This window comes from Glaciecola sp. 33A (genome assembly GCF_002836745.1).
GTDB lineage: Bacteria > Pseudomonadota > Gammaproteobacteria > Enterobacterales > Alteromonadaceae > Glaciecola.
On sequence record NZ_PJAR01000032.1, the window covers coordinates 1 to 57,671 of the forward strand.

The 57,671-nt window shown below is 41.0% G+C and carries 49 protein-coding genes and 3 pseudogenes (1 of these 52 running past the window's edge); 38 read left to right on the forward strand and 14 right to left on the reverse strand.

Features of this window, described 5'->3' with window-relative positions; genetic code table 11:
- Window positions 1-723: 723 nt before the first annotated feature.
- Window positions 724-1,698 carry an acyl-CoA thioester hydrolase/BAAT C-terminal domain-containing protein gene (locus CXF81_RS05675; RefSeq protein WP_101180403.1) on the reverse strand — a complete coding sequence of 325 codons (975 nt, stop codon included), beginning with the start codon at window positions 1,696-1,698 and terminating at the stop codon, window positions 724-726.
- 282 nt (window positions 1,699-1,980) lie between these two features.
- On the opposite strand from CXF81_RS05675, the gene CXF81_RS05680 reads away from it, so the two are divergent.
- The 8 genes and pseudogenes from CXF81_RS05680 to CXF81_RS05720 all read left to right on the forward strand — a co-directional run bounded on the left by CXF81_RS05680 (window position 1,981) and on the right by CXF81_RS05720 (window position 10,566).
- Window positions 1,981-2,433, forward strand: a complete 453-nt coding sequence (locus CXF81_RS05680; protein WP_101180404.1) for a hypothetical protein — start codon at window positions 1,981-1,983, stop codon at window positions 2,431-2,433.
- Between the two features lie 381 nt (window positions 2,434-2,814).
- A pseudogene (locus CXF81_RS05685) lies at window positions 2,815-4,319 on the forward strand (transposase).
- Window positions 4,320-5,031: 712 nt separating this feature from the next.
- Complete coding sequence (locus tag CXF81_RS05695; protein WP_101180406.1) at window positions 5,032-5,385, forward strand: hypothetical protein; 354 nt, start codon at window positions 5,032-5,034, stop codon at window positions 5,383-5,385.
- A gap of 117 nt (window positions 5,386-5,502) precedes the next feature.
- Window positions 5,503-7,221, forward strand: a complete 1,719-nt coding sequence (locus tag CXF81_RS05700) for a hypothetical protein (protein WP_157825501.1) — start codon at window positions 5,503-5,505, stop codon at window positions 7,219-7,221.
- A gap of 18 nt (window positions 7,222-7,239) precedes the next feature.
- Window positions 7,240-7,611, forward strand: a complete 372-nt coding sequence (locus CXF81_RS05705; protein ID WP_101180408.1) for a hypothetical protein — start codon at window positions 7,240-7,242, stop codon at window positions 7,609-7,611.
- Window positions 7,612-7,752: 141 nt separating this feature from the next.
- Window positions 7,753-8,088: a hypothetical protein gene (locus tag CXF81_RS05710; RefSeq protein WP_232771793.1), complete on the forward strand. Its 336-nt coding sequence runs from the start codon at window positions 7,753-7,755 to the stop codon at window positions 8,086-8,088.
- Window positions 8,089-8,314: 226 nt separating this feature from the next.
- On the forward strand, window positions 8,315-9,472 hold the full coding sequence (locus CXF81_RS05715; RefSeq protein ID WP_101180409.1) for an IS30 family transposase: 1,158 nt from the start codon (window positions 8,315-8,317) through the stop codon (window positions 9,470-9,472).
- A gap of 452 nt (window positions 9,473-9,924) precedes the next feature.
- On the forward strand, window positions 9,925-10,566 hold the full coding sequence (locus CXF81_RS05720) for a hypothetical protein (protein WP_101180410.1): 642 nt from the start codon (window positions 9,925-9,927) through the stop codon (window positions 10,564-10,566).
- Between the two features lie 420 nt (window positions 10,567-10,986).
- On the opposite strand, the gene CXF81_RS05725 is transcribed toward CXF81_RS05720, so the two are convergent.
- The 3 genes from CXF81_RS05725 to CXF81_RS05735 form a co-directional block, all read right to left on the reverse strand.
- Window positions 10,987-12,732 carry a hypothetical protein gene (locus CXF81_RS05725; protein WP_101180411.1) on the reverse strand — a complete coding sequence of 582 codons (1,746 nt, stop codon included), beginning with the start codon at window positions 12,730-12,732 and terminating at the stop codon, window positions 10,987-10,989.
- A gap of 530 nt (window positions 12,733-13,262) precedes the next feature.
- Complete coding sequence (locus tag CXF81_RS05730; RefSeq protein ID WP_101180412.1) at window positions 13,263-13,511, reverse strand: hypothetical protein; 249 nt, start codon at window positions 13,509-13,511, stop codon at window positions 13,263-13,265.
- 668 nt (window positions 13,512-14,179) lie between these two features.
- Complete coding sequence (locus tag CXF81_RS05735) at window positions 14,180-15,247, reverse strand: hypothetical protein (protein WP_101180413.1); 1,068 nt, start codon at window positions 15,245-15,247, stop codon at window positions 14,180-14,182.
- Between the two features lie 1,222 nt (window positions 15,248-16,469).
- Here CXF81_RS05735 and CXF81_RS05745 point away from each other — a divergent pair.
- Together CXF81_RS05745 and CXF81_RS05750 are read left to right on the forward strand one after the other, a co-directional pair.
- Entirely contained in the window at window positions 16,470-16,841 is a 372-nt protein-coding gene (locus tag CXF81_RS05745; protein WP_157825502.1) for a hypothetical protein, read from the forward strand.
- Window positions 16,838-17,035, forward strand: a complete 198-nt coding sequence (locus CXF81_RS05750) for a helix-turn-helix transcriptional regulator (protein WP_101180415.1) — start codon at window positions 16,838-16,840, stop codon at window positions 17,033-17,035. Before CXF81_RS05745 ends, CXF81_RS05750 begins: the two co-directional genes overlap by 4 nt.
- A 144-nt stretch (window positions 17,036-17,179) precedes the next feature.
- Here the strand turns inward: CXF81_RS05750 and CXF81_RS05755 are convergent, their stop codons facing one another.
- Window positions 17,180-17,650 (reverse strand): NfeD family protein, encoded by a 471-nt coding sequence (locus CXF81_RS05755; protein WP_101180416.1) that lies wholly within the window; start codon window positions 17,648-17,650, stop codon window positions 17,180-17,182.
- A gap of 1 nt (window position 17,651) precedes the next feature.
- A complete protein-coding gene (locus CXF81_RS05760) occupies window positions 17,652-18,593 on the reverse strand; it encodes an SPFH domain-containing protein (RefSeq protein ID WP_101180417.1) in 942 nt (313 codons plus the stop codon).
- A 596-nt stretch (window positions 18,594-19,189) separates the two neighbouring features.
- Between CXF81_RS05760 and CXF81_RS05765 the strand changes: the two genes are divergently transcribed.
- Window positions 19,190-19,633, forward strand: coding sequence for a SirB2 family protein (locus CXF81_RS05765; protein WP_101180418.1), 444 nt, complete (start codon window positions 19,190-19,192; stop codon window positions 19,631-19,633).
- 121 nt (window positions 19,634-19,754) lie between these two features.
- Here the strand turns inward: CXF81_RS05765 and CXF81_RS05770 are convergent, their stop codons facing one another.
- A complete protein-coding gene (locus tag CXF81_RS05770) occupies window positions 19,755-20,675 on the reverse strand; it encodes a glutaminase (RefSeq protein WP_101180419.1) in 921 nt (306 codons plus the stop codon).
- A 319-nt stretch (window positions 20,676-20,994) separates the two neighbouring features.
- Window positions 20,995-21,663 (reverse strand): glutathione S-transferase family protein, encoded by a 669-nt coding sequence (locus CXF81_RS05775; protein ID WP_101180420.1) that lies wholly within the window; start codon window positions 21,661-21,663, stop codon window positions 20,995-20,997.
- Between the two features lie 115 nt (window positions 21,664-21,778).
- Between CXF81_RS05775 and trxC the strand changes: the two genes are divergently transcribed.
- Complete coding sequence (trxC, locus tag CXF81_RS05780; RefSeq protein WP_101180421.1) at window positions 21,779-22,207, forward strand: thioredoxin TrxC; 429 nt, start codon at window positions 21,779-21,781, stop codon at window positions 22,205-22,207.
- Between the two features lie 20 nt (window positions 22,208-22,227).
- Here the strand turns inward: trxC and CXF81_RS05785 are convergent, their stop codons facing one another.
- Window positions 22,228-22,920, reverse strand: a complete 693-nt coding sequence (locus CXF81_RS05785) for a cupin domain-containing protein (protein WP_101180422.1) — start codon at window positions 22,918-22,920, stop codon at window positions 22,228-22,230.
- A 633-nt stretch (window positions 22,921-23,553) separates the two neighbouring features.
- Here CXF81_RS05785 and CXF81_RS05790 point away from each other — a divergent pair.
- The 21 genes and pseudogenes from CXF81_RS05790 (at window position 23,554) to CXF81_RS05875 (ending at window position 46,381) form a co-directional block, all read left to right on the forward strand.
- A complete protein-coding gene (locus CXF81_RS05790) occupies window positions 23,554-24,102 on the forward strand; it encodes a TetR/AcrR family transcriptional regulator (RefSeq protein WP_101180423.1) in 549 nt (182 codons plus the stop codon).
- A 213-nt stretch (window positions 24,103-24,315) separates the two neighbouring features.
- Window positions 24,316-24,546, forward strand: coding sequence for a FeoA family protein (locus tag CXF81_RS05795; RefSeq protein WP_101180424.1), 231 nt, complete (start codon window positions 24,316-24,318; stop codon window positions 24,544-24,546).
- A 1-nt stretch (window position 24,547) separates the two neighbouring features.
- Window positions 24,548-26,419, forward strand: a complete 1,872-nt coding sequence (locus CXF81_RS05800; protein WP_101180425.1) for a ferrous iron transporter B — start codon at window positions 24,548-24,550, stop codon at window positions 26,417-26,419.
- Window positions 26,420-26,861: 442 nt separating this feature from the next.
- Window positions 26,862-29,426, forward strand: coding sequence for a nitrite reductase large subunit NirB (gene nirB / locus CXF81_RS05805; RefSeq protein WP_101180426.1), 2,565 nt, complete (start codon window positions 26,862-26,864; stop codon window positions 29,424-29,426).
- Window positions 29,427-29,586: 160 nt separating this feature from the next.
- Window positions 29,587-29,955 (forward strand): nitrite reductase small subunit NirD, encoded by a 369-nt coding sequence (gene nirD, locus CXF81_RS05810; protein WP_101180467.1) that lies wholly within the window; start codon window positions 29,587-29,589, stop codon window positions 29,953-29,955.
- 17 nt (window positions 29,956-29,972) lie between these two features.
- Window positions 29,973-31,415: pseudogene (locus CXF81_RS20620) on the forward strand (molybdopterin-dependent oxidoreductase); the annotation flags it as partial.
- A 324-nt stretch (window positions 31,416-31,739) separates the two neighbouring features.
- Window positions 31,740-32,054 (forward strand): annotated as a pseudogene (locus CXF81_RS20625) (molybdopterin dinucleotide binding domain-containing protein); the annotation flags it as partial.
- A 420-nt stretch (window positions 32,055-32,474) separates the two neighbouring features.
- The gene (locus CXF81_RS20630) at window positions 32,475-32,735 is read left to right on the forward strand and encodes a bacterioferritin-associated ferredoxin (RefSeq protein ID WP_369828650.1); all 261 of its coding nucleotides are present in this window, start codon (window positions 32,475-32,477) and stop codon (window positions 32,733-32,735) included.
- Window positions 32,732-33,625, forward strand: a complete 894-nt coding sequence (cobA, locus tag CXF81_RS05820) for a uroporphyrinogen-III C-methyltransferase (protein WP_101180428.1) — start codon at window positions 32,732-32,734, stop codon at window positions 33,623-33,625. The genes CXF81_RS20630 and cobA overlap by 4 nt, the downstream gene beginning before the upstream one ends.
- 16 nt (window positions 33,626-33,641) lie before the next feature.
- On the forward strand, window positions 33,642-34,748 hold the full coding sequence (locus CXF81_RS05825; RefSeq protein ID WP_157825503.1) for a glycosyl transferase family protein: 1,107 nt from the start codon (window positions 33,642-33,644) through the stop codon (window positions 34,746-34,748).
- Window positions 34,749-34,843: 95 nt separating this feature from the next.
- Window positions 34,844-35,467, forward strand: coding sequence for an ANTAR domain-containing response regulator (locus CXF81_RS05830; RefSeq protein ID WP_101180430.1), 624 nt, complete (start codon window positions 34,844-34,846; stop codon window positions 35,465-35,467).
- Between the two features lie 149 nt (window positions 35,468-35,616).
- The gene (locus CXF81_RS05835; RefSeq protein WP_101180431.1) at window positions 35,617-36,708 is read left to right on the forward strand and encodes a CmpA/NrtA family ABC transporter substrate-binding protein; all 1,092 of its coding nucleotides are present in this window, start codon (window positions 35,617-35,619) and stop codon (window positions 36,706-36,708) included.
- A gap of 534 nt (window positions 36,709-37,242) precedes the next feature.
- Window positions 37,243-38,556 carry a CmpA/NrtA family ABC transporter substrate-binding protein gene (locus CXF81_RS05840; protein ID WP_232771795.1) on the forward strand — a complete coding sequence of 438 codons (1,314 nt, stop codon included), beginning with the start codon at window positions 37,243-37,245 and terminating at the stop codon, window positions 38,554-38,556.
- Window positions 38,557-38,680: 124 nt separating this feature from the next.
- Window positions 38,681-39,586: an ABC transporter permease gene (locus CXF81_RS05845; protein WP_232771796.1), complete on the forward strand. Its 906-nt coding sequence runs from the start codon at window positions 38,681-38,683 to the stop codon at window positions 39,584-39,586.
- A gap of 33 nt (window positions 39,587-39,619) precedes the next feature.
- Complete coding sequence (locus CXF81_RS05850; RefSeq protein WP_101180434.1) at window positions 39,620-40,498, forward strand: ABC transporter ATP-binding protein; 879 nt, start codon at window positions 39,620-39,622, stop codon at window positions 40,496-40,498.
- A 139-nt stretch (window positions 40,499-40,637) separates the two neighbouring features.
- Window positions 40,638-41,858, forward strand: coding sequence for an alginate export family protein (locus CXF81_RS05855; RefSeq protein ID WP_101180435.1), 1,221 nt, complete (start codon window positions 40,638-40,640; stop codon window positions 41,856-41,858).
- Between the two features lie 396 nt (window positions 41,859-42,254).
- Complete coding sequence (locus CXF81_RS05860) at window positions 42,255-43,403, forward strand: NAD(P) transhydrogenase subunit alpha (protein ID WP_101180436.1); 1,149 nt, start codon at window positions 42,255-42,257, stop codon at window positions 43,401-43,403.
- Window positions 43,403-43,678 carry an NAD(P) transhydrogenase subunit alpha gene (locus CXF81_RS05865; RefSeq protein ID WP_026843911.1) on the forward strand — a complete coding sequence of 92 codons (276 nt, stop codon included), beginning with the start codon at window positions 43,403-43,405 and terminating at the stop codon, window positions 43,676-43,678. The genes CXF81_RS05860 and CXF81_RS05865 overlap by 1 nt, the downstream gene beginning before the upstream one ends.
- A 9-nt stretch (window positions 43,679-43,687) precedes the next feature.
- Entirely contained in the window at window positions 43,688-45,079 is a 1,392-nt protein-coding gene (locus CXF81_RS05870; RefSeq protein WP_101180437.1) for an NAD(P)(+) transhydrogenase (Re/Si-specific) subunit beta, read from the forward strand.
- Between the two features lie 269 nt (window positions 45,080-45,348).
- Complete coding sequence (locus CXF81_RS19820; RefSeq protein ID WP_157825504.1) at window positions 45,349-45,573, forward strand: hypothetical protein; 225 nt, start codon at window positions 45,349-45,351, stop codon at window positions 45,571-45,573.
- A complete protein-coding gene (locus tag CXF81_RS05875; protein ID WP_101180438.1) occupies window positions 45,518-46,381 on the forward strand; it encodes a RimK family alpha-L-glutamate ligase in 864 nt (287 codons plus the stop codon). Before CXF81_RS19820 ends, CXF81_RS05875 begins: the two co-directional genes overlap by 56 nt.
- A gap of 31 nt (window positions 46,382-46,412) precedes the next feature.
- Here the strand turns inward: CXF81_RS05875 and CXF81_RS05880 are convergent, their stop codons facing one another.
- Entirely contained in the window at window positions 46,413-47,156 is a 744-nt protein-coding gene (locus tag CXF81_RS05880) for an SGNH/GDSL hydrolase family protein (RefSeq protein ID WP_101180439.1), read from the reverse strand.
- Window positions 47,157-47,457: 301 nt separating this feature from the next.
- On the opposite strand from CXF81_RS05880, the gene CXF81_RS05885 reads away from it, so the two are divergent.
- The 3 genes from CXF81_RS05885 to moaD all read left to right on the forward strand — a co-directional run bounded on the left by CXF81_RS05885 (window position 47,458) and on the right by moaD (window position 49,411).
- Window positions 47,458-48,477: a 2-dehydropantoate 2-reductase gene (locus CXF81_RS05885; protein WP_101180440.1), complete on the forward strand. Its 1,020-nt coding sequence runs from the start codon at window positions 47,458-47,460 to the stop codon at window positions 48,475-48,477.
- 188 nt (window positions 48,478-48,665) lie between these two features.
- The gene (moaC, locus tag CXF81_RS05890; protein ID WP_101180441.1) at window positions 48,666-49,169 is read left to right on the forward strand and encodes a cyclic pyranopterin monophosphate synthase MoaC; all 504 of its coding nucleotides are present in this window, start codon (window positions 48,666-48,668) and stop codon (window positions 49,167-49,169) included.
- Window positions 49,166-49,411, forward strand: coding sequence for a molybdopterin converting factor subunit 1 (gene moaD / locus CXF81_RS05895; RefSeq protein WP_101180442.1), 246 nt, complete (start codon window positions 49,166-49,168; stop codon window positions 49,409-49,411). Before moaC ends, moaD begins: the two co-directional genes overlap by 4 nt.
- A 53-nt stretch (window positions 49,412-49,464) precedes the next feature.
- Here the strand turns inward: moaD and CXF81_RS05900 are convergent, their stop codons facing one another.
- The gene (locus CXF81_RS05900; RefSeq protein WP_232771794.1) at window positions 49,465-50,142 is read right to left on the reverse strand and encodes a TetR/AcrR family transcriptional regulator; all 678 of its coding nucleotides are present in this window, start codon (window positions 50,140-50,142) and stop codon (window positions 49,465-49,467) included.
- Between the two features lie 182 nt (window positions 50,143-50,324).
- On the opposite strand from CXF81_RS05900, the gene CXF81_RS05905 reads away from it, so the two are divergent.
- Window positions 50,325-51,740 carry an FAD/NAD(P)-binding protein gene (locus CXF81_RS05905; protein WP_101180443.1) on the forward strand — a complete coding sequence of 472 codons (1,416 nt, stop codon included), beginning with the start codon at window positions 50,325-50,327 and terminating at the stop codon, window positions 51,738-51,740.
- Entirely contained in the window at window positions 51,737-52,846 is a 1,110-nt protein-coding gene (locus CXF81_RS05910) for a DUF2855 family protein (protein ID WP_101180444.1), read from the forward strand. The genes CXF81_RS05905 and CXF81_RS05910 overlap by 4 nt, the downstream gene beginning before the upstream one ends.
- Before the next feature lie 151 nt (window positions 52,847-52,997).
- Here CXF81_RS05910 and CXF81_RS05915 read toward each other — a convergent pair whose 3' ends face one another.
- From CXF81_RS05915 to CXF81_RS05925, 3 genes are all read right to left on the reverse strand, one after another.
- Entirely contained in the window at window positions 52,998-54,482 is a 1,485-nt protein-coding gene (locus tag CXF81_RS05915) for a DUF3300 domain-containing protein (protein WP_101180445.1), read from the reverse strand.
- Between the two features lie 88 nt (window positions 54,483-54,570).
- Window positions 54,571-55,188 carry a GTP cyclohydrolase II gene (ribA, locus tag CXF81_RS05920; protein WP_101180446.1) on the reverse strand — a complete coding sequence of 206 codons (618 nt, stop codon included), beginning with the start codon at window positions 55,186-55,188 and terminating at the stop codon, window positions 54,571-54,573.
- Window positions 55,189-55,253: 65 nt separating this feature from the next.
- A protein-coding gene (locus CXF81_RS05925; RefSeq protein WP_101180447.1) for an EAL domain-containing protein crosses the window boundary here: on the reverse strand, window positions 55,254-57,671 show its 3' portion. Its footprint extends 480 nt past the window's final position; 2,418 of the gene's 2,898 nt are visible here — the last part of the coding sequence; the start codon falls outside the window, past its right edge; it ends in the stop codon at window positions 55,254-55,256.

Here is a 57,671-nt window from a genome sequence, read left to right on the forward strand (position 1 = left end):
GATATCTCATAAAAACGAGAACTAATTTACCTGTTCTTGAGTTTGAAAAAGATGAACTTCCTTTTAAGATCGAACTCAAATTGACGATTACCAAGTTGCAAATGCCTGAATTAGTTTTAAGGTGATTGTTACTTTATGATGCGCCATTCGATAGTAACTTATTTTAAAAAGGTCAGTTGCTACGGTATTTATTTACGAATAACAATCCAAAATTGAAAACTTAGATTGAGATTGTAACTTTGAATCCAAAGCATCGCTCGTGCAGGGCTTTTTTTTACAGGGAAGGGATCATCAATAGAATAATGTTGTCACTTCTACAATCCCAACATTTCTCCAGAAACCGAGAGATTTTTGCCAGCAGGCATGATGCGCTCAAGATAATCAGGATATCGAGGGTTTTGACCGTATAGTTTTGGGCCCTGAGCTAGCTATTCACGGCTTAATTTGCTCAGATTGGCTGCCTCGCTCAACTTCTTTAGCCGAGGCCAGAAATTGTCTTAGACAGCTGAACGGCAATAGCCGTCACACGAGCGTGAAGATATCAATTGAGCGTTTAGTACCAGATGCGGATATTCGATTGTGCGCAAAATCTAACGAGTTAGAGAAAGCAGATATTTCATACAACAACTACCTATACCGAAAGGCAACGTTCACGATTGAAGCTTAAAAAATCAATACCTGTTGAATAGAACAGGTATGTCGTTTATTCCACGTACACTCATATTAATTACCTTTACATCTCGGATTACGGTCAAAAGTTTCGGTAATAAATTTGAGAGCATCATCAACAGGCTCTTCGTATAACGTTAAAAAATGATCAAGTTCATAAGACAGCAGCGTAAACTGGTGATCAGGGTTTTTGTTGTTGACTCGCTCCATAATATCTTGCGACATTTCGTGAGATTGCCAGACGGAGTCGAGTTTAGCGCCTTGTAGTAAAACAGGTTTTGATATTCTTTCAACGGGTATACTGGCCTGTTCGAGTATTTTTGTATTTTCGATACCTGCTTCATGCAAGGCTCTAGCTTCGATTGGCCCTTTTGTTAAATAGGCAAACATTCCTCTGGAGAACCAAGGGTACTCAACAAATGGAAGTGGCTCATCATTAACACGCCACGAAGAATTTCGAGCTAAGGTAATCTGATTTGATTGCCATACCACACTAGATGGCACTACGGCGATTGTAGCATCAGCAAAGTCAGTATATGCTGCAATTAGCAACGCAAGCTCTGCACCTTTAGAAACACCAAGAATAGCAACGCAGCGTTGATTACCCTTGTCGTCAGTTGAAACATCTTTAATACGTTTAACTATCGATTCAATCGGAATTTCTTTTACATAAGGTGGAGTGCCAGGTGCTTGATGGTAAGCAATAGAAGCGACTGAGTAACCATTGGCAATAATTGCTTTGGCTAGGGTACGAGATTTAAGAGTGCCGCCTTCGGAGCCTCCTAGCACTAAAACGATAGGTGAGTTATTGGCCGTGTCCTTCGAGTCGCGAAGGATGTAACTTGAGCGAACATCACCTGCAGGGAACTCCGAGCTAAGGCCAGTGCCTCGTTGAAGAGACCACTGTACCATGTCTGAATAAAAGTCAGAGGTAGCGGTATTCGCTACTTTTGGTTGGCTAGTGCAAGCACTAAGTAAAAACAAAACCACGATTATAAGACAGTTTATAATGCCTATTGAATGACTCAATTGTATATTCCTTTATTCATAGGCTCCATTCGACAGTAAGGATACTTCTCAATCTACTTTGTTTCAAGCACCTATTTGTATCCCGAGCGTCGCCGAACTGCCCGAACTTGTCATAGCCAACTGAACGGCAAACCGGACACACAATTGAAATAGAGTTAAGTGAAGTGAAGAGCTTCTTCCAAGAAGGGGAACGATAGTATAAAATTAAATAACGCAAAGCATTCAAGGGTATCTTTCGTTGAGGCACGTAGGCGTTAAAAAATAGTTACTAAAGGACTAATAATGACAAAAAACACTCTGCAACTGGAAAAATTCTCTTCGCTTCAACGCCGAATCATTGGTTTGTGGTTGCTAACGATATTTGTATATTTAGCCTATGTTGGGTTTACAGATGAGTCTCTATCAATATTGTTTCTATCTGGAATAACAAACATTTTATTATTACCGCTCTATTGGACTAAATTTAGGCAAGATGAGATGAATAATCGGATAAGCAACCCTGTAGAACACTTTAGAGTAGAAAATAATCTGGTTACGATTGGCGATAGTAAGTTGCCCTTAGAGAAAGTAAAAAGAGTAGCTATTGACTTACAAGATAACATTGCTTATTGCTCGCTCCCTTTTAATCATATAAAACCTGGTGTTTATCCAAGCTTCACTTTCCCTGCGGAGCTGGCTGAAGCATTAACGCGGCACATCAGAGCTAAGTTACCATTGGCCACGATTATTGAATAATCAGCCCCAAAGCATATTTTTTAACCAATTAGACTAAAATAGAACTAGGTAATAAACGATAAACGGCCATGGGACTAAATGAAACCAGACTCACTCCTCCTTGGTCGAAGAAGACTAAATCACAGGAAATAGCTGCGACTGGTTTCTGGGCAGAAGTGGTAAGACAGCGTTCGGTTGGATTACCAAAAATCGCTTAAACAAGATTAATTTACCGAAACAGGAACGACTATAAACTGCCCTTTTTTGCATTATTAGGTAAGCTCGCCATATTGTATTTTTTGCCAAATTATAACGGGCTTCAATACGGCAAAACCGGACTGTCAGCCAGTCGTAAATTGAGCCTGTTTTTGCAACACTTGTCAGTATCAAATTCAAGGATGAATGGATGTGCTGGCAACGCAACAAGGCCGAACCTATAAGCGCCATCGACCAGAAACAACGCTACTCTATCAATTGGTTGAACGTTACTACCCAGTTTTTACCGCAAACTTAGCCGACCAAGGCAAGTATTTACCCAAGTATGTTGAGCGTGAGTTTGATGATTTCTTGCGTTGTGGACGACTAAAGCACGGTTTTTTGCGCGTGGTATGTGGTGACTGCAAACATGAGAAGTTAGTTGCCTTTAGCCGCAAACGCAGGGGCTTCTGCCCTAGTTGTGGCGCAAGAAGAATGGCCGAGAGTGGAGCACTGTTGGTTGATGATATACTTGGGGGTTACCCAGTTCGTCAATGGGTGTTAAGTTTACCCATCCCCCTTCGATTGTTACTAGCAAGATACCCACGTGAATTAAGCAAGGTGATGCAAATTATTCACCGCGCTATTTCTACACACATAGTACACAAAGCAGGTTTTACCAACAAACAAGCGAAAACTGGGGCAGTTACCCTTATTCAGCGATTTGGAAGTGCACTTAACTTAAACATCCACTTCCACATGTTGTTCTTAGAAGGTGCCATTTCCGAAGAACCATGGGGCGGTACCACCTTTACACGAATAAAAGCACCATCTCATAGCGACATGGTCGAACTAGTCCATACAATCAGCCAACGCATCGCTCAATATTTAGAAAGAGTCGGCTTGGTTGAGCGCGATATGGAAAGCAGTTTTCTTAACTTGCCTGTTGATGATGAAGACAGTCTATTGCACCTGCAAGGTGCTTCAGTCAGCTACCGCATAGCGATGGGACCTCAACAAGGCCAGAAGGTGTTTACGCTACAAACATTACCGGCTAGCAATGCCGGCGAGTATGGTCAGGTAGCTAATACAAGTGGATTTTCCTTACATGCTGGCGTGTTCGCCAATGCCGATGAGCCAGATAAATTAGAAAGACTTTGCCGTTATATCAGCCGACCAGCGATTAGTGAGCAACGTTTAAGCATGACCGACCAGGAAAAAGTGCACTATGAATTGAAAACACCTTATCGTGACGGTACAACCCACGTATTCTTTGATCCTCTAGACTTTATTGGCAAACTAGCTGCTCTCATTCCACCACCAAGACTTAACTTAACTCGGTTTTTCGGCGTATTCGCCCCTAACAGCAACCTTCGTGCACAAGTCACCGCTTCCCAGCGAGGTAAGAATAGCCCTATAAAGAAGATAGCCAAACTGATAATCCTTATCACGCTAGAGGCATGAGTTGGATACAGCGCTTAAGACGGGTATTCAATATTGACATCAACGAATGCGAAAAATGCAAAAAACACAATGTAAGCATCATCGCTTGCATTATAGATATCCATGTTATTCAAAAAATATTGAAGCATTTAGACAAAAAGTACCTAACTTCTAAACAAACAACGATATTACCACCATTACGTGCGCCACCTGAAGAGCAATACGCAAACGATTTTACTATTCAACGTGACTTCAACTTTGGGGCATAGACTACCTTTACTGCAAGAGTGAAAGAAACACACTATTACATGGTGGGAGCAATGGCATCCTGATCACCCAATTCCTGTACCAATAGCCTATCTTCGCATGACATTTCAAACTAACACGTCATACAAAACTTCCACAATTAAACACTTCCACAAACTGAGCTAGTCTAGAAGACAACTGTAACCAAGGGCTAGTAAATAGCTTTTATTCTTCTTATACTCAATTTTAAGTGTTCGTTTAAATTCCTAAACCATATCCTTATTGGTAATTTTTCACTAAATCCTACAAAGTCCGACATGAAAAGTGGGGACCTTTCTAATTTTCATTAAAAAATTTGACATTAAAAATAATTAATGTTGAAAAATAAAAATGTGATTAGATTCAAGGAATGAAATTTTGAACATAAAATCTAGATTTATCCTCATGCTTTTTTTACTCGGAGTAAGTGCTGAAGTATTTGCGGTTTGCCAAGTACGTTATATTACTATCAGAGAAGACGGTCAACCCCCTGAAACCGTGGCAGTATGGGTATGTGACTGAGGTGGTGGTGTTGGTCCAGGTGTTGGTCCAGGTGGTGGCGGCGGTGGTCCAGGTGATGGTGATGGTCCAGGTGATCCTCCTCCCGCACCAATCGATCCTGAACTAGACGCTCCATCATGCGCAGCAATCGAGGAAGCCTTAGAAGATAGAGACTGCGAAGAAGATATTGTAGATATGTCCCCCAATGGTTGTACCGGTGTTCCAAACGGTGGAACAACTCCTAGTGGACGTTCTTACAGTTTTCTAGGTGCTTGTAATTCTCACGATCTCTGTTATGGTTTTTCAGGTAGCTCTCAAACGCATTGTGATCAAACATTCTTATCGAATCTGTATCAGATTTGTGATGATGAATTTGGTTCGGCTGCAACAGTATTAGGCCTTCCAAACGTTGCTCGAGCATCTTGCCGCATTCATGCTGGTGCAATGGGTATAGGAGTTACTATTGTAGGGGCACCTTGGTTCAACCAAGCTCTAAACGATTCTGTTTGCAATCAGTTTAACGACGCTCACGATCAAAATAATTGCTAAAGTTAGATAAAAATGATGAGAAAATTTTATTGGGTAGGTTTCTCTTTACTAATAATATTCGGATTTGTAATATTTCTTACTGATAGTGAAACGAGTCTTAGTAACAACGAAGTTATTTTGAAACAAGAAGCATCAGTCTCAGCAGTACGCCATAATGAAAAATATGGCGATCCTACTGAGGCTTTATCAATGTGGGGCTATAACCAAAACAATTATTGTCTCAACTCCTATACCGAGGTCATCGGCTTTTCAACCGATTTACAAAATATTGCAAAGAAAAATACGAAGAGAATGTCAGTGTTTTTTGACGATAGGTTGGAGTTTTTGACATCAACAAAAACTTTTATAGATTATGAAACTTCAAACATTTCAGATTATTTTGTATCACCGGATATCATAAAAGCCGAAACATTTTCTCGGAAAGAATCTGAAGATATTCTAGCTATAGCTAGATCATCTCTAGAGAACATGGACATTCTTTTTAAAAATTATAGTGGAAATCTTGAATTTACTCAGTTTTTAGTAGGGAACTACAACCTTTTTCATATTGGTATTTTTGAAACTCAGTTGCAAACAATGGGGAAAGATAGTCTACAGTCAATTTTGATGAGAGCTATTATTGCAAATGTTCCGGTAGAATATATCGAACTGATATATGAAGCCTCAATGGACCCATCAATTTTTCTTTACAGCACTAAAAGCAAACAAAAATCAGTCATTCAATTTGCTTTAGAGAATTCTGCTTTTAACTTGATACCATTCTTTATATCTCAAAATGCGCCAACCTACATGCATACACCAGAAAACTCGTTTTATTACTCTCTTGGGATAGGGGCTAAATCAGCAAAAGATATAAATGACATATGGAATATAGTTGACCTTTTAGTTCCTATAATCGGAGAGCCTACCGCACCAGATGTGCTAAAAATCATACAAAATTCTGAAGGGAACCTAGGTTTAGAAAAATTAAATTATTTTGGATATGATGCCTTAAGCTTTGGTGTAAGACAGCATGAGAGGGTTTTTGAGACTAACCAGTTTGATGAGAAGTGGTTAAAACAAAACACCACATACGTACTTGAAAACTGGCGACACTATATTGTAGATGTAGATAAAAATTCTCAATGCAAATCGGTTAGCAAAGAAAATTATCATTGGACAGATGAAAAATTAATTTCTTGGTACCGTCAAAATTTAAGGAATGGGAACACGCTGAATGAAATTGACCGCGAGTTATCAAACATATCTAGACTTTATGTAGAGCGTGCAAGATCCTTTATTCTAAGAGGTGATATCAGTCTAGTTGACTCTGCAAGCTCCCGCAATAATAAAGACTTGATTTCCATACTTGAATTAGTCGAGCAGGAGGAGTGGCTCGCGGCAGAGAGTAGCATCAAGAAATTAAGATCGGAAGAGGCCTTGGTGGGCCTAACTAATTCTATGATAATGAGAGCATCATCAATTGATGTGTTAAACCAGATACTGAAAATAGGAGCCAAATTAGACGCAACTAGTTTAATTACCGCTCTGCATTTAAAAGACTCAAACACACTTCACTGGTTGTTACAAAATGGTGTAGATTTTAATTCAAAAGACATGTTCGGCAGAGAATTAATTTATTGGATTGTAGTTCTAAATAGATTTGATATTGCAGCTGAGTTCCAATCCGAGTTAGAGTCTGTAGAAATTTACTCTGATACATTTGGACTGAATCCAAATGAACTATTAAAGCTACAATGTGTCGCATCTCAAGATAATGCTAAATATTTAGAACGATTCAAAATCGCAAGTAATCTAAGCAAATCTGTCAATTCGGCTAAATGTAATAGTATTTGAAACTAAGGATTGTTTATTATGACTATTGTTAAGTTAAACGTAAGTGTTCTCGTTTTCATATCTGCACTTTTCATGAGTGTCGCTTATGGAAAATTCATTGTATCTGCAAATTTTGTATTGTATATGATGGTCCCTACCTTAATTTTTTCATTAGGGTCCCTACTGATAAAGCCTGGCTGGAGCATTCGTATGTTTACTTTTAGTTATGCTGGCTTAGGGTTAGCTATATTAGTAACGTTAATCACCGTCTACCTTGGATCACAAAAAATAGTGCATCTAGACGCAATTGGTGCAGGAATTTGGTTTTTAGTCGGTTTTCCCATAATTAGTATAATTCTGTGTATGTGTGGTACTTTTTTAGGAGCTCAGACAAGTAGCCACGTCAAATAGGTGAGCGCCTAGTAAACAGCGCACAATCTTGTCGCTTACTATTGCCACTTTATCTGGAGCTGAAAACAACGTTCTTGTGCAGAAAGTCCCTACGAAGATGCAAACAAACGCTATCAACTCATTTGCAATTAGAGAATCTTGTTGTTTCAACTGACACCATATAGTTTGAGGGCAGTGCTAAGCGATTTCATAGATCCTTATTTGAGGTATGAGCAACACCTAGAGGCAATTGCAGGGTGTGAGGAAACAACGGATCATATGGTAGAGCACCTTATACGGCTTTTTGGGGCTGAAAACTTTAAAGAGCTTAGTGAGACGCCAGAGCAAATGCGAAATGAGATGCAGCGAATAACTAGCATTATTCCTGATGAAAGTAGAGAAGTATTAATCGATAGAGTGGCAACTGTGTCAAATGACATGAAAGATACAATTGAAAATCACTTAAAGAACAGGATGTTAATTTGCAGCTCAATCTGAACCAGTGAGGGTGTATTTTGCACTAAATATTGACCCTACCAAGAATTGGCCAAGCACTGATTCGTCTACCCAAGAAAGCAATTTTTTGGGTCATTTATTCAATGCAATTGTGGGTCAATAATCAATGCAAATTAACATATAGATTATTGTGGTTGAATGACTATAAACTGCTGTGAGTTCAATTGGTCAATGCAACGCTATACTAAAATAAAGCGGAGGCGTTGCCATGAAACAGAGAAGAAGAATTTATTATAATGCACAACAACGTGCCTTAATTTGGGAGCGATATCAGCAAGGTGAATCTTTGCATGACATAGCAAAGTTTTTTGATAGAGGCCATTCAAGCATACAGGGCATATTAGTTAAAACCGGGGGAATCAAACCTCGAGCTAAAAAAAGAGCACCATCATGTTTAACAGCTCAAGAACGAGAAGAAATTTCTCGCGGTCTATCATCGCAATTATCTATTCGCGAAATAGCCAAACAACTGAATCGCGCGCCCTCAACAATATCTAGAGAAGTTAATCGCAATGGTGGCCGCATTATTTATAGGGCGAACAAAGCTGATATAGCTGCGTGGGAACGAGCAAAACGACCAAAACCCTGTAAACTTATATTGAATAAAGCATTGGCAAAGTTAATTGCGATGAAATTACATCGTAGCTGGTCACCACAGCAAATCGCTGGTTGGTTGATGCGAACTTATCCTAACAAGGACTTGCATGTGTCTCACGAAACAATATATAAAACGCTTTATATCCAAACGAGAGGAGCATTGAAAAAAGAACTTCAAAAATGCTTGCGCTCTCAGCGGGTTATGAGACGTTCCAAACACGCAACCTTGAAAGGAAAAGGTTTAGGTAAGATAGTCGATGCTGTGCATATTAGTGAAAGACCACCAGAAGTAGCAGATAGAGCGGTTCCTGGTCAGTGGGAAGGAGACCTAATTGCAGGCTCAGGAAATAGCTATATCGCTACTTTAGTTGAGCGGCACTCTCGTTATGTAATGTTAGTTAAAGTCGCCAGTAACAAAACAGCAGCTGTTATTAGCGCGCTGATAAATCAATCGAAAAAACTACCCGACGAATTATATAAAACATTAACGTGGGATAGAGGGTGCGAAATGTCTAATCACAAGGAATTCACTTTAGCCACCAACATTCAAGTTTACTTCTGCGATCCGAAGTCACCCTGGCAACGAGGCTCAAACGAAAATACAAACCGACTTTTGCGTCAATACTTCCCTAAGGGAACAGACCTCAATGTCCATTCTCAACAAAAATTAAGTCAAGTTGCTAGACAACTAAACGAAAGGCCAAGAAAAACGTTAGACTATGAGACACCAGCAGAGAGATTTAACCAATGTGTTGCGTCCATCTGTTGAACTCACAGCTCATAGCCGACTGCCAGGGCTCTTACGTCAATTGGCGCTTTGTGCCAATTGCGGTCATTGGGCACTTTTGATTGTTACTTCGGCTAAACGGCAATTGCAGTCGTACGCGGTTCAAAATTGTGTGGGAAGTTTATGTTATAAATATGCGTAGAGGTGCGCGATAATGACAGGCTCTTCCGAGCCTAAATCCGTCATACAATATAATCTTTTCGTATAAAGTTTGATTTAGTTCAAACAAATTCTACGAATAAGCCATTATATGGTTGTGGTTGTGGTTGTGGTTGTGGTTGTGGTTGTGGTTGCGGTTGCGGATAATATAGCAATGTTTTGGGTAGGTGGATAAGAATAACGTGTGTTATTTCGATTCTGAGTTAATATACAAAGCACTAGAAACGATAAGAACAATTGTTAGTTATTATAAGTAAAGGGGTTACTTTACACTCATGACAGGAATGGACTGGTTTGGAATTTCCGCCTCTGCAATTCTATCAATTATAGCGCTTATTGATTTGTGGCGAATCAATACATCTTTAAAATCAAAACTTCTTACAAGTTTACTGTTGGTCTTTCCTATTCTTGGCGTCACTATGTATTTGATACTCAGGCCGGATATAAAGAAAGTAAGGCATAGCTCACAATTCAATCATTATTATGGAAGAGGGTATTACTACCCTTACCAAATTATGAAAACACAGCTTAAGTTTGCAAAAGAAAATGCCAATAAAATAGGTAAAGAAATAGATGTAGGCCTGTCAATATGGCCGAGTCCTAGCGGAGATGCAGAGTTAATCTCAAAAAATGTTGCTTCAGTTGACATCGATAGAGCATTTGACAGCTTGTCTTGGGAAGATATTTGTTTTGTAACCCTAGTGAAAGATAAATATTTATGGCTTGAAGTCAGTGGTAGTCATAGCGATGGATTCTGTGCAAAACTGGTAAAAGATGATGGCGAATTTTTTATCGAGCCTCCTCCATCATCACCTCAAGAAATGAAAAAGCTAATAATGTTATTCTACTCAGATAGTCAAAACTTCATAGACAATGTAATCAAGAGTAAAAGACAGGTTATATTTCCCAATCAATAATTTTTTTACTATAGCTAGTAGAAGAATTTACTCCTATGAGCTGTTCGGCCAGCATATTCGATTGTGCTTAATTTCTGCGCAGACAAGTATGGTAAAAAACGCGATTGACGGCTGCCTGAACTAGCGCTTTTTTTTGGACTTTGGAGCAAGTTGAATAAGTTGGACTGTATTGCCAAAAATCGCTTAAACAATGTTAATTTACCGAAAACAGGTACTGCGACAAATTGACCTATTGCGTCTGATTGGGTAAGCTCGTCATATTGTATTTTTTGCCAAATTATGACGGGCTTTAATACGGCATAAGCCGACGTTGGACGAAGACAATGCCGGCGGTGACAAGGTTCAGCATGCAATGTAATTTAACACCGCGTTCAAAAATGAAACTCACAAAAAGCGGACGTTATCATTTCTCATTATATGTTACTCGTTAGGTATTTTGCATAAGTCCTCACCGATATCAATATTATCAAAACAAGTTATTGGTTGTGGTGATGTATCAACTGGCGAATAGCGCAATATAACAGAGTCCTCTGCGGCGGTGAGGGGAGCTTCAAAGTTGGTTTCCCGAGGTACACTAAAAATAGTTTTGTCCAAATTAGTTTCATCACTTTCAATTAGAAAGAGGACACTGTCGGTCAAAACGGCTATCCGTTTTATTTTGGCTCTGATAGTTATTTGAGATCTACCGGCCTGTGCCAAATCTGCTCCATTTTGATTGCTTAAAAGCTTATTTAAAAAAGCGCGGCGAGCTACTTCTGGCGTTGTACCCGTTGCAAAAATATCACGGTTATTATAGGCAACCATCCCATAACCCTGGCGATTGCCGCTACTGTCTTTCAATATGCTCACATAAGTGGTTACACCATCGACGTTGTAGGGTTGTGGACTGGATGCTTTGTATCCGGCCTCTTGCACAGCACCTTCCATGACCGTTTGTGCCACGCTCTCTGTTAGTCCTTGGCGTCGGTAAAAGATCGCTTTGCCGGTTCGTGAGTTACCCATTACAAAACCCATTGTTCCCTCTTGGGATGAACCATCAGATTGAACACCCGTGTACCAAACACCTTGTCCGTCGGATGTGTAAGTAAAAAGGGTTCCTGGGGTTGCCCTAATTACGTTATCGCCAATAAACACCGCATTTAGCCATCCAGCTATATACGTTCCCCAATCGTCCACTTGACTGGCGAATATATCTTGCGGATATATCCTATCAATCCAGTCTGGAGCTTGTTCGGGAGAGAACTCCTCAAATTCGCCTGTAGTGGCATCTAACATAACGACAGATTTGACGTCCAGCCCCTTCACTCCAATTACACTATGTAAAACTGGTAATACCCAATACGGCTTTAAATCTTCATCTCTTAGTTCTAAGGCGGGTGCGCCAAATCTTACTTGTGCATAGCCGGAGTTGAACAAATAGCGTTTGATGTTATCGAAACCATAAAAGCCACTATCACCATACCGTATAGGGAATTTGTCGAGTACTAATGCAGCGTCATTTATGTCAGTAGCACTAACCATGACGTAACCTGGAGATTCTGAATTATTGAACCATTTGATTAAGCTTTTATTCACCAATGGCGCAACCCAATACAATTGGCTATTTACACTTTGAATCCTTAACTCATCAAATTCATATCTAGAGCCTAAACCTAGTCGTTTACTGAGCATAGTTTGCGCTGTTTTAAAGGCCAAGTTCTGGTCAATATATCTTCCCTGCTGAGCGTCAATTAGAGTTTCACTAGCATCGAAAACCTCAGTTTCGGTGAGTGCAAGCCGTTGACGAAATTCATCAGCATTAAAAGCGGCTGAACTAGTAACCAAATAGACTAATAGTGCGATGATACAACTTGATGCATATACAACAATTGATGTGTCAACACTTGAGTGATGAGCGCTCCTAATTTGTTGTGCATTGTTTGACTGATTAAAAATAGAGGACAATCCTAGTCCTAGGCCTGCGAATAGAAAAATAGAGACGTAGATTGGATATTCACTAAAAGACAAGCTCGGGTGAACGAAAAAGCTCAGGAACAAAGCAATGGGAAAAATTACAACGGTCATCATTAACAAAGAACTAGTGCTTTTAAAGCCTTGCTTAAGACTAAAACCTGCACATATTAGCGAGGTCAATGTGTATAAAAGACTACTGAGAAAAATTATCATTGCTTGCCTTAAGAATTGTAAAGTTAGCCAAATCATACAGATATAGAAGGGCTATTCAATATTTTTATGGGCGCTAAAAAGTAAAGAGGGTATACCTAAGTTAACAGGTATGCTCCAAGAAGTGCTCAGACAAAATCTAATCTAAACGACTATATACTGCCATTTTTTGCCTAAGACAGCTCAACGGCAATTGCGGTCATACGAGCATGAAGATATCAAATGAGCGTTTAGTGCCAATAACGGTCATTTCGGCCTCAATATTATTTGCGCTACTGAAGGAAGCGGACGTTTCAAAATCACCATCGAAGGGCTCCAAAGGGCAGACTTCAGAAACAAAACGGTGTCGGAAAATAAAACCTCAGTGTTAGTTTAGTAAGTGCTAGCAGCACTCTCCAATGCGTTGCATTGACCTATCTGTTTTCTAATGTAAGCGCCACAGCGTTGGAAGGATATTTTCGAGCAATTGTTACAAATGGTCGTAGGACGAGAAGGTTCCTAAAGAGCGCACCAACGAGATGCGCTACAAATTATTACTCCGGTATATCGGTCTTTTTATCTTGGTTTTGTAAACACATCATTAAGACCGCCTCGGCATTCATTGCATCAAAAGATGCCGCTGCCCATTCTGAAGATCCAAAAGTAGTATCGGCTAATACACTTTCAGCCTCTTGGAGGTTCGACGCCTCGCTCCCACAAGTACCGGCGATAGCTGCACCTTGCATAAAAAAGGTTACACAGATTAATGATGCTATTCTTATTGATATTTTCTTTGTTGACATTTCTTTATCCTTGTCTAAATTTAATTAATCGAACATTCTTGTTCCCCTATAAATTACTGAACTGTAATAAAGCTGTCAAGCTAAAATAACATGCAATATGTCTAATTTACCTCAATAATTCGCAAACATTTTAACAGCGTATGACGGTTATTGCCGTGGAAGGGCCAGTGAGGTTAACAAGGCTCAATGACCGGTCTACGGTATCACACATCAAATTCATGAAATGCCTCCTTATCGTGGGCTTTACAGACATTTGCACAATTGAAAAACAATCCAAAATTATCTAACTTTAGTAACGCCCTACATCTACAGATGTCATACTTCAGCTATAGCTCACTCAAAGCGATAAATTCATTTAGAGCCAGCTCTATGCAGGCAAAGACGTTCAGCATAGTGCGCCTAGTTTGATTATAGGTACTTCTTGAGCAAATATACTTTGAGCGGATAGGCTAGCAACTGCGGCTATACTAAGCAAACTGGGTCGTACGATGTTGTGAACAATTTGAGACATATGTTCCCCCTGTCGTTTTAGCAAAATTATGTTTGTTAATAGTGTATTTCTTATTTTTAGTCGTGGAGCTTACACGAGGTGTTGTATTTTATGGCGCAAGGTTGGTCCGGAAAATAGCCAGTGTGCACCGGTGTGAGAAGCAAAGGAGAATATTAGTTTATTGGTATTCAAAATCGTAATATTGATTAATATTTTTGCCCGTCAAAAGCTTATCTATTTGTTCGTTTTTCTTAACTGAACCTGTCCCTATTGTTGCAAATTTTAATTCTTTCATATGAACGAGTGGCTCAAAATCCCTTGGTGTTAGATTAGTAGAATCCATACGAAAAATCAGATCCACTAATTGAGTACAATTGAACAAAGTAGATATTTTTTCTAATGCTTTCATGTTTTCAATAAAGACCCTTTTAAGTTGCGGGGTATGCATAAACTCAGGTAACGTAGTCACTTTGTTTAAGCTAGATAGGCTTAAACATTGCAATTTCTTGAGATGCGAAATAAAAGATAAATCGGTCATTCCCCTAATTTCTGAAAGCCCAAAGCCTTTGAGGTTGAGGTCTTTTAAGCTGCAAAAATCTTCACATTTGACAAGGTCTAAAAATAATTCTTCAAGCAAAGGAAGCTGGCCTAAAAAATTAAAGTTATCGACTGTAATACCTGCAAGCGACAAAGACTCTAGCTTGCTTAATTCGCCAATTATATGAAGATGTTTTTTATGGCCATGAATAGATAGATTTTTTAGGTTTTTGTAACTCTGCAAAAAAGCGAGGTTTGGCTTTTTTGATTTTGTTCTGCCTAAGCGTAAATCGGTGATTGATTCACCGATGTCAGCAATAAGGTCAAAGCTTTTTAGGTCATAAACCTGCAAGTTAAGTGCTTTCAGAAATTGTAACTCGGAAATTGACTCAATGTTTATTGAGTCATCAATTGAATCAATCGAGAGCTTTTCAACTCTAGGAATTAAATTAAGAAACTTAAGGTCGCAAACTGTTGCATAAAATCCGTAAACTCTAATCCAAATATCCTTTCTTTCAGTCAATATGGTGTCATTCAACAGTGTCCATGACCGCTCACTGATAGGCTTGGATATTTGAACAGTGTCAATGTGTGGGTTTGATATTATTTCCTCAGCGTATTGTTCAGAAAGCCCACCGCCAAGGTTCACGTAACCATACTTTCGAATATATTCTTGCATCCAATCTTCTGTTTCCTGCATATTTGCCATGACGTCGTAAAAAGCCCTTATATTAAATAGTGTTTCTATTCTTATGCTTCATCAAAATTTGTTGTGAAGTGTTTATTAACCAAGTGTAAGGCAAATTAACGCTATGTACTAGTTCAAGCATATCTTGATGAGATGGCGATTTGATAGGGGTAAAGGTGATGCCACATCAAAGATTTTGACTTATAGCGCCTTCCAGAAACAGCATGTGGAAGTGGATATTTAGGTTGAGGGCACAGCGGTCATATTGATTCTAACAACGACTGTCTCCTAACTGCCCATTTGAGACAGTCACCAGATAATATTGCAAGCTCCGTTTCTGGCACTAAGTCTTAGTTGAGAAAGAACTTTGCATTAGGCCATATGCTCCAAATTCAGACGCAGAGTAGCACCTGTAAAATTGCAAGACGCCTATGTTGGGAATGACTGATTCATAAAAACTGAGGAATCGAAGAACCGATTATAGAGGCTACGCAAAAAAGCCTTGAAAATGCAGTCAAATTTTCCGAAAACATTGCGAGTGAATCATCTCAAATGAAGAGCAATGTCGAGGTTCTAGGAAAAATTATTGCAGCACAGAAATCAAATCTCGGTAGCAGCGATATTCAGATACTAGCGGACAAAACACATCATAATATTCTAGGTCAGGGTGTCACTATGGGCTTGGAGTTTCTTCTTTCCCATGCAAGCAGAAAAAGTAAGTTCAGCGATCGCCTTCATTAATATTGGCAATGAGAGGCAAAAAATTGTTCAGTTGAAGTAAGCCTCCATGACCGGTTTTGGGACACTCAAGCCGGTTGACGTCGACAATGGAAGCTTTGCCCAATCAAGCTGACTATACCCACCGAAGTAATTCCTTACATTTTGGCTTCGATAGGCCAATGGCGGGGTTTCGCTAACTATTACGTTGTAAGTAAAATTAATCTCTGAATAATGTCTTGGTTATTTGGTATACGAATATTTGGCATTCGTACTTGCCATTCGTCCTAGCTTCCAGGGCTGGCAGAGTCAAATTGTGCTCGACGGAGAGCTGATAGTCTAAAACAGAGACGATAGCCAGCGGCGAGCGATCATCGGCTCTTCATGTAAAGTAATAAAGTCTTTATGTAAAGGTGTCTTGACATAAAGAAGGTAAGGCTGTAATGTAAAGTCAACTTGATATAAAGACTAAGGATCTGTACATATGAACAAATTAACCGCTTCAACATCGAAAAAGGAAAAAGGGATGAAAAATTTAATTTTTGTTGCATCGACATTTATTTGGATAGCCATGATGATTTTTATCGATAAAGGAATTCTCTATGGATGGTTTGCGTCAGACATGCAAATCAATTTGCTTATTGCCTTTGATACCATACTTGGCATCGTGGTTATCTTTATGTTTATAAACCTATTAAAATCTATGGATGAATTGCAACGAAAAATTCAATTTGATGCGCTTGCATTTTCGATGGGTGCAACCTTTGTTGCATCGATAACCTATTCATTGCTTACTACAGCGCAAATTGTCCGAGACTCTGAAACATCAGATCTTATATTAATCATGACTTTTTGTTATATGGCCTCTGTTATCTGCGGGCAGGTAAAATACAGATGAAAAATAGGTTAAAAGTTCTACGGGCTGAGCGTGATTGGACTCAAGCTGATCTTGCAAATAAGCTCGACGTGAGTCGTCAAACTATTAACTCAATAGAAAAAGACAAGTACGATCCCAGTTTACCTTTGGCATTTAAAGTCGCACGTCTTTTTCAACAATCTATTGAATCAATTTTTATTGATAATGAAGCTTAATTTCCTTTAGATAGTCGGATAGGGGCGTGGAGAAATCAAACAGAATAGATCAATGCTGTAGACAATTATAAAAAAGACGACAGTAGAAAAACGCTTATCAAATGATACGGTCTTCCTGCGTCGTCTCTATTATTTAACAGCCTACTAAGCTTTTTTTGCTCTGATAAGCAACGAACCAACATCAGCCTTTACGACTTCTACCAAGGTTCCTTTTACTAAGTCTTCGTGAGCATTTAAATACCAACTGATACCAGAGAATTGGTATTTAGGCTTTTCCTTCATTGGCAAAGCAGCTTCAACATTTTCTGGCAACACAAAGCTATGCCCTACTAGGTCAGAATCGGCGCGACGATAATCAACGGTATTTTGTAATTTCGCCAGTTTTGTCCATAGCAGCGCAGCAAATACAGCAGTGAAAACGGCAATTGAAATCATCGTCCAAGCATATGTTTCTGGAATTAATCCTGCCCACATAATTATCGCTGTAGCAATAGCGGCTAAGCCAGTAAAAGTCAGGAAAAATGTGCTAAAACCCAATACGACAACCTCAACGATTAAAAGTATGACACCTATAATTAATATTGTTTCAATCAAGTTGTTAGCAAATAATTCCATATTAGACTCCTTTTTTAGTCATAGCATTGATGATGCTTGTTGCCTGCGCAACAACGGATGCGATATCCGTACCTGAGTCGGGTAACAGTATAACACTCGACTCTTTGGCTATGGCTTTCTTAGCTTCAATCGCTCTTGTAGCGAGATCAAGTTGAATTGCCTTTTGGCCTTGCTCAGTATTGGCTGCTTCACCTACTTTTCTTAAGGCCTCGGCTTGGGCTTCTGCGACAGCGACTATTGCTGATGCTTCACCTTGCGCTCGCAATATTTGTTGTGACTTGTCAGCTTCAGCGGCCAATACAACAGCGGCTTTTTGACCTTCAGCACGGTTAATCGCAGATTGTCTATCACCTTCAGATTCTAGAATCTGTGCGCGTTTCACCCTTTCCGCCTTCATTTGCGCTTCCATCGCTTCCATAATAGAACCTGGCGGAATGATGTCTTTAATTTCATATCGCATCACCTGAATTCCCCAAGGGCCAGCCGCTTGGTTAATTGCTGTTACGATGTTTAAGTTCAATATGTCTCTTTCTTCAAAAGTCTTGTCGAGTTCCATCTTACCTAATTCAGAACGCATGGTGGTTTGCGCTAATTGTATTACGGCAAACGCATAGTCCTCTACGCCATAGGTCGCTTTGTAAGGGTCCATCACTCGAAAATATAAAACACCATCAACCATTAATGAAATATTATCCTTGGTGATTGCGCTTTGTTCTTGTACATCGACGGCCTGTTCCTTTAATGAACGGTCTGCTGAAATACGGTCAATGAAGGGTAAAATGAAGTTTAGTCCAGCTTCTTTAGTCGACTGGAATTTGCCAAATCGCTCGATAACAAAGACCCTGTTTTGTGGCACAAATTTAATGCTGCTTCTCAACAACACTAAAACCAAAATGATAATGGCGACTTCTACGGTCAAGATATAATTAAACAATATTTCCATGTACTACTTCCTTTTTGTCGGTTTAACATTACGATTAGCTCTAATTGCATTTGAGCATAGCCTATAAGTGACTATTTAGCATTGTAATAACAATCTTTGAGAGGCTTTTTAAACTGTAAAGCTGGAACTGGAGAAGGATGCGTATTACCGGCGATAGTTTGTCGGCTATTTTGAATACCGAATACTCCTGGGTTGGCGTCAAATCCCTCATCTTTTGCTGCATAGTCCACTACATTTATATCAGCTCAGTCATCAGCAGCGCTGTAAAAGCTATTTCCAGTTTTTCGGACTTGTATGTATAGATACTGGAGTCGCGGCAGTTATTTGGCAATATAAAAGCAAAATTTTCTAGTTTAACAAGCAATTTTTGATCCCGACTCATCCTTATTTGCGTTTCTGTGGGTTAGATACGCAGTTGTTTAATCGCACAATTTTGGCGCATTATGCTCTTTAATTAATCTGCCAGCATGCAAACAAACTAATTTAACTTGGTATCTGTGTAAAATCCTAATAGTATGGTTTGTATCAACCTACTGATGTGCATATTGCCTTCAATCAGTAAACAAAAAGAATAAAAATGCCAAGGAATGAATGCCATGTACATGATAGTTAAACACGCCCATCTCACCATAATTTTGCTTACGTTTGTTTTGTTCATCATTAGCTTTGTGTTGACCATAAAAAAATCAGAAATGGTCAATAACAAGCTTTTAAAAATAGGGCCGCATATTTTATACACTCTATTTGTTATTACCTTCGTTTATATGGTCGCGGTTAATCCTCTGAATCTTTATCCGTTTGTAAACGGCTGGGCATCATCGAAGCTTGGTGGGTTTGTACTATATGTATTATCTATTACGCTTGCACTTAAATGGGCGAAATCCAATTTATGGCGTTTTGTAGGTCTGATTAGTGCTATTTTCTGGTTAGTAATGAGCGCTAGACTTGCCTATGCAGACCACCTCAAAGTCAAAGTGGCAGCTGCGGACGCGAATGCTTATGTTGAATTTGTACAGTCAATGGCAGTGGCCATCTGCTGAGTATTTATAAGAATAAGTAAATCGTAAAATAAGGTCAGATAACGCATTATATTATGTTGTTATCTGGCTCAAACTTTCGTTTTTTGCTTAAGTCAAAATCGTCATGCAGGTTTTAGTAAAACTACTGACCAAATACTGACCATCCAGTTTTAGACGCAAACAGCTCAAGCGCCTCAGTGCCAAGTTTACTATTTCCTATAACATCCAAGCCTGGGGACCAAACCGCAATTGATGCTTTGCCTGGCGCAATGGCTAATATACCACCTCCAACGCCACTCTTTCCTGGCAGTCCAACTCTAAATGCGAACTCTCCTGAACCATCGTAGTGGCCACACATTAACATCAAGGCGTTAATACGCTTTGCGCGTTGCGGTGACACGACAGCATAACCTGTTGTTGGATTGATGCCATTATTAGCTAAAAACAGTCCTGCTGTAGCAAGTTGATGCGTGTTCATGGCTATTGAGCAATGATGAAAATAAGTACCTAATACCGCTTGTACGTCGTTTTCAAAATGACCAAATGAGGCCATAAAATAAGCCAATGAAGCATTTCGGGTTCCTGTCTCAACTTCAGAGCGTGCTACTTTTTGGTCAATAACAATACTCTCATCATTGGCTAAAAAACGAATAAATTGGACTATTTCAGCTAAGCTCTCTTTGGGTTGATGGCCTTGCATAATGATATCTGCAATAGCAATTGCACCAGCATTAATAAATGGGTTACGTGGCTTGCCATGTTCATGCTCAAGCTGAACGATAGAATTAAATGGGTCGCCGGATGGCTCGCGGCCAACACGGGACCAAATCGCCTCTCCTAACTTTCCCAATGCTAAGGTAAGTGTAAATACTTTTGAGACACTCTGAATGGAAAAAGTCGTTTGCGCACACCCAGCACTATAGGTTTCTCCGTTTGGCAGTGCAACGCTAATGGCAAACTGGTTTGAATCGATTTTTGCGAGTTGAGGAATATAAGATGCTACCTCGCCTTTCTCCGCCGATTGCCCCATCTGCTGTGCTATTTCATCAAGTATTGATTGCAAGGGCTCTCCAATTGTAGATTGTTCAAGTAAATAGTAGGCTCACCATTAATGCGCAACATGCCATCCTATATCAATCATAGTAGATGTCCAAAATAAGCGTTGTCTTTTACTTTTTGCAGTTATTGCGGTCACCTTGTTGTTGCTTGCTAGAATGGCAACAAAACAGAGATGGATTGTTTGGTATAAGGCGGTAAAGAGGCAGCCATTTCTTATTAGCTAATCTGTCAATTGACTATTTATAAGCGCATAAACCCAAAGAGCGCGAGAGGCGCTCTTTGTATTACGCTATTTTTCGAACTTTTTAGGTTTTGCGTGTTCTTTACGTCTTCGCAAATGCTTTTGCTAAATAAGCATCAAAGTCAGGTTTCGCCGCGGCTTGGTCTTTCGCTATCGCCCTCGCTTCTGGCATAGCATTTAACTTTGCAAATAACGCTTTTGCACCAGGTGCTTCAGCAAACAAGTCGATTTCAAATAATTTTTTAGCCACAGCTGATGCTAAACTCATTGAATATAAAAAGAATATATCAGCGGCGGTCATTTTCTCACCTGCAAGGTAGGGTGAAAATGAGGCTGCACGGGCCAGCGCTTGTATACCATTGAGCAGTGCACGTTTTACTTCGTTCTTAGTTTGTTCATGCACGGGCACACCAAAAAAAGCTTCAGAATGGCAGCGTCGAGCAGGCAATTCTATATACAGTTCTACCATTTTCATTAACTCTCTAATTCTGGCTCGTTCGTAAGCTGAGCCAAAAATTAGTGGAACCGCAGGAGATAATTCATCTAAGTATTCAAAAATAACATTGGTTTCGATCAACACGCCATCTGCCGTTTGTAGCGCGGGTACTTTTCCGGTTGGACAGATTGCTAGGTACTCAGGTGTTTGATTCGGATAGGTAATAACCGCTTCATATTCAATGCCTTTTATGGCCATTGCTAGTTTGATCATGTTGTAATAATTACTGACGTCAAATCCGTATAATTTAAGCATTGTATTGTCTCAATCGATATTTTTAGTTGTACGATACTGTTGCGTTTTATTGCTAAATTTGCAACATTCAAATTCTTATAGTGAAGTATCATTTTTTTAAACTTAAGGAAAATCCATGAATATTGTTTGTGCACATTGTTCGTCAACCAATCGCATTCCCGACGATAAAACTCATGTCGGTGCTAAATGCGGCAAATGCGGTGAAGCAATTTATAGCTCCAAGCCAGTTGACCTAGATGACAGTAATTTTTATCCCTATGTTGAAAAAAACCACATGCCTGTCGTCGTCGATTTTTGGGCCAGCTGGTGTGGGCCATGCAAAGCAATGGGACCCGCATTTGAAAGTGTCGCAAAAGAGTCTGATGGGATTTTGTTTGCAAAAGTAAACACTGAAGATGCAAATGCCGTGTCAGCTGATGCTGCTATTCGCTCTATTCCAACGCTAATCTTTTTCCATAAAGGTAAGGAAATTAATCGAATTTCGGGTGGAATGGGCGAAACACAATTAAAACAATGGATAATGCAAAGCCTACAAAAAATTTAAAAACTAAGACTAAGCAAAGCCTAGGCGCTTTCAACTCGTTTTATTTGATTTTCAATATCCGGCAAATTACCGGTTTTAATCCACATCGTTGCGCCTTCACTTGATGCTTGAAGGTGTAATTTTTGTCCCACAGGGAGACGCAACCAGTCATGCTTACTTAACTGAACTTGATTATGCATAATGCTGCCATTAAGGACCAATACCTCATTACCATCCGTTGCGTCGCTTTGCCATAGCGTATTACCAGACAATCTAATGTGCTTTACTTTTTCATAATCATCACTAAATAACAACCGTTCGACTATATTGTTTTCATTGTCTGCAAAGGTGATATCCGCCTGATCCATCTGAATATTGACATGCAGGCGATCCTCGGGCTGAAATTGCCACAGCTTTACGAAAATAATACAGCCTGTTTTCGAACCAGGTTTATGCCTTGATTGGGGAGAGTTACGTACGTATGAGCCAATTGGATAGTCACCATTTTCGTCTTGAAATACGCCATCAAGGACAATGAATTCCTCACCACCACTATGAATATGCGGTGAAAAATGACTTTGCGGTGCATACCGAACAATACTCGTTGCTCTTGCAACCTCAATGCCCACACGGTCAAGTGGCTTCCTATCAACACCTGCCATCGGCGATGCGAGCCATTCTTGGTCTACTGTATGCACGCAGGCAAATTTTGAAAAGTCTGCATTTATTTTCATATGGTCCTCGTTACTCAATTAAACCGTTAGCCTTGGCTTGTGACTACTCGGCAATTAGTAACTCTCGCTATATTACTAATTGCTACATTATTAATCGCGACATTATTAATCGCGACATTACTAATTGCTAATGCCGCCGAGTGTATATATATTAATTTACCTATCTATAAGTAGGTAAATTAAACGAAAGTTACGGTACTGTCAAAAGTATTTACTTTACTGAGTTTGTTGCTGTTAAAAATGGCTTCTTCCATATAGCCGGCTTCGCGTTCAGAAAACTCACTGGTTGCAAGATGAAGTTTGATCTGTCTAATACTAGCAGGAACGCTGGCTGGATAATTGCCTTCTCATTAGATATATCAGGCACTTGTGTATTAGATCCTGTGCTCCATTCGTGGTGTTCAAACAACAGTTTATGGGCGGTGCAACTCCGCCACCGAAAATGCCAACCTTTGGATGTTTTTCTTTCATATTTTATCTATCCACCCACTATGAAGATTTTAATAACGGCAAGATTAATACCTATTGATAGGTAAGTATAGTATTCTAGTTATAAAGTTGGTCGCACAAAAAATGTGTCGTCTCAGTTTTATTACCTAGTTTCATGATTACGATTAAATGTCGAGAATGTAGATGAGTAAAAAAGAAGCCATACTAAACGCCGCAGAAAATAAAGCACGATTAGGTGGCTATAATAATTTCAGTTTTCGTGAGTTGGCGAACGAGGTCGGCATCAAAAGTGCGAGTGTGCATTATCACTTTCCCACGAAAGCGGATTTAGGGGCTGAACTCGCAAAACGATATACTGAGAATTTTCTTCAAGCACTTGGCGAGCCTGCGCTATTAATTGTGCAAGGAAAAGATCCTATAGAGCGTTATATAGAGTTATTTCGACATGCGCTTATTGCGGATAAAAAGATGTGCCTGTGCGGATTGTTCGGCGCTGAATCAGATGCACTGCCTCAAAAGGTTAAACGGTACACGACGCTTTTTTTTGAAAAGAATATTGATTGGTTGCAATGCGCTATCGAAAAATTAGAGGGCGGCACAACGGTCAAAGCTCGAAATAAAGCCATCTTTATATTGTCGTTACTGGAAGGCTCAATGATGATGAGTAAAGTGTTAAATACCAATGAAATATTCAGCATTGCCACTAAATTTATAGAGCCTGGCAAAAACTAATCGTTTTATTGTCTTTTTCTTTACATTTCGTTGCGATATATCAAGTCTCTTGCCGGAGATCCGCTTTTTTACGGTAGTCTGCTTGATATTAATCTGAATAAGAACTATTCTTGTTTACCTAATTGATTACGCATTGAATAAGCTTCCTTAATTAGTGTGCTTTTCGCGCTATCCTGTTGTTAACTATTATTCGATGCCTTAAAAGAGTGCAGTATGACGGTCTGGGATATTCCTTCAAAAAAATCAGCTTCTATTAAAAGTCTTAGCACTGCTATGCATGCAGATGTGGCTATTAGACTGCAGGAAATGGGTTTTAAAGAAGGACAGTTAGTTACCTGTATAAAGCGCACTGCTTTTAATGGCCCAACGGTTATTCAACTGGGCGATTGTATCTATTCATTGGAACAAAGTGTTGCTAACCATGTAAACGTTAGCGTTATCTAAAATGCAAAAAATTATTCTTGTTGGTAAGCCTAATTCTGGCAAAAGTCTGCTGTTCAATCAATTAACCGGACTAAGGCAAAAAGTCGCTAATTTTCCGGGTGTTACCGTTGAGCTAAAAAGCGGTGTTTTTAAAGCATATCGGCACACTGCCAATCCCCAAAGCGGCGAAGTTCTGGATGCTAGAAAGCAGTTTGAACTCATCGATTATCCCGGCACGTATTCCTTAAAATCATGGTCAAAAGACGAAGCAATCGCTATCGAGCAACTGCTCGCTGCAATGTCAGATGAAAAGACCAGTGTGATTTTATGCAACCTCGATGCAACTCGCATGGAGCGTTCACTAGTGTTCGCCTTACAAGTTCAGCAAATTGCGAGGCAGCATAATAAAACAGTGGTATTTACATTAAACATGGTTGATGAGCTTTTACGCTTCAACCATAACCTTGACACTATTAAGCTAAGTGAAAAGTTGGGAAGTCCTGTTTATGCGGTGTCTGCCAAAACCCTAATTGGGATTAGTGACTTGCAAAAAGGACTGAGTAAAATTGCTATTTCGCCACAGGAGTATCGGGTAAAGCCAACTGATATTAATCAGCAGTCTTTTGCCATTGCCGCTAAAATTCTCGCCAAGGAATTTGCAATTCCAGCTGATGTTGTGCTTAAAAGGCAAAATACAATAGATCGCTTTTTGCTCAATTCGGTGTTTGGTGGTATTGCCTTTTTACTCATTATGTTCTTTTTGTTTCAAAGTATTTTTACGTGGGCTGCGCCGCTAATGGATGCAACAGAGGACGCCATTGGCTTCCTTGCTGGAGTTGTTTCCGAGTTTTTACGCGAGGGCGTAGTAAACGACTTTATGACTGACGCGGTATTTGGAGGCTTTGGCTCATTTCTTGTTTTTGTGCCACAAATAATGATACTAACACTCATTATTGGCCTGTTAGAGGACAGTGGCTATTTGGCACGAGCGGCACTTATTTGTCATAAGCCTTTGAGCTTTTTTGGTTTGTCAGGCCGCAGCTTTATTCCTTATTTATCCGGTCATGCCTGTGCAATACCAGCAATATTAGCCGCAAGGACGATTGAGTCTCCCCGTAAACGCTTCGTGACCATGCTTACCGTTCCTCTTATGTCTTGTTCGGCTAGGTTACCTGTTTATGCACTCTTAATTGCTGTTCTTGTGCCTGATGTTAGTTATTTAGGGGGCTGGGTCAACTTGCAAGGCGCTATGTTTTTTGTGTTGTATTTATCTGGCATTTTAACCGCACTTATTGTCAGTAGTGTGCTCAATAAAATGACCGAAGGGTCCAAAGAGCTTCAAGATATGCCCTTTATACTAGAACTACCTTCGTATCGATTACCCCATTGGCAGCCCTTGTTTTATCGAGTTGTTAACAGTGGTACTCAATTTGTTAAGCGGGCTGGTCCTATCATTTTTGCGGTGTCTTTGATTATTTGGACTTTAGGGTATTTTCCAAATAACGGTGATTTGCAAAACTCTTACTTGTCGGCAATTGGGCAATGGATTGAGCCTGTTTTCACGCCTTTGGGTTTAGATTGGCGTTATGGTGTTGCGATCTTAGTTTCATTTTTGGCGCGTGAATTATTAGTTGGTGTGTTGGGTACGATGTTTAGTATGCAAAACGCCGATGATAATATTGCAGGCTTGGCTGCAAACCTCGAGGCTGATGGTCTTTCGCTAGCATCCGGTGTGGCTTTACTCGGGTTTTATGTTATTGCATTGCAATGCGTCGCTACCGTTGCAACACTTAAGTCTGAACTGGGTAAAAGTCGTTACGCATGGGGCGCTTTTGTGGCCTATGGAGTGCTTGCTTATTTTGTTTCTATGTTGTTATACACGGTTTTATCCTAACACTTATTGTCTATCGCTCTCATCGTAGTTAACAGCCGTTTGGTGCCTGTACTAGGTCATTGTGACCGAATGATGAATGCGCCCTAATAAAGCAAAATTGTGCAAGTTTGGTGCGAGAAACATGCTTTCGATTGTTTCTATATCTCTAACTATATGAAAATATTGTAAAAAATATATTGGCATATTTAGTGAATATAATTATTAGTTACAACGGCGGTTGCAATAGCATGGCATCAGATCGTAGCTCACCGTTTTAGTCTGATTGCACTTTTTTAGGCACCCATACAATAGCCTAGCGTTGAATTTTACAGTCAGTCATTGCAAGCGCAAAACCAACATATTTTATAGTCAACCGATGACGGTTGATTTATAACGGCAACGAAGCCCGCAGCAGATCATTGATCGACTGTGGGTTTTTTTATGCCTGAAAAAGGAAAGAAAGATGGCGAAGTCAATTATTAGTAGCGCTCCTAAAGACAATATCGTGGTTATTGGCAACGGCATGGTCGGGCATCATTTTGTACAGCAATTGCGAGCACAAAGCCCAGATACCTCCATTCGAGTGTTGTCGGGCGAGCCACGTTTAGCCTATGACCGAGTTCATTTATCTGAATTTTTCAGTGGTAAAACCGCTGATGACTTAGCAATGACCACACCTGCGGAATATGCGTCACTCAACGTGAGTTTTCATACTGAGGCTTGGGTAACAACTATTGATAAAGTAAGCAAAATAGTCACCATCAAAACCGGTCAACAGTTTTGCTACGACAAACTTGTTTTAGCAACGGGTTCATACCCTTTTGTTCCTCCTATTCCTGGTAACCAGCAACAGCATTGTTTGGTGTACCGCACAATTGAGGACCTTTATGATATTCAAGCCTCCGCACAGGTCAGTAAAATAGGCGTTGTTGTTGGCGGCGGCCTATTAGGTTTGGAAGCAGCGAATGCGCTCAAGGAAGCCGGTCTTGAAACACATGTTGTCGAATTTGCACCGCAGTTAATGGCGGTGCAACTAGATACCTCAGGTGGCCGATTGCTACGAGACAACATCAGTGCACTTGGCGTTGAAGTGCACACTCAAAAAGCGACCCAAGAAATTGTTGCCGGTGATAACTGCAGATATCGTATGAATTTTGCTGATGGTACCTTCCTAGAAACTGACATGATCCTCTTTTCTGCAGGTATTCGTCCCAGTGATTCTCTCGCTAAAGCGCATGACTTAGCCATGGGGGAACGCGGAGGTATTGTGATTGATGATTATTGTTTAACCTCAGATAAACATATTTATGCAGTCGGTGAGTGTGCGCTTTGGCAGCAACGAATATTTGGCTTAGTTGCACCGGGTTATACGATGGCCCGAGCCGCGGTATCGCATATTCTGAATGGCGAATCTGATAAAACACTTAAGTTTGAGGGTGCTGACATGAGCACGAAACTCAAGCTGATGGGTGTTGAAGTTGGTTCGATTGGTGATGCTCACGCGAAAACCCTGAACGCACTGTCTTATACTTATGAGAACCAGCCTCTGGGCGTATACAAGAAAATAGTGGTTGATGGTACACAAACTAAACTGCTTGGTGCAGTGTTAGTCGGTGATACAAGTGACTACGATACGTTACTTCAATACGCACTTAATGCGATTGATTTACCTGAATTCCCAGAATCATTAATCCTGCCTTTTACCGGAGATGCATCCCCTGCAATAGGCGCTGACGCTTTGCCCATGGCCGCAACAATATGCTCTTGTCACAATGTCTCCAAGGGCGACATTGTGACTGCAATAGACCAAGGTAGTTGTACGCTCAGTAGCGTTAGGTCTTGTACCAAAGCCAGTTCTGGCTGCGGCGGTTGCGCTGCATTGTTGAAGAAAGTGGTTGATACTGAGCTTGGTAAGCGCGGTGTGGAGGTGAAAAAAGATGTCTGCGAACATTTTGCCCACTCACGTCAGGAATTATTTCATATCGTGAAAGTTGAGAGCATCACCTCCTTCGATGTATTAATCGGGGAACATGGCAAGGGTCTAGGCTGCGAGATATGTAAACCCCTGTCGGCGTCTATTTTTGCGTCGGTTTATAATGATTTTATTTTACAAAAAGAACACCTAGGTCTGCAAGATACCAATGATATTTTCCTTGGCAATATGCAAAAGGACGGCACTTATTCAGTTGTGCCTCGCGTTCCTGCTGGCGAAATAACACCTGAAAAGCTGATCCTACTGGGTGAAGTTGCGCGCGACTATCGTCTTTACACAAAAATTACGGGAGGCCAACGGGTGGATTTATTTGGAGCTCGGGTCGAAGACTTGCCCGATATTTGGGAACGCCTTGTCGGGGGTGGTTTTGAAACCGGACATGCCTATGCGAAATCGCTGCGCACGGTAAAGTCTTGTGTCGGCAGCACATGGTGTCGCTTTGGAGTGCAAGATTCAGTTGGTCAGGCCATCGACCTAGAAAACCGCTATAAAGGGTTGCGTGCGCCACATAAGATTAAATTTGGTGTATCCGGTTGCACTCGGGAATGTGCCGAAGCACAAAGCAAAGACATAGGCATTATTGCTACAGAAAACGGATGGAACTTATACGTCTGCGGTAACGGTGGAATGAAACCAAGACACGGAGATTTATTCGCAATCGATCTAGACACTAAAACCCTGGTCAAATACATCGATAGAATATTGTCTTTTTACATCAAAACAGCAGATCGTTTGCAACGCACGTCCGTTTGGATGGATAACATGGAAGGTGGGTTAGGCTACCTTCAAGACGTGGTTATTAATGATGCCTTGGGCATTGCAAGTGAGCTCGAGGCACAAATGCAAAATGTTGTAGATACGTACCAATGTGAATGGAAAACCACGGTTGAAAATCCGCAGCTGCGTAAACGCTTCCGCCAGTTTGTTAACAGCAATCAGGCAGACAACAACATCACGTTTGTGCAACAACGCGGTCAAATCAGACCCGCGACTGAAGAAGAAAAAAATACCATTGATATTGTAGAACGGGTGTAGGAAAAAGCGCATAAGTACAGCAATAACTAACCAAGCGAGAAACGTAATGACAAATGCACTTACTAAGCATCAACAGAACGAGAGCGGTACAATTGACCCAGATAGCATAACGAGTATAGCCAAGACGCCGTTATGCATTTCTCAGATAAGCACGAATGAGATGGAGGGCGAACAGTCTATGCAAAGAGTCTGTGAATTATCCGATCTTGCACCCAACTCAGGTGTGTGCGCCTTGATTAATGATGTCCAAGTCGCCATCTTCCAACTAGTCGATAGTAAAAGCCAGACAAGCGTCTATGCCTTAAGCAATTGGGACCCAATAGGTAAAGCAAATGTTATGTATAGAGGGCTCATAGGTTCTATTTCAGATGAGCCTGTGATTTGCTCTCCTTTATACAAACAGCACTATTCGTTAGTGACGGGGCGCTGTTTTGAAAGTGAAGAGATGCATTTGTCGGTCTATAGGTGTGTTGTTGAAAATCAGCATGTTTTTGTTGATCTCGCTGATCTCGCGACATTTGCTGCATAGCTCTGGCAGATACAAAAATGTTGATTCAAAACAATTCTTTGGCAAAGGTAATCCAAACAACCTGTCCATATTGTGGTGTGGGTTGCGGTATTGATGTTGACGCTAAGGCTCTAACTCTCGTCGGCTCGGCTGCTCATCCTGCTAATGTTGGTCGGTTGTGTGTCAAAGGCGCCCATCTTCTTGAAACAATCTCACCTGAAGGGCGCTTGTTGCAGCCTGCTATTAATGGTCAAACTGTGTCTTGGGATGAGGCGACCTCGTTGGTTGCATTAAGACTTCAACAAACCATTGCTGAATATGGTCCAGACTCAGTCGCATTCTATGTCTCAGGCCAGCTTCTTACTGAAGACTACTATGTCGCCAATAAACTAATGAAGGGCTTCCTAGGCAGTGCCAATATTGACACTAATTCCCGCCTTTGCATGTCCTCAGCGGTTGCCGGCTATAAACGTGCTTTCGGCGCAGATGTCGTTCCATGCAGCTATGAAGATATAGAGCAAACAGAATTACTCGTGCTAATCGGGTCTAATGCTGCGTGGACACATCCAGTGCTTTTTCAGCGCATGGAGCAAGCAAAAAAATCTAATCCAGCGATGAAAATAGTGGTTGTTGACCCAAGAATAACGGCGTCAACCGCGCAATCTGATTTGGATCTACATATAAAGTCCGGTACTGACACTATATTGTTTAACGGGCTACTGAACTACTTAAAACAAAAAGAGGCCGTTGATCGTTGTTTTGTTTTAGAAAATACCGACTTTGCAGACGCCGCATTTAGTGCGGCAGAACCTTATTCACCTGAAAAAGTAAGTGAGCTGTGCGATATTGAGCATGCCAAAGTCCTTTGTTTTTTCGAATGGTTTGCCGCGTCAACCTCCGCCATTTCATTTTATTCGATGGGTATTAACCAATCCGTTTCAGGTGTAGATAATGCAAACGCCATTATTAACTGTCACCTTGCGACGGGTAAAATTGGCAAACCAGGAAGTGGTCCTTTCTCAATAACGGGTCAACCGAATGCGATGGGGGGCAGGGAGGTTGGCGGTCTATCCAATATGCTAGCTGCGCATATGGAGATTGAGGACAAACAGCACAATGCACTCGTAGAACGCTTTTGGTTAGCTGAAAATATGGTTAAAACCAATGGACTAAAAGCAGTAGATATGTTTGAAAAGTTGCATAAAGGTGACATTAAGTTTATCTGGATAATGGCCACAAACCCAGTGGTGAGTATGCCTAATCGGCAAAAAATTGAAGAAGCACTGCTCGGATGCGATACCGTTGTAGTGTCGGACACGGTGAGTAAAAACGACACACTTAAGTTTGCAAATATTGTATTACCAGCGACAGGCTGGTCTGAAAAGGACGGTACTGTTACCAATTCCGAACGCAGAATATCAAGACAACGAGCGATATTTTCGCCCACCGGGCTAGCTCGACATGATTGGCAAATTATTTGCGATGTTGCTGCTAAAATGGGGTATCAAAAAGCATTTGCATTCACTCATGTTAGCCAGATCTTTGCTGAGCATGCGCAGCTTACCGCCTTTGAGAATGATGGTGAACGTGCTCTTGATCTATCTGCACTTGCGGATCTGACTAAACAACAGTATGACGCCTTGCAACCCATTCAATGGCCAGTAAACAAAGCGAATCCGAAGGGCTCATCGAGAATGTTTATGGATAATAAATTCTTTACCGATAACCGTAAGGCTAAATTCGTCGCGATCTTGCCAAAAGCGCCAGAGCAATTTACTTGTAACGCGTTTCCGCTGGTATTAAATACCGGACGCGTTCGTGACCAATGGCACACAATGACAAGAACCGGTAACGCGGCTCGCCTACATCAACATACTGCCCAGGCGGAACTAAGCATTCATCCAATGGATGCTGCAATTCTATGTTTGAATGAGGGCGATTTAGTGTCACTTCGCGCGCAACATAGTCCACTGCCGGTTATTCTGCCTACCCTCATATCAAAAAACCAAAGGAAAGGTGAGTTGTTCGCTCCAATTCATTGGTCTAAGACTTGGTCATCCCATGTCAATATAACGAGCTTATTTACCGATGCTAATGATAAAATTTCAGGACAACCTGAGCTCAAACATGCGGCAGTGAGCTTAAACAAAACGGGGGTAAAAGCGCAAGGCTCTTTATTTTCTCGCCATGAATTGCCCGAATTATTAGTCAATGAAATTTGTGATTATTGGGTCAAAATTAAATTAGAAAATGGCTATCAGTATCATATTGCTTTGCTGGGTGCATTTGAAAAGCTGAGTGCTGTTGAAGCTAAAAATACGCGTGACACCTCAGACCCAATTAGTTTGAGCAATTGGTACGCTCAAATAAGTGCTCATATTATACAAGATTCTGAAATTCAAACACTGGCGTCAGCTTCCCAGCTTATCGCTGTTAACATTGATCAAGAAGCGCTTTCTATGCTCGTTGTTTTGCATATGCATGGCAAAAACGCGGTTAGCGATGTTCTTGAATATCAAATAGACGCCAACTGGTTAAGCATGTTGCTAGGCAAGGATGTAGTTTGTGCGAGCGATATTCGCGATTTATTAAGAAATTGTCCCGCTGAAGAATTCACTCAAGGTAAATTAATCTGCAGCTGCTTCAGTGTGCGCGAGAAAACCATTAGTGATGCGATTTCTCGGGGTTGCAACACTGTTGATAATCTGGGTAAACAACTAAAGTGTGGTACCAATTGTGGTTCATGTAAGTCTGAATTATCAACCTTGATTAAAGTGACACAAATAGCGGAGCCAACATGACCACATTAATGAATAACATAGTAAATGCAGGCATGGGCTTCTTTAAAGTAGGTTGGCAGCAACTTTGGATACCTTCCCAAAAATCCAGGGTGGTGGTGCACCGAGCTAAGCCGCATGCAAAAATAGGCTCTGTTGCTATTGTAGGTGCGGGCCCAGGCGATGCAGAACTATTAACAATTATGGCTTATAAAGCACTGCAAAATGCTGATGTTGTGCTGTTTGATTGGCTAGTAGATGAGTCAGTGTTAAGAATTATTCCAGCGCATATTGAAAAAGAGTTTGTTGGTAAACGAGCGGGTAAACATAGCATGCAGCAGACAGATATTTGTCAGCGTATTTTACTGCATGCAATGGCGGGTAAAAGGGTGGTGCGCCTGAAAGGAGGCGATCCTGCCATATTTGCGCGCACCGTTGAAGAAACTCAAATGTTAAACCAATATAACGTGCCTTTTTGTATTATCCCGGGTATTACGTCGGCGTCCGGCGCATCAGCTTATACCGGTATTCCACTTACTCACAGAGAGTGCGCATCGTCGGTTAGATTTATTACGGCAAGTCTTAAAATCCCATCTTCAGAACCGAATTGGAAAGAGTTGGTGAGTAGCAGTGAAAATCAAACAATGGTTTTCTATATGGGCTTAAAGAAACTTGATCTAATCTGCTGCCGACTAATTAATAATGGCCTTGCAACATCGTTTCCTGTCGCTGTCGTCGATAATGCATGTACGCCAATACAACGTACTGAAATTGGCACCATAGCAACAATTACTCGACAAGTAGAAGAGGCTAAATTCAGTGGCCCCGCGATGATTGTGGTAGGTAAAGTTGTAGATTACAAGCAGGCCGTCACCTTGGCATTAATGTATACTGTTGCAGTCAAGCCATATTAAGGAGCTTAACCTAACCTTGAATAGTAATCCTCCTCAACATTCAGCAGCTAGCGCTTTCGTTCCTTATTTACAAGCAGTGGGTCGTGGGCAGAGAAGTGGACGCAGTCTCAGCCAAACTGAAGCGTGTGATGCGATGACGATGTTGCTTGAAAATCGAATTACACCTGAGCAGCGCGGTGCGTTTTTAATGCTTTTGCGCGTTCGCGAGGAAACTGCCGAAGAAATTGCGGGTTTTACTCAGGCTTGCAGAGCAACGTTACCTTATGCACTCACCAAAAATGTGGGCCAGAAAAATAGCGAAACCATTATCGATTTGGATGTAGGTGCTTATGCGGGCAAGCGTAGACAGCTTCCGTGGTTTCTTCTAGCGATAGCCTGCTTGGTTCAGGAAGGAGTGAAAGTTGGCATGCATGGCACCCAAGAGCCAGAGTCGCAAAGGTTATATATTCAATCTGTTTTGTCACAATTAAGTGCCAGCACACAAGTACACAATGAGTATTTAAAACCCGCAGAAAATCAATGGCAAGCGGCGTCTATTGAGAGTATTAAAAGCAAAATTAAACATCAAGGTTTTGTCTATGCCGACTTGTCACTGTTGCATCCGCAATTGGATGAACTTATTCAACTTCGTGAATTTTTTGGCTTGCGCTCATGCGCCAATACGTTAGCGCGTTTACTTAATCCATTCAACGCAAGCTATTCACTACAAGGCGTACATCACAAACATTTGGACGATAAACACGTGGAGGTTGCCAGGCTGTTGCATGAACGACACATCCTTTGCTTTCGAGGAGAAGGGGGAGAGCCGGAGGTCGATCCATCAAAAGAAACAATCTTAAAAATCTGTCGTCAGGGCAATGTTGAGCATATTAGTTTAATACCAGAGCAACGATGGGAACTAAAACCGAAGGCGTTGGATGTGAAATTCTTATCGTCGGTGTGGCAAGGTGCGAGTATGCACAGTTATGGTGAAAATACGGTTATTTCAACACTCGCAGCACTGTTAATTTTACTTGAAAATAAAAACCAAGAGCACGCATTCTTAGAAGCAAATAAGCTTTGGAAAGCGAGGAATAGCAGCCGTTTCCTTGGTGTTAATACGCAATCACTACGCCGTTTATGATGTTATTTAATCAACCTTTAGGTAGGTTTTATAGCAGTTGGCTGGTTCTTTGCAATCAAATTAACTTAATTTGATATCTTTCCCCATTGCGGTCAATGAATAAAAACGACTCATATCACGAAAACACAACTGATAAGCGTGACAAGCTGAGCATTCTGCTTATCGATGATGATCAAACTCGTGCTTCTGAGTTGATCGCCGCATTGGAAAACTCACGTTATCAGGTAAATCACTTAGTAAGTTCAGGGGCATCCTTATTAAAACAGGTAGATGACCTGAAGCCTGATATGGTTGTTATTGATATCGAATCCCCAGACAGAGATATTCTCGACAGCCTGCACACTCTTTCTAACTTTAATCCCAAACCGATTGTCATGTTCTCTGAACAAGAGGATGCCGACATTATTACACGTTCAGTAAAATCGGGAGTCAGTGCTTACGTTTGTGGTAATGCTGACCCAAAAAGAGTTCGCGCAATTTTGGATGCTGCATTGGCCCGTTTTGAAGACTATCAAAGTGTTAAGCAAGAGTTGGTGAATACAAAGCAAGAATTAGAAGCGACAAAGGTCATTGATACGGCGAAGCGTTTATTAATGAAATCAAGGAATATGTCTGAACATGAGGCGTTTCATGCATTACGTAAGATGGCGATGGACACCGGGCAAAAAATTGAACAGGTTGCAAAAACGTTGATATCTGTTCTTAATACAATTAAGTAGAACGGCCCTTGGCAGAGTGAGTAACCGTAACGTAGAAGTAAATTTAATGATGAAAAAAAACAAAATTGGGCTGTCGTATAACGTAATAGTCGTCGTAAGACTTTTGCAAAAAGCGTCAACCAGAACACGTTTCCGAATGGAGAAATACCATGTCAGTTGAAGTTAAGCTTGGTTTTGTTCCTTTGACCGACAGTGCGCCCTTAATCGTTGCACAGGAGTTGGGATATTTTCGAGAGTTTGAATTAGATGTTAAATTATGTCCACAAAACTCATGGTCAACGCTGCGAGATAAATTGCAAACGGGTTTGCTTGATGCAGCTCAACTATTAGCTCCTATACCTCTTGCTAGTTCACTTGGGCTTGGTGGCATGCAAGTACAAATGACGATACCCATGGTACTGAGCCAAAATGGCAACGCCATTTCACTCTCTCGTGTTTTGTGTGACGAAATATTATTGGATAACAAACTATCTGAATTACCTTTTCCAATGCCATCAAACTTATTAACTAAGATTGTGCAAAGACGGGCTAAGAAAGGAGAAAAAAAGCTTCGCTTTGCGACTGTATTTCCTTACAGCTGCCACCAATATCAGTTGTTGGATTGGTTGAAGGCGGCAAATGTGCATAACGACATTGATGTGATCACTATTCCACCTAGTGAAATGTCAGGCTCGCTGGAGTCAGGTTTAATTGATGGATTCTGCGTTGGCGGGCCTTGGAGCGCAAAATCGGTGCGTGAAGGAACGGGCGTGACGGTGTTAACCTCGTATCATATTTGGCAAGACAAAGCAGAAAAAGTCCTCGGAATAACCGACGCTTTTTACCAAAAAGAGCCAGAATTGATTGCTAAGCTGTGTGCCGCTCTGCTCTTAGCGTGCGAATGGTTACAACATTTACCCAACAGATTCGAAGCTGCCAAGCTGATGTCGCAAAGCGGTTACTTAAATGAACCTATCGAGGTTATCGCACCTTCACTATTAGGCAGTTGCTTGATCCAGCAAAATCAATCACCTCAACATGTTCCTCATTACAACCGTTTTTATGAGTCGGATTTCATTGTGGTTAATTCACCCACATTAGAATTGCAACAGTGGCTGTTACAAAAGATGCTCGACAGTCATCAGATATCACCAAACGATGCTCAGCAGATTGTGGTAACACAGATTATGCAAAAAATTGTGAATACGGCATGCTTTGATGAAGCAATAGCATTACTCGAAAAACAAAGACATAAATACTGATTATGACGTTCCTGATTTTGCTAAAGACGAAACCAACAAGCACAGCAATAGTGCAATTTGCACAAAGTTGATTCATTTGACTGGATCATAACTTCGTTGTTAAATTGTTAAGGCTTTGATTATAAACAAGTAAAAAGTTGGCATTAATGATGCAAAGCCACAGTGAAAGTTAGAAAGCTGATAGCGAACAAAATGTGTGTTTGTCGGGACATTTATTTTGTGGTTAGCAGCTTGAATGAGAAATGTAGTCCTGTGATCAGTATTACATTTACTTATTTATAATAATAAGAAACTAACGACGAGGAATAACTATCACCAAAGATGGTGTCAGTTATTCAGGCAAAGTAGCCCACGATGAAAAGATAGTAATGTCTCTTCAACGTGGGTTTTTTTTTGGATTTTTATCGGTTTTATCAATATTAAAAGAGAAAGGATCATCCTATGGTTAATCAAAAAATGAAGACATTTAACACCTCAATGAGGCCGGTTTTAGTCGCAGTTATAGCTATTACGTTTTTCTCTTTATGTGTAAATATGCAGTTGGCCCAAGCGCAAACGAAAGTAGGTTACGCCGAAAAAGAAGAGCTTAAAATCGGCTTTATTAAACTAACTGATATGGCGCCATTAGCGGTGGCTTATGAAAAAGGCTATTTCGAAGACGAAGGCTTGTATGTCACGTTAGAAGCTCAAGCTAATTGGAAAGTACTTTTGGATCGAGTTATTGATGGCCAGCTTGACGGTGCTCATATGTTAGCGGGTCAACCTTTGGGCGCGACGATTGGATTTGGAACTCAGGCTCACATTATCACTGCTTTCAGTATGGATTTGAATGGAAACGCGATTACCGTATCCAATGATGTTTGGGCTCAGATGAAGCCAAATATTAAACATAAAAATGGCAGACCAGTGCATCCAATTACAGCTGATGCACTAAAACCTGTTGTGGATAGATACGCTGCACAAGGTAAGCCTTTTAAGATGGGTATGGTATTTCCAGTATCTACGCATAATTACGAATTACGTTATTGGTTAGCGGCGGGTGGCATTCACCCGGGCTACTATGCACCCCATAAAGGCGACACAAGCGGGCAAATTGACGCACAAGCGTTGTTGTCTGTAACACCGCCACCACAAATGCCAGCGACCATGGAAGCAGGCACTATTGATGGTTACTGTGTGGGTGAGCCGTGGAATCAGCAAGCGGTCATTAAAGGTATTGGAGTGCCCGTTATTACCGACTACGAAATTTGGAAAAACAATCCTGAAAAAGTATTTGGCGTCAGCGCCCAGTGGGCACAAGAGAATCCAAATACCCACATTCGTGTTGTAAAAGCAATGATTAGAGCGGCAATGTGGTTGGATGAAAATGATAATGCAAACCGAGTAGAAGCCGTCAAGATACTTGCAAGAAGCTCCTATGTGGGTGCCGACGAAGAGGTTATCGCAAACAGTATGACCGGGACCTTTGAGTACGAAAAAGGCGATAAACGTGAGATACCCGACTTCAACGTATTTTTTCGCTACAACGCAACCTATCCATTCTTTAGTGATGCGATTTGGTATTTGACTCAAATGCGGCGCTGGGGACAAATTGAAGAGCCTAAGTCTGACGACTGGTTTATGGCTACTGCAAAGAAAGTATACAAGCCTAAAATCTATGCTGTTGCTGCTAAAGAACTGATTAGCGAGGGTAAAGCGAAAGCATCCGACTTCCCTGACTTTGCAACGGAAACAGGGTTTAAGCCTCCTCAAAGCGAATTTATCGACAATGTGACTTATGACGCTACAACACCCAATGCCTATCTGAACTCATTTGCTATTGGTTTAAAAGCAGATAGCAAAATCTAATTTGCATTGGATAAAGTCGACTTTAGGAGTGAATCTTATGATGAAAACTAATATAGCCCCTGTAATATTTCGAAAAATACAGCAAAACGTTATTCAAGAACGATTTTTCGCAGGCCTTAACGCCATGCTATTACCTATCATAGGTATACTGATTTTTATCGCTTTGTGGGCCGCGGTAGCTAAAAACATTGATACGTCATTGGGCGAATTTCCCGGGCCAACGCAAGTATGGGAGCAGTCTTTCATATTGGTCAATGAGCATAAAGCGCAACACGAAAAAGCCGAAGCATTTTATGAAAGACTGGAAAAACGTAATGCCAAGCGTGTTGCCGAGGACCCTGACTATGTTCCTACCCTTAAAATATTTACAGGAGCTCCCACCTTCTTTGACCAAATTTGGACTAGCTTATATACCGTTGCAGTGGGTTTCTTTGTGGCTTCGATTATTGCGGTTCCATTAGGTATTTTATGTGGATTGAGCAAAGGAACTTACGCTGCGATTAACCCGCTCATTCAATTATTCAAGCCTGTGTCGCCATTAGCTTGGTTACCTTTGGTAACGATGGTGGTGAGTGCAGTCTATGTAAGTGATGATCCGATGTTTTCAAAATCATTCATTACCTCCGCGGTTACGGTAAGTCTATGTTGTTTATGGCCAACATTAATTAACACGGCCGTGGGTGTGTCAAGCATCGACAAGGACCTCATTAATGTCAGTAAAGTATTACGTTTAAATGCATTTAAGCATGTATTGAAGATTGTATTACCATCTTCTATTCCTGCCATTTTTACCGGTTTAAGACTCAGTTTGGGCATTGGTTGGATGGTACTTATAGCTGCTGAAATGTTGGCGCAAAACCCTGGGCTAGGCAAGTTTGTGTGGGATGAGTTTCAAAACGGAAGTTCAGAATCACTTGCCCGAATTATGGTCGCGGTCCTGACAATTGGGGTTATTGGTTTCATTTTAGATAGGCTTATGTTGTCGGTTCAACGACATGTGAGCTGGGACAAGAGTGTTTCGTTAAGATAAACGAGGCAACAAACTTCATTGCTAGGAGTCATTATGACCAAACCAATACAAAACAAGACAAGTGGACAGCAACGGCATTTAGAGTTATCCGATGTAGGCATTGACTTCCCGACAGCTAAAGGGCCATTTTGTGCCTTGAAAAATGTAAATTTAAAGATTTCAAAAGGTGAATTTATTAGTTTAATTGGTCACTCTGGATGCGGTAAGTCTACGGTGTTGAATATTGTTGCTGGACTTTATCAAGCCACAACAGGTGGTGTGATATTAGACAACGCTGAAGTTAATGAGCCGGGTCCCGAGCGTGCTGTGGTATTTCAAAATCACTCATTGTTACCTTGGCTTTCGGTTTATAAAAATGTTGAGCTTGCAGTAAAGCAAACCCGAAATGGGCGCTCTAGGGCTGAAATGAAAGCATGGGTTGAGCATAACTTAGCCCTTGTGCACATGACGCATGCTGCCGACAAACTTCCCTCTGAACTTTCAGGTGGAATGAAACAGCGTGTAGGTATCGCGCGAGCTCTGTCGATGCAGCCTAAAGTGTTGCTTATGGATGAGCCTTTTGGTGCGCTAGATGCATTAACTCGTGCTCATTTGCAGGATTCCGTGATGGAAATACATGCCTCATTAGGCAACACCGTTATTATGATCACTCATGATGTAGATGAAGCGGTATTACTATCAAATAGGATTGTAATGATGACCAATGGACCTGCGGCAACAATAGGTGAAATACTAGACGTTGACTTGGAAAGACCTCGCAATCGTCTTGCAATGACCGACAACCTAAAATATAACCAGTATCGACATGCGGTACTGACCTTTCTATATGAGAAACAAAATAAAATTCAAACGGTGAGCAGAGTTAAGGCTGATATTGCGCAAAGTAAGAAAAAGTCCAGCAGTGCAGCTTAATAATATATTGGCACTAATTTGCAGTTTAGACCCTAGCTTAATTGCCATTACAAACCACACACGCACATAAGCACTGCATCGCTAGCGACAAAAAGCAATCGGGCACAAGTATCCATTTATTAAAATATAGAGAACACTCATGATCGGAAAATTCAATTTACTAACAGCTATTGCTTCTGTGCTAATTTTGGCTGGTGTATCGTCATCTACTTTTGCCGCTGATTCAGTTTATCAAGCATTGAGTTCAGGAAAAGCCACAGGTAACTTCAACTTGAGATATGAGGGTGTATCTCAAGACAATACAATAAAAGAAGCAAGTGCATTTACTTTGCGCACACGACTCGGCTATACAACCGCTGAATTAGAGGGCTGGTCAGTTTCATTTGAACTAGAAGATAACCGCATTGTGCTTGGCCAAGGCGACTATACTGTTGGTCCGACGGGATACAATTTGGGTGAATATTCGGTCATTGCTGACCCAGAATTTACCGAGCTAGACCAAGCTTTCGTGCAGTATAAAAAAGATAAATTAACAGTCAAGTTAGGTCGTCAAGTTATTGCTTTAGATGGACAGCGTTTTGTTGGCCATGTTGGTTGGCGTCAAGACCGTCAAACCTTCGATGCGGCAACGGCTATTTACGCGGTTAATGAAAAACTCAAAGTACAATATAGCTACCTTAATCAACGTAATCGTATTTTCGGTGAGGCGGCGGACTTAGATTCAAAGGATCATCTGTTCAACCTTAACTACAAAACTCACTCTGGTGTTTTCACTGCTTATAGTTATCTGCTAGAAGTAGATAATGCGACGAATAATGCGTTGGACACCTATGGTATAAGTTTTAAAGGTAAAACTACAGCGGCAGATACAGACGATAGTACCTTTGTATATGCTGTCGAATATGCAACGCAGAGCAGTGAAAGCGGCAATACGGATTTTACTGCTGATTATTTATTCGCCGAAATTGGTGTGAATATTTCTAGCTTAACCGCAAAAATAGCTTATGAAGTCTTAGGGTCCGATGGCGGTAACTATGCTTTTGCAACACCTTTAGCAACGCTACACAAATTTAATGGTTGGTCAGATCAATTCTTAGGCACGCCATCACAAGGCTTAGTCGATGTCATATTTACCCTCTCGGGGAAAGTCGGTGGTGGCAACTGGATCGCAGCCTATCATGACTTCTCGGCGGATAAGCCGACACAGAACGTTGATGATTTAGGCGCAGAAATTAACTTACAGTATACAAGGCTATTTGCTACGCATTATACTGCGGCAATAAAATATGCAAGCTATTCTGGGGAAAGTGGCAGAGTAGATGCAGACAAAATATGGTTATGGGTAAGTACCAAATTTTAATTTAATATAAAGTACAAAGGGGGCTTAGGAGGCTCTTTTTTTGCTTTCTTAAACATCCCTTCTCTTACTTCTTCTCGCACTCTTGCTTGGCTAATGGTAAATGATTCATCCTTTGACAAAAACTAGCCATCAGGGTATACCTATAGCATAAAACGATTATACCGTTGATTTAACTACCGCTTGCGATCCGTTTAACGACGTTAATGTAAACGCGAGGTCATACAATTTTGATATTCAAACATCAATTAGTGACCAGTGCAGCAGCAAAAAAATAATAATAATAATATCTAAAAGATAACCAAAAAACGACAGGAAAACTTGTAAATAATGCAGGTGGTCTTTTGTGCCTGATAAAAAGTACTTATATAATCTGAGCCAACCAAAAAAGGAGGCTAAATGAGCATAATAGGGTTTGTCAAAGAGCACGCAGAGAATGAGCGTCGGTGCAGCATACTTCCAATAAATGTCAAAGCTTATATAAAGCTCGGGGCGACAATTTTAGTCGAATCTGGGATTGGAAAAAGTATCAATATTACTGACTCAGAGTACACTGACGAAGGTGCAACAGTTGAAACCGATAGGGCTTCTTTGTTGGCAAAAGCTGATTTTTTGATGTCAATTCACGCTTTGGAAAAAGTTGATTTAGAAAAGACCAAAACGACGGTTTGTTGCATGAGCTTTTTAGACCCCTTTAATGCACTTGAGCACATAAAATGGTTGCAACAGTCGGGTCGTTCAGCATTAAGTGTTGAAATGATCCCGCGCAGCAGTCGCTGCCAAAAAATGGACGCATTAAGCTCGCAAGCGAGTTTGGCAGGTTACGTCATGGTGGCGAAAGCGATGTCAATCTTACCTCGGATTTTCCCAATGATGATGACACCAGCGGGTACGTTAAAACCTTCCAAAGTGTTTGTTATTGGTGCTGGTGTGGCGGGTCTTCAAGCTATCGCTACGGCCAAACGCCTAGGTGCGGCAGTAATTGCATACGACACGCGTGAAGTTGTTGCCGAACAAGTAAGATCTTTGGGGGCTAAATTTTTAGCGATTGATATTGGTGAAACAGGACAAACAGATCAAGGGTATGCGAAAGCGCTTACCCCAGAACAAATTGAAATTCAGCAACAAGCACAAGCCGAATGTATCAGCAGTTCCGACGTGGTGATAACCACTGCGCAATTATTCGGCAGGAAACCACCGTTACTTATCAAAAAAGACGTTATTGCGAAAATGAAGCCAGGCAGTGTGATTGTTGATATGGCGGCCGAAAATGGCGGCAATGTTGAAGGTAGTGTCGCGGGCTCCATCGTAACGGTTGAAGGCGTTACGGTAATTGGTACTGGAAATTGGGCGAGCGAAGTTGCATTGGATGCGAGTCAAATGTACGCGAATAATTTGCAGGCGCTATTGCTGGAATTTTGGGACACTGAAACTAAAAAAATAGTCCTTAATTTGGAAGACGATATTCTGCAAACTGCACTAATCACTCACAATGGTGAGCTAATTAATTCAACTATTAAAGCGTTGTTAACACAGGAGAGCGTGTGATGTCATTTATCTATCTTTTAATGATTTTAATGTTAGCGATATTTTTAGGTTTTGAACTTATTCGCAAAGTGCCAGCCACCTTGCATACGCCACTGATGAGCGGTGCAAACGCGGTGTCAGGCATTACCTTAATCGGTGCTATTGCTTATTCCGGAAATGAAAATTTGTTACTTGCGCAAATTCTGGGCAGTGTTTCGGTATTTCTTGCAACAATTAATGTTGTGGGTGGTTACATGGTCACAGATCGCATGCTTGCCATGTTTAAAAGTAAGTAAGGAAGCAAAATGTTGAATACAGAATTAATTATCAATGCAGTGTATGTATTGAGCGCAGCGTTATTCATATTGGGTCTCAAATTACTCAGCCATCCTTCTACCGCTCGTCGCGGCAATAAGCTCTCTGCAACAGGTATGCTAGTGGCTATTTGCGTTACCTTAATCGACCAGAACATTTTAGCCTATGAATGGATTATTGTGGCGATCGTGGCAGGTAGTGCTGTAGGCGCTTTTATTGCCAAAAAAGTTCAGCTAACAGAAATGCCTGAAATGGTATCACTGCTTAATGGTGTTGGTGGTTTAGCGAGTTTATTAGTCGCGTTAGCCATGCTTGAAACTGACACAGCAATAGACAGCTACTTAGTTATCATTGTTTTGCTAGCCATCGGCATCGGCGGTATTACTTTTTCTGGCAGCGTAATTGCATGGGCAAAACTCAGTGGCAAAGTAGCTAAGTTGATCAGCAGTGGCTCAACCGTATTCAGCGGTCAGGCTTTCGTTAATGCATTCATCGTCATTGCTATTTTTGTGCTTGGTGCTCTTGTTGTAATTTACCCACAAACTGCAAACAGTACCGTTTACGTTTACTCCTTCGTTGCGCTTTGTATTGTATTGGGCGTGATGTTGGTTATTCCTATTGGTGGTGCAGACATGCCGGTGGTTATATCACTGCTCAATAGCTATTCTGGGCTTGCAGCTTGTGCTGCGGGAATGGCGTTAAACAACAATCTATTGATTGTTGCTGGTGCACTTGTTGGGGCAAGCGGAATCATCTTGACCAGTGTAATGTGCAAGGCAATGAATCGTTCTTTAATTAACGTTTTATTTTCTGGATTTCAAACCGTAAAAGCGACTGAAATTAAGATCGAAGGTGAAGTTAAACCCTTAGCTGCCGACGATGCTTACTACGTATTGGAAGCAGCCCAATCGGTCGTCGTTATTCCTGGTTATGGTATGGCAGTGGCTCAAGCCCAACATGCGATGAAGGAACTGCAAGTGCTATTGGAAGAAAATGGCGCAGAGGTAGTGTATGGTATACATCCGGTTGCTGGACGCATGCCTGGTCATATGAACGTGCTCTTAGCTGAAGCAGACGTGCCTTACGAGTTATTGCTTGAAATGGACGAAGTTAATGCGCGTATGGCAAACTTTGATGTGGCTATTGTGATTGGGGCTAACGACGTGGTTAATCCTGCGGCAAGAGAGATTAAAGGTAGTCCGATTTATGGCATGCCGATTATCAACGCTGACCTGGCAAAAAATGTCTTTATTCTGAAACGAGGCATGGCTTCTGGTTTTGCTGGTATCGAAAATCCGCTGTTCTTTAAAGACAATGCACGCATGATATTTGGTGATGCTAAAGATACTATCAACGCCATTATTCGCCAATTTGCAGGTTAGCTCTATGGTAACGTTATCGACTAACAATAAAGCATAGTTAGTTGATATTAAAAATATAAGTACGTCCTCACTTTATAGCAACTGATTCATCGGATTGGTTGCTATTTTTGTTGTTTAGGTTCGTTCTTACTTTATTTCTTATAATTTGTGGCGTTAACCGCCTATTGTTTGGTATTCTTCTCGTGTTAGCAGGTTCGCTAAGCTCGGCATTGCAGGTTAAGTGCCTCAGGCATCCATGGAATATTGTCTGCTATTAGAAAGGGAATTTTATGCATTTTAAGCGTAATTTATGGTTAAGCATGATGGGTGCTACCATTACCATCATCGCGGTTCTATTTGGCTCACCACAGAGTGAAGCAAATCTTGGGACTCAACATAACCTACCACAAATAAATAAAGTCGAAACACCGCAAGAGTCCAAGCAGAGTAAGGAATTAAATGCCCAAAGTAGCTATTCTAACGACGGACAATTTAGACGCGTTTTTCGTTTATGATCGATTACTTGATGATCCACTAAAAAGCCTTGGATGGGAGTCAACTGAAGTATCTTGGCGTGTAAAAAATCACAATTGGGATCAATACGATGTCGTTGTGGTTCGCAGTACTTGGGACTATCAAGCACACTGCCAAGAATTCCTCGCGTGTTTGCAGATTATCGATAACTCATCTGCGGTGCTGTGTAATTCGATGTCGTTAATTGAATGGAACATTTCAAAGCGCTATCTGAAGGAACTCGAAGATAAAGGCGTGCCAATCATACCGACGCTTTGGGCTGATGAACTACACGAACCGCATTTTGCTGCCGCATTTGCTAAATTCAATTGTGATGAAATTGTGATAAAGCCTTATGTTAGTGCTAACGCAGATGGCACTTACCGTCTCACACCAGCGGCAGTTAGCAAGCAATTACCTTCGATAATGCAAGAATATAAACAACGTTCAGCGATGATCCAACCGTTTTTAACAAGCATTCTTGAACAAGGTGAATATTCACTCTTCTACTTTAATTCACAATACAGCCATGCTATCTGTAAGCAACCCGCCAAAGGCGACTTCAGGGTGCAAGAAGAACACGGTGGCCAACTTACCAGCATTCAACCATCTAACGCGATGTTTGCCCTTGCTGAGCAAACGATTGACGCCTTACCTGAAGAGGCATTGTATGCCAGAGTTGATATTGTGTCGTTAAACGCTGAGTTAATGATTATTGAAGTAGAACTGATTGAGCCAAGTTTGTATTTTAATATGGACGAATCGTCTGCCGCGTTTTTTGCAAAAGTGTTTGCCACTAAATTTGCATAACTACACTACAATGCGCTAAACAATAGCAATGTTAAATACTAGTTTCAGTTCTGTTTGGCAAGGTTTTAGCCACACATATAATACGCTCGCTCAAATTTAAGCCCCACTGACGATATATGCGTGGTCCAGGATGAAAACCATCAATGGCCATTGCACTTTTGTCCATATTAAAGGCCAACGGCTCATAAGTCTTATTTATACATTTACCACTATTTATTGCTTGTAGAGAGTCAAATTCTTTGGCTCTGCTTCCCAAGATCCATCTCAATGGTTCTGGTAATAGCGGGAATTTATGCATTGGCGGCATACCACTGATGATAATATGCTTAGCGCCTAGCGTTTGAAAGCAATATTGATGCAGTTTGTTTTGTTCATCCAACCAATGTTTAGCGCGTTGTAGTGACGTAACATCATTTACGCCTAAACTGGTCACCACAATATCAACGGTATTACCCAATTTAGCGCTGTCTAGCATTTTAGAAAGGTCCTGAGTTTGTGCACCGGTTCTTGCTACTAGTGTCCATGATAAATTAAAGTCATTTTTTAGATTATTAACTAATTGACCAAGCAGCGCTGTATTTTGATGAGACGCGCCCACGCCAGCGGCAGCTGAATCACCAATAATCAGTATGCCAAGTGGTGGTTTTGTCGAATCGTTAGTTGAACCTTGGCGTTCGCCAATTGCCTCAGGAAGTTTACCTGCTCGTTTTCTAACTTGTCTTCCTTGAACAACCAAAATTGGAAGGGCGAGCAGAGCAACTAGTTTATAGAACATGTGGCTCTCTATTATTTGTTGTCTTTCGGCTAAATATACTTGGTTTTAAATAAATGTGAATTATTAACCGGTTTTATCAAAAAACGCTGACAACACAGCGCTGATAATATCTATTAATAGGGCTTTAACGGCGACTTTATTGCCGTCATGTAATCCTAATCTTATTGTTTAGGTTGCAATTTAAAGCGATAAGCTTTATTTATTTAGTCTTGTTGTTTAAGTATGTCGGTTTACTACTGCAAATAAGCTGAGTATCGAGTTTATCTAAAGTCCAGCGTAAAAATAAAGGACCACATAAAGTATGCAGCGAAAAATTGCGATAGTCGGAGCGGGTAGCGTTGGTTGTTATCTTGGAGGCTGCCTAACAGCGAATGGTGTTGATGTCATTTTAGTCGGCAGAGAGCGAATGAAGAAGCAACTGACTAGTCACGGTTTACAGGTTACTGATTGGAAGGGACGTGACGCAACAATGCAAATCGATCAGTTACAGTTTTCCGTTTCAATGGAGAGTATTGCTGACGCAAATTATATTTTTTTGACCGTAAAAAGCGGTGATACTGGGTGTACTGCTGAGTCTATTCTGCACCATGCGAAAGCGTCAGCTGTGATTGTTAGCTTTCAAAACGGAACTCAAAATGTAGCTACTTTAAAAGCCAAATTACCGAATCATAAAATACTCAAAGCCATGGTGCCTTTTAACGTTCTAAACAACGGAGAAGGTCAGTTTCATTGCGGTACAGAAGGTAATTTAGCTATTGAAGCAAAAGAGGGTGAGTATGCAAGCCTTGTTAATGCCCTAGAGCAAGCCCATTTGCCGGTGACATTACATGATGATATTGAGGGAGTGCAATGGGGCAAGCTGATTATAAATTTAAATAACGCAGTCAATGCGTTGTCAGGAATTCCATTGTTAGAGCAAATGAACAATCGAGAGTATCGCTTAGTGATGACAAAAGTGATTGCAGAAGCGTTAGCTGTCATGAAAGTCGCCGGTATTAAGCCTGCGAGGACCGGGAAAGTGATTCCAAGTTGGATGCCACACATTTTGGCGCTACCTAATTGGTTGTTTAAACGAGTAGCTAGCGCAACGCTGAAAATCGATCCCAAAGCTCGTTCTTCAATGTATGAGGATTTTGCATTGAAACGTAAAACTGAAATTGATTTTCTGAATGGCGAAATCGTAAGTCTCGCTAAAAAACATGGCATCCCAGCGCCAGTCAACCAACGTATCGTCAATTTAGTAAAAGATGCCGAGCAAAAACAAAGTGGTTCTCCTATGCACAGCCCCGAGTTTTTAAACAGTGCTATCAAAAATCATTGAGCTAAAGCGTGTTTCGTTTGCTTATTTTGTATGGATTGGTAGCATTGAAATTCGCTTTGTTAGTTGAGGCATAATTTAGAGATTAACTGAGGTGCTAACTATGAGGCTAATTAAGAGGCTAACTAAGAGGTTAATAGAGGCTAACTAAGAGGTCAATAGAGGCTAACGAAGAGGTTAATAGAGGCTGTATGGATAATAAGTTGAATACTCAAGGTAAACTTACGCATGTTGACCAAACGGGTCAAGCCAGTATGGTGGACGTGAGCGCAAAAACGCCAACCACAAGAAGAGCCGTGGCGACAGGGTTTGTATCAATGACGCTTTCAACACTAGCACTCATTAAAGACAATAACGTTGCCAAAGGCGATGTGCTTGCGACTGCTAGAATTGCCGGGATCCAAGGCGCCAAAAAATGTCCATCGCTAATTCCTTTATGCCACCCGTTAATGCTGTCAAAAGTGGGTCTTGACTTTACTATTGATGATGCAAACTCTCGAATAAATATTCGCTGTGAATGCAAGTTAGTCGGTAATACGGGTGTAGAAATGGAAGCATTGACCGGCGTTTCTGTTGCCGCGCTTACCATTTTTGATATGTGTAAGGCAGCCGATCCGAACATGATCATTGGCGACATTAAGGTGCTAATAAAAGAAGGCGGTAAAACCGGCGAATGGAAGAGGACTGACACATGATAAATATCCGATTTTTTGCCATTCTGCGCGAGCGTCTTGGTGTTGATTCACTTGCTTACGAATACAGCGATGAGAAAACGGTAGATGATATTAAACAAAACATTATTGCCCGCGGCGAACCGTGGACTTTACTTGCAGAACAAGACGTATTAATTGCGTTGAATCAAACATTAACCAGCGCATCAGCGCGGGTAAATGATGGTGATGAAATTGCGTTTTTCCCTCCTGTTACTGGAGGCTAGCAACAGCGTCTTTTTACTTTACTGAGCAATAGATTATCGGCGATCTGAGTTTGTTACTTGGTTTGCGAAGTAGGATATTTAGCAATAAGTGCGTCAATATGTATCGAGATGCCTTCAACTGCCATTTCCTGCCAATGTTGTTCAGAAATCATTGCACTTGTAGCGTGGTGTTTTAAGCTGACATAGCCATGCACAAATGCCCACAAGTCTAAGGCTATCTTTTGCTTAAGAGGCCAGGGTGAATTGGGTGGCAATATAATACATGAATGACTAACTAAACGCTTAAATGCTTTGGATGACATCTCGCGTGCTTCATCGGAGGGTTCATACTGATTACCGTTTTCACCAAAAATAAGTCTATAGTGGCCTTCATATTGATTCGCTAAGGTAAGATAACCACGAACACCCTTCAGCAGAATTTGTCTCGCCGACAAGTCCACCGTCGAAAAGGCCATAGTGTCATGCACCATCTGATAACCTTCTATAAACAAGGCATCTAAGATCCCCTGCTTGCCATTAAAATGGCTGTAAATACCAATAGTTGAAACACCCGCTGCGTCAGCAATTGAGCGCACGCTTAGTGCTGAAATACCGCCGAGAGCAAACAATTCAGAAGCGGCCAGTAATATCCGTTTTTTTGCATGTGCGCTGTTAACCTTTCCAATTTTACTGGGTTGTTTGGATACTTTTTCAATAAGCTGTTCGGGACCTTTTATTTTGGTTTGTCTCAACCTAATTTCCTCCTTTGTATTAACTAGCAGTTATTACTCATTTTTTACAATTAATTTACTTAATATGCATTTAATTGACAAATATAACAGTGTTATGCTTAACTAGCGAGCAATAAATCAGGTGCTTTTAGGCCTGAGAATGATGCTTTTTACCTTCTAAATTTATATTAGTGAGAGATACAATGACGATAAAAACGCACACAACAGATTATCTTATTGTTGGCAGTGGTGCTGTAGGGATGGCTTTTGCCGATACAATATTGACCGAGACTGATGCGAATATCGTCATTGTTGACCGGCATCACAAGCCGGGTGGTCATTGGAACGTCGCTTATCCATTTGTGACTTTACACCAACCTTCTGCATTCTACGGTGTCAGTTCAAGAGAGCTAAGTACAGGTTGTAAAGATGAGGTAGGACTTAATAAAGGCTTAAATGAACTTGCCACAGGCGCAGAAGTTAGTGCCTATTTTGATAATATTATGCGCGAGCAGTTTTTGCCAACAGGGCGGGTCAAGTATTTTCCAATGTGCGATTATAAAGGTGATAGCAACTTTGAATCAATCTTAACGGGTCAGAAACATCATGTTGACGTGAATAATAAAACCGTTGATTGCACTTACTTAAAAACGACGGTGCCATCCACCCATACGCCCAATTTTGATGTTGCAGATAGTGTTAATTTTATGCCCTTGAATGAGCTACCCAGCATTCAGACTCCTCCGGCAGGTTATGTCATTGTGGGCGGCGGTAAAACAGGTATCGATGCGGTATTGTTCTTACTTCAAAACGGCGTAAATCCAGATCATATTAGTTGGATTATGCCTCGTGATGCATGGTTGTTAGACCGCGAAAACACGCAACCAACAGAAGAGTTTTTCACTAGTTCTATTGGTGCGCAAGCGAACGAAATGGAAGCCATTGCTAATTCAACCTCGATAAATGATATGTTTTTGCGCCTAGAAGCGTCAGGGGTATTCTTAAGAATTGATGAGAACGTATGGCCCAAAATGTTTCATGGTGCAACGGTTAGTAAAATGGAACTTACTGAATTACAGCGCGTAAAGAATGTTGTGCGAATGGGCCGAGTTGTGTCAATTTCAGCCGATAAAATCAAACTTCAACAAGGTGAGATTAGTACTACGCCTTATCACATTCATGTTGATTGCTCTGCAAGCGCGATTTCAAACTTAGCCATGAAACCCATTTTTACCAAGGGACTTATAACTCCGCAAACGGTGCGTTCGTATCAGCCTGTATTCAGCGCTGCTTTTATTGCGCACGTAGAGGCAGTCTATCCAGACGATGCGGTGAAAAATAAGATATGTAATGTTGTTCCGCTGCCCAATTCCGATCTTGACTGGCTGCGACTCACTGCTGCTTTCCTAATGAATCAGCATATTTGGTCAAAAGATGAGGGACTTAGAAAATGGTTACTGAACAATCGACTAGATGGCTTTAGCAAACTCGTTCGTTCAGTAAAACCGGATGATATGGAGAAACTGATGATACTCAAACGTATGCGCGATAATGGAAAACCTGCGATGGTCAAACTGCAGGGGTATTTAGCCGCAATTCAACAAGGACAAACAGCATGAGCGAGTTTCAAGTAAGTAAAAGTAACTATGTAAAATGCAGAATTATAGACAATGACCTTTCAAATCAAATCTTAGCTGAAGGTGAGGTGTTGGTGAAAGTGGATAAATTTGCGCTTACCGCCAACAATATAACCTATGCTGTGGTTGCAGATAAAATAGGCTATTGGCAGTTTTTCCCTGCGCATACTGCAAGTTCGAATAACAGTAAAGATGTTTCAGGTTGGGGCGTATTGCCGGTCTGGGGTTTTGCTGATGTCGTCAAATCAACTAATCTTGAAGTGCCAGTGGGAGAGCGATTATTTGGTTATTTTCCGCCTGCCACTCACTTAATGATGCATCCGACGAAGGTCAGTTCGACGACATGGATTGACGGATCTGCGCATCGAGCAGCATTGCCAGTAGGCTATAATATTTATCGTAAAGTAGAGTCTGAACGGGGCTACAATAAAGCTTTTGAAGATGATCGCATGTTGCTATACCCACTGCATATAACTTCATTTGCCTTATATGATTATTTTAAGAGTAATGATTGGTTCGGTGCAACTCAATTAGTCATGATTAGCGCGTCGAGTAAAACCAGCACAGGTTTGGCTTATGGTGTTAAAGATGACGCGAATGCACCGTCGCAAGTTGCGTTAACTTCAACGCGCAATATGCAGATGGTTGAAAGTTTAGGCGTTTATGACAAAACGCTATCGTATGAGCAAATACAAGAGATAGACGCTACTAAACCGACGCTGATTGTAGATATGTCGGGAAATGGTCAGGTTCTTAATGACTTACATAAACACTTGGGCGAGAACATGAAGTTCTGCTCAAATGTTGGTGTAACACATTGGAAAGAAATAAAAACAGGACCCGATTTTATCAAGCAACGCAGTGAGTTTTTCTTTGCCCCCTCGCAACTTCAAAAGCGAATTAAAGAGTGGGGAATGGAGGGTTTTGAAGAGCAAAGTGGTAAATACCTGAAACACTCGTTTGCAAAAAGTCGTGAATGGCTAAAAATGACCGATATTCACGGCCTAGATGGTATGTCCAACATTTATGCTGATGTTTGTGAGGGTAAAATTGCACCAGAGGTGGGTCTCACCATTCGGTTGCCTTAACCTCTATAAAGAAAAAACGCCGATGCAAAATTTGAACAGATCAGTACCCGTAATCTGGTTGTTGCATCGGCGTCTGCGACAATCTTCTCCCATTGCTTTGTCAGCGATTCCTTAAGTTGTCACAAAACTGCTGAGGTGTTGCTATTGACACTTATTCTTTAGACCGTTTTACTATTTTGGTTCTTTGTACATTTTGTCGCTGCGGCTTGGATACCTGGCGCTGCGGCTTGGATACCTGGCGCTGCGGCTTGGATACCTGGCGCTGCGGCTTGGATACCTGACGCTGCGGCTTGGATACCTGGCGCTGCGGCTTGGATACTTGACGCTGCTGATTGGATACCTGGCGCTGCTGCTTGGATACTTGACGCTGCTGCGACACAATCGTCCTCTCAGACTGGCGCGAATTAAGCTGATTAAGACCTCTATCTTTACGCTCAATGTCTCTATTTTGCATCGGCTTTGGTTGACGCGCCTCGGCTATATCCGCCTTTCTATATAACTTTTGTTGGCTGTTACTGGTCGCTTTGGAAAATTGACGCCGGGTCTGTTCTGCACTACTGCGTGTAATTCTTCTATCCGAACTACGTACTTTTTCAAACTCACTGTGTCTATTTGTCACCCATGCGTTGCGCTTATAAGCGCTGTGTGTTGATTTATTACCCGCATATTTTTGACGTTCAATATGGCGCGTATGCCGTTTTACCGGAGTCCAACGCTGGTATTCTTTATGATGAACACGTTTATACTGTGTATTTTTGTAGTGGTAGGAATGCGCTTTGCGATAAGACCAATTTCTATTAATCGAAATGTAGTGATTACCCCAATTAATCCCGCCGAATAATAATCGGCTACCGATATAGGCTGCTGGCGCAAAGTAAACATGGTTGTGGCGATAATGACGGGCATAATATGGTCTCGACCAACGATATGACGAACTCACATGCCAACTCGGTCCATAGATGATAGCGCTGTCATAATATGGCACGTAGACGAATTCATGGCGTCGTGGCTGGATAATAATGACACGCGCATCTTGTTCGCGCTCAACGACTATCTCTATTTGTTCATCGTTTTTTAAATTACCCTGATCATAGGCCAATTCACGTAGTTTTTGCACGCGACTTAACACTAGTTCTTGATCATTTTTAAACGCATCGCCTAAGTCACTTAACCAACCCAAGTCGTCGCTCATATTGTTCAAAATGTCTGGGAACGCGGTTAGTGCGATAACTGAAGCATCCCAGCCGTATTCCAGCGCGTCTTCTTGAATTGCTTCAATGGTATTTTTATCTAATCCATTTTTTTCATAATCGTTCAGATCAAATTGTGGATGCTGTTGAATAAACCGTGCAGCTTCGATCACTTCAAGTGGATACGTAGATGCAATTAAAATATGAGTCAACAAAGAATCGGGGTAAAGTGCGATAGGTGCCAACGCGGAATCAATCTGATCATATTCGCTTTGAGACTGGCTTTTTTGAAATCCATACACTTTATTTGATTGCAATGAGGTCGCTTGGGCATAGTGCATGCCTAAGGTTAACGACACGGTCAATAAGGCCGTGTAGCCAAGTGTTTTTATTACACTTGCAGATATTCTTGGTTTGTTTGCTGTTACTTTTCGATTCGTATTCATACCGATATCCTCCTACTTGGATACCTATAGTTATACGCTAAGTAAACTTAACCGAAACTGAATAAAATTGAACTAGCAGTAAAATCGATTATTTTAGGTGGTCAGCATTGAAGGTATGGCCTAACTTTTCAGTTTTCGTTTTAAGATAAGCTTTATTTTCGTCAGTAATACCATGGTCAATTGGCAAGCGCCTGACAACCTCAATACCCATGTCGTTTAATGCGTTAACCTTCTTAGGGTTATTTGTCATGAGTTCTACGCGTTTCACTTTCAGCGTATCAAGCATCGTCTTGCAGACACTGTAATCGCGTAAGTCGGCATCGAAACCCAAATGTTCGTTAGCTTCAACCGTGTCATAGCCTTCATCTTGTAAACGATACGCTTTAATTTTATTCAGTAAGCCTATACCACGACCCTCTTGGCGCAAATATAGTAAAACGCCACATCCATTGGCCACTATATTTTGCAGGGCTCTTTCCAACTGAAAACCACAATCGCACTTAGTACTGAACAGCGCGTCACCGGTTAAACACTCAGAATGAATGCGAACGGGAACCACATCATTTTCTGCCCATTCACCGTGTGACAAAGCAATATGTTCTTGATCGTTAGATGTATCTACGAAACCGTGAATGACAAAATCGCCAAAGTGAGTGGGTAGTTTTGCACTACTCACAAATTCAAATGAAGTGTATGTATTACTCATATTTCTAGCTATTTACCCTAAAAGTAAGCGATATTTGGGGGTGAAATTAAATTTTCTAACAGGTACTACTCTTTCGTCCCATTATTATACGACAAAAAGTTGATTAAAGGTGCAGGTTCTGCAATACAATATCCTTGCGCAAAATCCAATCCCATTTTCCCAAGCTGTACCATAATCTCATCAGATTCAACAAACTCAGCGACAGTCTGAATAGACATAGCGCCTGCAACATCACGAATTGAAGTTACCATTGCAAGATCAATTGGGTCAGTCAATATGTTGCGAATAAAATTACCATCAATTTTGACATAATCGACCGGTAAGTTTTTTAAATAGGCATAACTAGAGAATCCACTGCCAAAGTCATCGATCGCGAATGTGCAGCCCAAGCGTTTAAATTGCTTGATAAAAGCGACAACGTCGTTCATTTTGATGATGGCCAATGTTTCCGTAATTTCAAAACATATTTTTTCGGGCGGGATATGGTACTTTTCAAATGCGTTAAGCAAGAAAAACTGAAAGTCGTCATCAGACAATGAGTGTCCGGTAATATTAATATTACACATAGCAAGTTTGTGCATATATTCAGAGTTTGTGTTTAACCAAATAAAATAGTTCTCAATAACCCACTTATCTATTTTATTACTTAAATTACAGCGCTCGGCCGCAGGCATAAAAAATTCTGGGATTGTCAAGTCACCGGTTTCGGTCCTTAAGCGAATAAGGATCTCATAGTAATCATTGTCATCTGATTTATTAAGTGGACGATAATGTTGAAAATACAGTTCAAATGAATCTTCTTTTAACGCTCGCGTAACTTCGTTAACCCAGTAAAGTTCCCTCTCGTAACTATTTTTTGTGTTCATATCTTTTGAAAACTCATGCACCTTATCGCGACCACTTTCTTTGGCAACGATACAGGCTGTGTCTGCAAAACTGAGTAACTCTTCGGCGTCAGCTGCATTGAGTTCACGCCTTGCAATACCGATACTCACACTTTGACTAAAGCGATGGCGATCCCACTTAAATTCAAAGTTACGTACCTGAGAAAAAATTTTCTCAATTGTTGCATTAATTCTACTTTCATCATTATATTCGACAATAAGACCAAATTCATCCGCACTTAAGCGAGCGAAAATCCATTTGGGATCGAATACTTCATACAGTTCATGCGCAAGTTCCTTTATGAATACATCTCCGGCAGCGTGACCACAGGTATCATTGATAATTTTAAACTGATCGACATCAATATAAAACACCGCGAATTTTTCACTGCTAACCTTACTGTGTGTGATTTTATCATTCAATAGTTGCAAAAAGTGACGACGATTATGCAAGCCTGTTAATTGATCGTGCGTATTCAAATACTGCAGATTAATTTGATTTACTCTGCGTTCGGTAATATCGAATAGGCTACCAAAATGTTCTGCATCACCTTTGGCTTTTACTATTTGGCTTGAAATTGAAAACCAAAATTCTCTGCCATCAACTCGCTTCCCTCTAAATTCTTTACCTATGACTGTTCGTTGCGAGGATAGCTCTCCTAATAATAAGTCGGCCTCAACAGGGTCTGAAAACAAATCATGTATTTTATGCAAAGTGGTCAGCAGTTGTTGCTCTGACTCAAAACCAAAAAGTGACGTAAACGCGGCATTTACGCGCAGTAACGTTCCGTCAGATTTGGCTGCGTATAAACCCTCCGCGGTATTATCAAAAACATCTGCAAAGTGCTGGAGATTGCTAATAATCGTCGCTTGCTCATATTCTTGTCGATACACCAATGAATGCTCTCGACTAATAATCGCCACACCGACCAGCATTATCCCAAAACAAGTAAAGGCAAATGGCAATGCTGCTGAATAGCTTAAATGACTGGCACCTTGTGCAAATGAGAGCACTTCCAATAAAGCAACTAAGCCAATTGCAAGCCAACCACAGAAGTAGATAATAGTGCTGCGCATATCAATTTTAGAGCGATAAATAAGTGTGGCGAAGAGTTTGCTGACTAAAAACGCGCTGATGATACCTAGAATAGAGATTAACTGCCAAAAGTCGTTGTACAAAAACAAAGTAATGATAGGGACTGCCAGCAAAAAGTAGTGTGCTCGCAGCCAAACACGAGATACCGGTACAAATATATCGCGACCAATCTTAATCGCGGCAAATAAACTTATTGTTAAACTAAAGGCCGTTATTTCAGCAGCAAAGGCGGGCAGGTTAAATAAACTGGGTAAAATACCCTCGGCGCTAAGTAATGTGGTCATCGAGGCAACTGAAAATATTGCAAACCAAAAGCGAGCAGGCGCATTCTTGAGCATGTATGTGATTAAGAAGTAGGTCGCTAATAGTGATAAACCGCCGCTAAGCGCACCGAGCAAAATAAGTCGAATGCTGCTTTGTTGCTCAAAGCTGTGTTCATCCCATAATTCGACAGGCAATATTGCAGGACCGTCGTCATTTATTCGCAAGTACACACTAAGTCG

Coding starts and splice junctions, on each gene's coding strand:
- CXF81_RS05680 (WP_101180404.1), top strand. CDS start 1,981: ATGACAAAAAACACTCTGCAACTGGAAAAATTCTCTTCGCTTCAACGC.
- CXF81_RS05695 (WP_101180406.1), top strand. CDS start 5,032: ATGTCCCCCAATGGTTGTACCGGTGTTCCAAACGGTGGAACAACTCCT.
- CXF81_RS05705 (WP_101180408.1), top strand. CDS start 7,240: ATGACTATTGTTAAGTTAAACGTAAGTGTTCTCGTTTTCATATCTGCA.
- CXF81_RS05715 (WP_101180409.1), top strand. CDS start 8,315: ATGAAACAGAGAAGAAGAATTTATTATAATGCACAACAACGTGCCTTA.
- CXF81_RS05720 (WP_101180410.1), top strand. CDS start 9,925: ATGACAGGAATGGACTGGTTTGGAATTTCCGCCTCTGCAATTCTATCA.
- CXF81_RS05725 (WP_101180411.1), bottom strand. CDS start 12,732: ATGATAATTTTTCTCAGTAGTCTTTTATACACATTGACCTCGCTAATA.
- CXF81_RS05730 (WP_101180412.1), bottom strand. CDS start 13,511: ATGTCAACAAAGAAAATATCAATAAGAATAGCATCATTAATCTGTGTA.
- CXF81_RS05735 (WP_101180413.1), bottom strand. CDS start 15,247: ATGGCAAATATGCAGGAAACAGAAGATTGGATGCAAGAATATATTCGA.
- CXF81_RS05745 (WP_157825502.1), top strand. CDS start 16,470: ATGAAAAATTTAATTTTTGTTGCATCGACATTTATTTGGATAGCCATG.
- CXF81_RS05750 (WP_101180415.1), top strand. CDS start 16,838: ATGAAAAATAGGTTAAAAGTTCTACGGGCTGAGCGTGATTGGACTCAA.
- CXF81_RS05755 (WP_101180416.1), bottom strand. CDS start 17,650: ATGGAATTATTTGCTAACAACTTGATTGAAACAATATTAATTATAGGT.
- CXF81_RS05760 (WP_101180417.1), bottom strand. CDS start 18,593: ATGGAAATATTGTTTAATTATATCTTGACCGTAGAAGTCGCCATTATC.
- CXF81_RS05765 (WP_101180418.1), top strand. CDS start 19,190: ATGTACATGATAGTTAAACACGCCCATCTCACCATAATTTTGCTTACG.
- CXF81_RS05775 (WP_101180420.1), bottom strand. CDS start 21,663: ATGCTTAAATTATACGGATTTGACGTCAGTAATTATTACAACATGATC.
- trxC (WP_101180421.1), top strand. CDS start 21,779: ATGAATATTGTTTGTGCACATTGTTCGTCAACCAATCGCATTCCCGAC.
- CXF81_RS05785 (WP_101180422.1), bottom strand. CDS start 22,920: ATGAAAATAAATGCAGACTTTTCAAAATTTGCCTGCGTGCATACAGTA.
- CXF81_RS05790 (WP_101180423.1), top strand. CDS start 23,554: ATGAGTAAAAAAGAAGCCATACTAAACGCCGCAGAAAATAAAGCACGA.
- CXF81_RS05795 (WP_101180424.1), top strand. CDS start 24,316: ATGACGGTCTGGGATATTCCTTCAAAAAAATCAGCTTCTATTAAAAGT.
- CXF81_RS05800 (WP_101180425.1), top strand. CDS start 24,548: ATGCAAAAAATTATTCTTGTTGGTAAGCCTAATTCTGGCAAAAGTCTG.
- nirB (WP_101180426.1), top strand. CDS start 26,862: ATGGCGAAGTCAATTATTAGTAGCGCTCCTAAAGACAATATCGTGGTT.
- nirD (WP_101180467.1), top strand. CDS start 29,587: ATGGAGGGCGAACAGTCTATGCAAAGAGTCTGTGAATTATCCGATCTT.
- CXF81_RS20630 (WP_369828650.1), top strand. CDS start 32,475: ATGTTGCTAGGCAAGGATGTAGTTTGTGCGAGCGATATTCGCGATTTA.
- cobA (WP_101180428.1), top strand. CDS start 32,732: ATGACCACATTAATGAATAACATAGTAAATGCAGGCATGGGCTTCTTT.
- CXF81_RS05830 (WP_101180430.1), top strand. CDS start 34,844: ATGAATAAAAACGACTCATATCACGAAAACACAACTGATAAGCGTGAC.
- CXF81_RS05835 (WP_101180431.1), top strand. CDS start 35,617: ATGTCAGTTGAAGTTAAGCTTGGTTTTGTTCCTTTGACCGACAGTGCG.
- CXF81_RS05840 (WP_232771795.1), top strand. CDS start 37,243: ATGCAGTTGGCCCAAGCGCAAACGAAAGTAGGTTACGCCGAAAAAGAA.
- CXF81_RS05845 (WP_232771796.1), top strand. CDS start 38,681: ATGCTATTACCTATCATAGGTATACTGATTTTTATCGCTTTGTGGGCC.
- CXF81_RS05850 (WP_101180434.1), top strand. CDS start 39,620: ATGACCAAACCAATACAAAACAAGACAAGTGGACAGCAACGGCATTTA.
- CXF81_RS05855 (WP_101180435.1), top strand. CDS start 40,638: ATGATCGGAAAATTCAATTTACTAACAGCTATTGCTTCTGTGCTAATT.
- CXF81_RS05860 (WP_101180436.1), top strand. CDS start 42,255: ATGAGCATAATAGGGTTTGTCAAAGAGCACGCAGAGAATGAGCGTCGG.
- CXF81_RS05865 (WP_026843911.1), top strand. CDS start 43,403: ATGTCATTTATCTATCTTTTAATGATTTTAATGTTAGCGATATTTTTA.
- CXF81_RS05870 (WP_101180437.1), top strand. CDS start 43,688: ATGTTGAATACAGAATTAATTATCAATGCAGTGTATGTATTGAGCGCA.
- CXF81_RS19820 (WP_157825504.1), top strand. CDS start 45,349: ATGCATTTTAAGCGTAATTTATGGTTAAGCATGATGGGTGCTACCATT.
- CXF81_RS05875 (WP_101180438.1), top strand. CDS start 45,518: ATGCCCAAAGTAGCTATTCTAACGACGGACAATTTAGACGCGTTTTTC.
- CXF81_RS05880 (WP_101180439.1), bottom strand. CDS start 47,156: ATGTTCTATAAACTAGTTGCTCTGCTCGCCCTTCCAATTTTGGTTGTT.
- CXF81_RS05885 (WP_101180440.1), top strand. CDS start 47,458: ATGCAGCGAAAAATTGCGATAGTCGGAGCGGGTAGCGTTGGTTGTTAT.
- moaC (WP_101180441.1), top strand. CDS start 48,666: ATGGATAATAAGTTGAATACTCAAGGTAAACTTACGCATGTTGACCAA.
- moaD (WP_101180442.1), top strand. CDS start 49,166: ATGATAAATATCCGATTTTTTGCCATTCTGCGCGAGCGTCTTGGTGTT.
- CXF81_RS05905 (WP_101180443.1), top strand. CDS start 50,325: ATGACGATAAAAACGCACACAACAGATTATCTTATTGTTGGCAGTGGT.
- CXF81_RS05910 (WP_101180444.1), top strand. CDS start 51,737: ATGAGCGAGTTTCAAGTAAGTAAAAGTAACTATGTAAAATGCAGAATT.
- CXF81_RS05915 (WP_101180445.1), bottom strand. CDS start 54,482: ATGAATACGAATCGAAAAGTAACAGCAAACAAACCAAGAATATCTGCA.
- ribA (WP_101180446.1), bottom strand. CDS start 55,188: ATGAGTAATACATACACTTCATTTGAATTTGTGAGTAGTGCAAAACTA.